This is a genomic window from Achromobacter sp. GQ309 (assembly GCF_059759315.1).
Window position 1 is genome coordinate 566,440 of the sequence record NZ_JCAXDP010000005.1, and the last position, 55,197, is coordinate 621,636.

Below are 55,197 nucleotides of genomic sequence, written 5' to 3' on the forward strand. Positions count from 1 at the left end.
GAAATTCTCACCGATCCCAGCTATAGCGGTCAGATCGTCACGCTGACCTATCCGCACATCGGCAACACCGGCGTCAACGCCGAAGACGTGGAATCCAATCGCGTCTATGCCGCCGGCCTGGTGGTACGCGACTGCCCCGCCCGCGTGTCGAACTTCCGTTCCACGCAATCCTTGCCCGACTACCTGACCGAGCAGGGCATCGTTGCCATTTCCGGCATCGACACCCGCAAGCTCACGCGCATTCTGCGCGAAAAGGGTGCCCAGGGCGCGTGCATCTTCGTGGGTTCCGACGCCGAGCGCGCCGTTGAACTCGCCCGCGGCTTTCCCGGCATGGCCGGCCAGGATCTGGCCAAGGTCGTGTCCATCAAGGAAAGCACCGGCTGGACCGAAGGCACCTGGCAGCTCGAAGGCGGGTTCACGTCGCCCGACCAGTCCAAGTTCCACGTGGTCGCCTATGACTACGGCGTGAAGAGCAACATCCTGCGTCTCCTGGCCGACCGTGGCTGCCGCATCACGCTGGTGCCGGCCCAGACCTCCGCCGAAGACGTCTTCAAGCTCAATCCCGACGGCGTGTTCCTGTCCAACGGCCCCGGCGACCCCGAGCCCTGCGACTACGCCATCGACGCCACCCGCGCTTTCCTGGACAAGAAGCTGCCGGTGTTCGGCATCTGCCTGGGCCACCAGATCATGGGCCTGGCGGTGGGCGGCAAGACCGTCAAGATGAAGACCGGCCATCACGGCGCCAACCATCCGGTGCAGGACCTCGCGTCCAAGCGCGTGTTCATCACCAGCCAGAACCACGGTTTCGGTGTCGACGCAGCCAGCTTGCCCGCCAACGCGCGCGTGACGCACGTCTCGCTGTTCGACGGCACGCTGCAAGGCTTCGAGCTCACCGACCGCCCGGCCTTCTGCTTCCAGGGTCACCCCGAAGCCAGCCCGGGTCCGCACGACATCCTCGAGCTGTTCGACAAGTTCATCAGCCTGATGTCCGGCCAAAAGTAAAGACTGCATCATGCCCAAGCGTACAGACCTAAAAAGCATTCTCATCATCGGCGCCGGCCCCATCATCATCGGGCAGGCCTGCGAATTCGACTACTCCGGCGCGCAAGCTTGCAAGGCGCTCAAGGCCGAGGGCTACCGCACCATCCTGGTGAACAGCAACCCGGCCACGATCATGACGGACCCGGAAACGGCCGACGTCACCTACATCGAGCCCATCACCTGGCAAGCCGTCGAAAAAATCATCGAGCGTGAAAAGCCCGATGCGCTCCTGCCCACGATGGGCGGCCAGACCGCGTTGAATTGCGCGCTGGACCTGGCTCACCATGGCGTGCTCAAGAAGCACAACGTGGAACTCATCGGCGCCAACGAGCACGCCATCGAAAAGGCCGAAGACCGCCAGAAGTTCAAGCAGGCCATGACCGACATCGGCCTGGAGTCGGCCAAGTCGGGCGTCGCCCACAGCATGGACGAAGCCTGGGAAGTGCAGCGCCGCATCGCGGCCGAAGTCGGCACCTCCGGTTTCCCCGCCGTTATCCGCCCCAGCTTCACGATGGGCGGTTCCGGCGGCGGCATCGCCTACAACGCCGAAGAATTCGAAACCATCTGCCGCCGCGGCCTGGAAGCATCGCCCACCAGCGAGCTCCTGATCGAAGAGTCGCTGCTCGGCTGGAAGGAATTCGAGATGGAAGTGGTCCGCGACAAGGCGGACAACTGCATCATCGTCTGCTCCATCGAAAACCTGGATCCGATGGGCGTCCACACGGGCGACTCCATCACCGTCGCGCCGGCCCAGACGCTGACCGACAAGGAATACCAGATCATGCGTAACGCATCGATCGCGGTATTGCGCGAGATCGGCGTGGATACGGGCGGCTCGAACGTGCAGTTCGCCGTCAATCCGAAGAACGGCCGCATGATCGTCATCGAGATGAACCCGCGCGTGTCGCGTTCGTCGGCGCTGGCCTCCAAGGCCACCGGTTTCCCCATCGCCAAGGTCGCCGCGCGCCTGGCCGTCGGCTACACGCTCGACGAGCTGCGCAACGAGATCACCGGCGGCGCCACGCCGGCTTCGTTCGAACCCACGATCGACTACGTGGTCACCAAGGTGCCGCGTTTCGCATTCGAAAAATTCCCCACCGCCGACGCGCGCCTGACCACCCAGATGAAGTCCGTGGGTGAAGTCATGGCCATCGGCCGCACCTTCCAGGAATCGTTCCAGAAGGCGCTGCGTGGCTTGGAAGTGGGCGTCGACGGCCTGAACCAGAAGACCACCGACCGCGAAAAGCTGCAGGTCGAGCTGGGCGAACCGGGTCCGGAACGCATCTGGTACGTGGGCGACGCCTTCGCGCAAGGCTTCACGCTGGACGAAGTGCACAACATCACGCACATCGACCCGTGGTTCCTTTCGCAGATCAAGGAAATCGTCGACATCGAGCTGGCGCTCGAGCAAAAGACGCTGGCCGACCTGGACTACGCCACGCTGTTCGAACTGAAGCGCCGCGGTTTCTCCGACCGCCGCCTCGCGTTCCTGCTGGATTCCTCGGAATCCGAAGTCCGCAAGCTGCGCCACCAGCTCAACGTGCGTCCGGTCTACAAGCGCGTCGACACCTGCGCCGCCGAATTCGCCACCCGCACCGCCTACATGTACTCCACGTACGAGGAAGAGTGCGAATCCGCGCCCACCGATCGCAAGAAGATCGTGGTGCTGGGCGGTGGTCCGAACCGGATCGGCCAGGGCATTGAATTCGACTACTGCTGCGTGCATGCCGCGCTGGCGCTGCGCGACGACGGGTACGAGACCATCATGGTCAACTGCAACCCGGAAACCGTGTCCACCGACTACGACACCTCCGACCGTCTGTACTTCGAGCCGCTCACGCTCGAAGACGTGCTGGAAATCGTCCACAAGGAAAACCCGGTCGGCATGATCGTCCAGTACGGCGGCCAGACCCCGCTGAAGCTGGCGCGCGCCCTGGAAGCCAACGGCGTGCCCATCATCGGCACCAGCCCCGAATCCATCGACGTCGCCGAAGACCGCGAGCGCTTCCAGAAGCTGCTCAACAAGCTCGGCCTGCGTCAACCGCCCAATCGCACCGCGCGCACCGAAGGCGAAGCCCTGGCTCACGCCACCGAAATCGGTTATCCGCTGGTCGTGCGTCCCAGCTACGTGCTGGGCGGCCGCGCGATGGAAATCGTGCACGAGCAACAGGACCTCGAGCGCTACATGCGCGAAGCCGTGAAGGTCAGCAATGACTCGCCCGTGCTGCTGGACCGCTTCCTGAACAACGCCACCGAAGTCGACGTGGACTGCCTGGCCGACGGCGAAACCGTCTTCATCGGCGGCGTCATGGAACACATCGAGCAGGCCGGCGTGCACTCGGGCGACTCGGCGTGCAGCCTGCCGCCGTACTCGCTGTCGGCGGAAGTCATCGCCGAGATCAAGCGCCAGACCACGATGATGGCCAAGGCCCTGAACGTCAGCGGCCTGATGAACGTGCAGTTCGCCATTCAGGGCGGCGACGTCTATGTGCTGGAAGTGAACCCGCGCGCCTCGCGCACGGTGCCTTACGTCTCCAAGGCCACCGGTTTGCAGCTTGCCAAGATCGCCGCGCGCGCCATGGCCGGCCAGACCCTGGCCGCGCAAGGCATCACGAAGGAAGTCGTGCCGCCTTACTTCTCGGTCAAGGAAGCCGTGTTCCCATTCGTGAAGTTCCCGGGCGTGGACACCATCCTCGGGCCGGAAATGAAGTCGACCGGCGAAGTGATGGGCGTGGGCATGAGCTTCGGCGAAGCCTTCGTGAAGTCGCAGCTTGCCGCCAGCGTGCGCCTGCCGGAGTCCGGCACGGTGTTCATCAGCGTCAAGAACCAGGACAAGGCCCGCGCCGTTGAAGTGGCTCGCGGCCTGCACACCCTGGGCTTCAAGCTGGTCGCCACGCGCGGCACGGCCGCCGAGATCGAAGCGGCCGGCATCCCGGTGCAGGTGGTCAACAAGGTCAACGAAGGCCGCCCGCACATCGTCGACATGGTCAAGAACGGCGAAATCTCGCTGGTCATCAACACCGTCGAAGAGCGCCGCAACGCCATCGCCGACTCGCGCACCATCCGCACCCAGGCGCTGGCCGCCCGCGTGACCTTCTTCACGACCATCGCAGGCGCCCGCGCCGCGGTCGAAGGCATGCAGTATCTGCGCCAGGGCCTCGGCCTGCAGGTCTACCCGCTGCAAGAGCTTCACGCTTCCCTGCAGAAGTAAGCCGGCAGATCACAGTTAGGGCACGCGAAAGCGTGCCCTAATTTTTTGCAACGCGACAACAGGCAGGTCAGGACATGGACAAAGTCTTCATCACCGGCGCCAGCAGCGGCCTGGGGCGCGCACTGGCGCAGCAATATGCAGCCAAGGGCGCCACGCTGGGCTTGCTGGGCCGCCGCGAGGAAGCGCTGCGCGAACTGGCCGCCAGCCTGCCGGGTGAGCATCGCTGCTATGCCGTGGACGTGCGCGACCGCACGGCGCTGCACGCCGCGGCGCAGGACTTCATCGCGTTCTGCGAGCGCAGGGTGGATGTGGTCATCGCCAGCGCCGGCATCAGCGCCGGCACGCTGACCGACCACGGCGAGGATTTCGACGTCTTCAAGGCCATCGTCGACACCAACCTGCTGGCCACAGTGTCCACGTTCGAACCCTTCATCGCGCCGATGCGCGCGGCGGGGGCAGGGCGCCTGGTCGGGATCGCCAGCGTGGCGGGCATACGCGGCCTGCCCGGTGCCGGCGCTTACAGCGCGTCCAAATCGGCGGTGGTGACCTATTGCGAAAGCCTGCGGCTGGAACTGGCCGCGCAGGGCATCAGCGTTGTGACGATCGCGCCCGGCTATATCAAGACGGCCATGACGGCGCATAACCCGTACTCGATGCCCTTCCTGATGGAAGCCGACGCCTTCGCCACCCGCGCGCACGCGGCAATCAGCCGGGGAACGAGCTACACGGTGATTCCGTGGCAAATGGGCTTGGTGGCCAAGCTGATGCGGCTGCTGCCCAATGCCGTCTACGACAGGCTGGCCCGCAACGCCCCGCGCAAGCCGCGCAAGACGGTGTGAGGCCAGCCGTCCGGCGCCCGCCGGACGGGGGCAGGCGTGTCCCTCAAGGCACCACGTCGTCGCCCACTTCGGCGGCGATGTGCGTCACGTCACCCCAATCCAGCACTTCCCATTTCCGGCCTTCAACGCTGACGCGGTTGATGCTGACATTGAGCAGCGCCGCATCGCGCGGCGCATTCAGCGGCACGCCCGACGCATGGCGCCAGATGATGTCCAGCACGCCGCCATGGGTGAACATCAGGATGCGCTCGCCCTCATGGCGGCTGGCGATATCGTCCACGGTGCTGATGACGCGCGATTGAAACTGCCCGAGCGATTCGCCGCCGTCCAGCGGGCGCAACGGATCGCGGCTCTTCCACGCCGCCGCGGCTTCCGGCGCCAGCACGTCGATGCGCTCATGGTCCAGGCCTTCCAGCACCCCAAAGCCGCGCTCGCGGATGCCGGGTTCCACGCGTACGCGCAGGCCAAGCTGCTCCGACACAGGCACGGCCGTCGCGTGCGCGCGTTGCAGGTCGCTGCTGTAGATCGCGTGGATCGGCGTGTGCTTGGCCTCTTCGTGCAGGCGCGCGGCCAGCAGGCTGGCCTGGTTGACGCCGAACTCGTTCAGGGGGATGTCTTGCCAGCCTTGCAGGCGCCGCTGGCGATTCCAGTCGGTTTCGCCGTGGCGGATGAACCAGATTTCAGTCATTGCAGTCTTGTTGCGGGGATTGAGCCTTATGCCTGGGCCGGCGCGATGGGCGCGCGCGGCTTCCAGATGGCTTGAATGATCGAGCTTAACGCGACCAGCGCGGGCTCGCTAGCGCGTTCGTAAGGCAGCATGAAGCCCAGCACCGCGTCGACGCGCGCCTGGCCCCACACGATGAAGTCGCTGGACGCGGCACCCGCCAGCGCGGTTTCCTCGCGCAGCAGCGCGCAGCCCGCGCCGGCCCGCACCAGCGCGTCCATGTTGGCCTGATCGTCGTTCTGCATGACGATGCGCGGCGATAGCCCGTGGCGCTCGAACATATCGCGCAGCAACAGATGCGTGTGGCTGCCGGACGGACCGTCCAGCCACGGCAGTTGCGCCACCTCGCGCCAGCCGCCGCGTTTGAGCACAGCCGCGTGCTCGGCGGGCATCGCAATCCGATAACGCACGCTGCGCAGCGGCTGCCACAACACGCCGCGCGGCGCGTTGGCCGCGATGGTCAGCGCGGCGGGCAGGCGGCCGGTGCTGACCTGTTCGGCCAGCGCCGCAGCGGGCTGGGTCTGGGTCTTCAGTTCAACCAGCGGCAGGCGCTGCGTGACGGCCGAGGCCAGCTCCCCCAAGCGCAGGAAATCGGGCTTTTCGCTGGGAACACCCAGTTCGACAACGCCATGCAGATTGCCCTGCAACTGCTGGGCTTCGGACTTGAATTGCGCGCCCAGCACCAGCAGCGATTCCGCCGTCGGCAGCAGCACTTCACCCGCCTTGGCCAAGGCAAGCCGGCCGCCGCTGCGGTCGAACAGCGCGACGCCCAGGCTCTGCTCCAGCGCCTTGATCTGTGCGGTCACGGCAGGCTGCGTCAGCGACAGCGCCTCGGCCGCCTTCGTCAGGTTGCCCAATCGGGCAACCGTGACGAAGGCGCGGATCTGGTAGATTTCCATGGCGGCGAGTGTAGGTCAGGCGGCCAGCAGCCGCACCTGTGTCGGCTCCAGTCCCACCGACACCGGCGCGCCCGCCGGAAACGGCGACAGGCCGGCCAGATGCGCCTGGTCGGCCGTCAGCCGCTGCTCTCCAACCTGCACCTGATAGCGCGTGAATTCGCCCAGAAACTCGCTGCTTTCCACGATGCCCGGCAGCCAGACATAACGCGCATCGCCCAGGCCATCCGCCATCTCGATCTGCACCGTGTGGGGCCGAAAGCTCGCTGCCAGCCGAGTGGCTGCGGGGGCCTCGCCGGTCAGCGGCAGGTGCAGGTCGCCCACGCCGTCCACCGCCAGCGTCACGCTGCTGCTGGTGCGCTCGCGCACATTGCCTTCCAGCACGTTCATCGTGCCCACGAAGTTCGCCACGAAGCGGTTTACGGGGTAGTCGAACAGCGTGCTCGGCGCGCCGATCTGCTGCACCACGCCGTGATCCAGCACCGCCATCCGGTCAGCGGTGGTCATCGCTTCTTCCTGGTCGTGCGTGACGAAGATCGTCGTGATGCCCAGGCGGCGCTGCAGGCTCAGAAGGTCTTGGCGCATCTGCACGCGCAGCTTCTTGTCCAGGTTGGACAGCGGCTCGTCCAGCAACAGCACCTGCGGTTCGATCACGATGGTGCGCGCCAGCGCCACGCGCTGCTGCTGCCCGCCCGAAAGCTGGTTGGGACGCCGCTTGGCATATTGCGACAGCCCCACCAGATCGAGCGCGGCGTCCACCTTGGCGCGGATCTCGGCGCGCGGCAGCTTGCGCTCGACCAGACCGAACGCCACGTTGTCCCACACCGTCATGTGCGGCCACAGCGCATAGTTCTGGAACACCATGCCGATGTTCCGATGCCAGGGCGGGGTCCCGCTGATGTCCTTGCCGTCCACCAGCAACTGGCCTGCGCTGTGGCGGTTGAATCCCGCGATCAATCGCAGCAGGGTGGACTTGCCCGACCCCGACGGCCCGAGCAGCGCGAAGAACTCGCCCGGCTCGATGCTGATGCTGACGTCCTTCAGCACTTCGGTCTTGCCGTACGAGAGCTGGATGTTGCGGCATTCGACGCTGACTTTCTTCATGCGGATTCCCCTTCATTGCGCGCCGGTTGCTGGCGCTTCGATGCGCGGTCCACCAGCAGGTGCGATACGTAAGTGCCGATACCCACGGCGACCACCGCCAGGACGCCAAGCGCGGCGCCCGGTCCGCGGCCCGCCGCGCTCTGCATGTACAGATAGATGCCGTAGCTCATGGGCGCCTGGCTGTCCTTGGTCACCAGCATGATGGTGGCCGACAGTTCCACGGCGGCCGTCACAAAGCTGGTCACGAACCCGGCCAGCATGCCGCCCGCCATCAGCGGCACCACAACGCGTCGGATTGTGCTCATGCGCGTGGCGCCAAGCGACTGGGCCGCCTCTTCTAGCGACACGTGGATCTGCTGCAACGCCGCTACGCACGAACGCAGCGCGTACGGCAGACGCCGCACGGAGTAGGCGAGCATGATGATGATCCACGACGACGTCAGCATCGTGCCCGTGCCAGGCAGCTCGATGCCGCGGAAGGTGCGCAGAAAGCCGATGGCCAGCACGATGCCCGGAATCGCCAATGCCGCCGAAGCCAGAAAATCCAGCCATTGGCGCGCCGGCAGCCGGGTGCGCAGCATCAGGTAGGCGATCGCGGTGCCCAGGATCACGTCGATGCCCGCGGCAAGGCCGCAATACAGCAGCGTGTTGGCGATCATGCCCTGCGATTCCGAGAACACGGCTGAGTAATGGGCCAGCGTGTACCCGTCCGGCAGCGGCGCATAGCTCCAGACGCTGGCCAGCGACAGCAGCAGCACGCCGATGTGCGGCGACAGCACCAGCAGCAGCACCAGGATGATCCAGCCATACGCCAGCACGCTTTCCATCGGACCCAGCTTGCGCTTCTGGATGGAGTTGCCGCCCTTTTGCAGCGTGGAGTAGTCGCGTCCCTTGAGCACGCGCGCCGACAGCCACAGCGCCAGGATCGAAAATCCCACCATGATCACGCTGATCACATAGCCCAGCGGATCCTCCAGTCCCACCTGCGTGATGCGCAGGTACGCTTGCGGCGCCAGCATGTTGGTCGTGCCCAGCACCAGGGGCGTGCCCAGGTCGTCGAACACCTTCACGAACACCAGCGACGCGCCCGCCACATAGCCGGGCAGGGCGAGCGGAAAGATGACGCGGCGGAACAGCCGGAACCCGCGCGAACCCAGGTTGAAGGCCGCTTCTTCCATGGCCCCGTCGATGTTTCGCAGCGCCACCACGAGGTTCATCAGGATGAACGGGAAATAGTGGATGGCTTCCACGAAAATGACGCCATTCAGCCCTTCCATGAACGGAATCGTGAAGCCGAACCAGTCATTGAGCAGCAGGTTCACGCTGCCCGAACGGCCAAAGATCAGCTGCATGGCCACCGCGCCCACGAAGGGCGGCATGATGAGCGGCAGCACGCCCAGCGTCTGGATCAGCAGGGCGCCACGAAAATCGAAGCGCACCGTGAAGTACGCCAGCGGCACCGCGATCAGGGACGCGATCAGCGCCGACCAGCCCGCCACGTACAGGCTGTTGAAGAACGCTTCCCGCATCAACGGCTGGTTGAAGAAGGCGCCGAAGTGACCGGTGGTGAAGCTGCCGTCGGCATTGACGAAGGCGCTGTGAAAGACCGTACCCACCGGGACGGCCAGGAAAAGCAGCAGAAAGCCGAATACCAGCAGCGCCGCCAGGACGGGGCCGGCGGGCAGGCGCGAATGGCTCGAATGATTCATCGAGAGTCCCGAAAATCGTTGCCAGAAGACACGCGCGATCCACGGCGGGCGGGGCTAAGTCCGCCTGCCGTGTTCAGCGCATTCAGACGATCAGAGCGCGGCGGCCTGCCGTGCCAGCTTGACGGCTTCTTCGTAGTTGGCGCGCGCGCGGCCATTCCACTCGCCTTCAAGCTGCGTGATCTGCTGGTTGACGGCCGCGTCCTTCTTGTTGCCGGCGAAGATCGCCAGGAACGCCGGGTCGGCCGCCTTCTTGCTGTCGATCAGCGGCGCCCAGGCCAGCTTGCGTGCCTCGCCCAGCAATTCGGCTGCCTTGCCGCTCTTGGCCTTGTCGCCCAGTTTGGCCTCGGCGTCATAGATCGCCTTGGTGGCCGCTTGCAGTTCCTTCAGCCGGAACGTGACGGTCTGGTCGTACAGCGATTGCACGACGTAGTAGCGCGACTGCGACAGGTCCGCGTCGAAATGAACCTTGCTGCGCTTGGCGATTTCCGCCGGGTCGGGATAGCCGGGCGGAATCTTGCCGGCCAGCGCGGAGTAGGGCAGCACCGGCAACCGCGAGATCTTCGGCTCCAGCAGCAGCTCCTGGCCCGCCTGGCTCAGCGTGAAGGCGATGAATTTCTTGCCTTCCTCGGTGTTCTTGGCGCCCTCGATCAGCGCGATGTTCGCCGGGACGATGGCGGTCTCGGACGGATAGACGAACTCAACGGGGAATCTGGAGTACTTGCTCGACAGCCCGAAGAAGTCGATGACCGGTCCGGCGCCGAACTGGCCGTTGTTCACGCCGTCGGGCACGCCGAACGAGCGCTCGGTGACGGCGCTGCTGTTGCCCGACATGCGCAAAAGCGTGTTCCAGCCGTCATCCCAGCCTTCGCCTTGCAGGATGGTTTCCACGGTCAGGTGCATCGTGCCCGAACGCGATGGCGACGTGATGCCCACGTGGCCGAACCACTTGGGCGACAGCAGATCCTTCCACTCAACGGGCGCCGGGATCTTGTGCGCCGCGATGTACCGGGTGTTGTAGATAATGCCGTAGCCCGCCAACGCCTGGCCCAGATACATGCCGCCCGGATCATTGATGGGATAGCTGCCGATCTTGTCCGGCACATCCTTGTTCGCGATGTCGGCCGACTTGGCCAGCAGCTTGTCGCGTCCCAACACCTCGAACGCATCGGGCGCGCTGGCCCAGAAGACCTCGGGGCGCTGGCCCGCTGGCGTCTCCCGCACGAAGGCGATCCCCGACACCGTGTTCTTGTTCAGGATTTCCAGCGTGATGCCGGGATTGGCTTTCTCGAAAGCGGTCTTGTAGGCCTGGGTCAGGTCCTTGGGGAACGACGTGATCACCGTGACGGTGCCGGCCAGGGCCGGCGCCGCGCAAACGGCCAGCAGCGCCCCGGCAAGGGCTGTGCGCATTGCGTGCATGGTTTGTCTCCGTGGTTTTAGATTTGTCTGGAGACAGTACCGGCACGCCTGCCAAGCGTCCAATCAGAAATTTTGATGCGCGCCATCAGTGACGGCGCCGCGATGCTCGCCCGGAATCAGGCCGTGGCCGACACGCCGCCGCCCTGAGACCCGCCGCTGCTTTGGGCCGCACGCGCCTGCATTGCCAAGACCTGTGCGATCTGCCCTTGGATCTGCACGGCCTGCGCGTTCAGCGCCATCACCTGCTGCGCCTTCATCTCGGCCGACATGCCGCTCGCCTGCACCTTGGCGATCTGGTCCATGATGCGCTTGAGCTGCTTCTGCAACTCCTTGATCTGGCGAGTGTACTCGTCTTCGTTGTCGGTTTCTTCCGTTGCCTGCGCGGTCGCGACTTTGCTGGCGCCAGGCGTATTGACGCGGATCTTGCCTTCAGCGGTCACCGAGACGGCCTCCTGCCCCGAGGCATTTTTCGCTTCCTTGTTGGCCTGAATCTTTTCGGCCCACATGTCGGCAAGGCTGCCGATGCGGGAGGTGCCGCTGATGCTGTTGATCGCCATGACTGTTCCTTTGCCTGGGGATTTCGGGGTTTCCTCTAATACGGCAATCCGGCGGCAAAACTTAAACGTTGCCCCCGCTTGATGGCCCCCTTTACACTGGCGCCCGCTCGCAGTCTGAAACCCTAATCCGTACCATCCCCCGGGGAATCCATGTCCAATTCCTACTTTCCGCGCTGGCGCCTGGCGGACGACGCCGAGCCCGGCGTCATCATCGCGCCCGATGAACGGCTGTCCTGGCCCAAAAACGTGGCCATGGGTGCCCAGCACGTCGTTGCGATGTTCGGCTCGACCGTGCTCGCGCCGCTGCTCATGGGTTTCGATCCCAACGTCGCCATCCTGATGTCGGGCATCGGCACGCTGATCTTCTTCCTGTTCGTGGGCGGACGCGTGCCCAGCTACCTGGGCTCCAGCTTTGCATTCATCGGCGGCGTTATCGCGGTGACCGGCTATGCCGGCGGGGGCGCCAACGCCAACATCGGCGTGGCGCTGGGCGCCATCATCGCCTGCGGCCTGGCGTACACATTGATCGGCGTGATCGTCTGGATCGTCAACGCGAGGGCAGGCGGTGGCGCCAACTGGATCGACACGCTGATGCCGCCCGTCGTGACGGGCGCGGTTGTCGCGGTGATCGGCCTGAACCTCGCGCCCATTGCCGCCAAGGGCGCGATGGGGGCGTCGGGCTTTGACAGCGCCATGGCCATCGTCACGATCGTCTGCGTCGGCGGCATCGCCGTCTACACGCGCGGCATGGTGCAGCGCCTGCTGATCCTGGTCGGCCTGATCCTCGCGTGCGTGGTGTACGCCGTGCTGGCCAACGGTCTGGGCCTGGGCAAGCCCATCGACTTCACCGCCGTGTCGGCCGCCGCCTGGTTCGGCCTGCCGCACTTCGCGGCACCCGTGTTCAAGGCCGAGGCCATGGGCCTCATCGTGCCGGTCGCCATCATCCTGGTGGCCGAAAACCTGGGGCACGTGAAGGCCGTCAGCGCCATGACGGGCCGCGACCTGGACCGCTACCTCGGCCGGGCCTTCGTCGGCGACGGCGTGGCCACCATGGTGTCGGGCGCCGTCGGCGGCACGGGCGTCACGACCTACGCCGAAAACATCGGCGTGATGGCGGTCACCCGCATCTATTCCACGCTCGTGTTCGTGATCGCTGCCCTGATCGCGATCGTCCTGGGCTTCTCGCCCAAGTTCGGCGCGCTCATCCAGACGATCCCGGGACCTGTGCTGGGCGGCATGTCGGTGGTTGTCTTCGGCCTGATCGCCATTGCCGGCGCCCGTATCTGGGTCGTCAACCAGGTCGATTTCACCGACAACCGCAACCTCATCGTGGCTGCGGTCACGCTGGTGCTGGGCGCGGGCGACTTCACCATCAAGCTGGGCAACTTCACGCTGGGCGGCATCGGTACCGCCACGTTCGGCGCGATCATCCTGTACGCGCTCTTGCGGCGCACGAAGTAACGGCGACATGCGGGGCGCCGAGGCGTCCCGCATCGTGGCGCAAAGCCTATCGTTCAGTAGTTTCCTGGCCCGGGAGGCTCCCGGAAAACCCTCGGTTCGCGCGGGAGTCCATCGGGCCCGGCAAGGCAGCAAAGCCTTTTCGGTGCGAAATCGCCGGTTTTAGCGGGTTACAGCGCCGAAATGCGCCGAAAAGGCCGTTTTCTCCGGCGGCTTGCAATTCCCGCCGAGATTGACCACAATATGACTTTGATTGCCCCGGTTCCGACCCGAGCCGGGGTTTTGTTTTGGTCGCCCGCGCCGCTCGCCAGATTTTTCCAAGCATCAAATGGCAAACAAAAGGCAAGCGCGCCGGTCCTGCGACCTTCACCGAGAACGCTCCTTCGGGGCGTTTTTCTACTTTTTGTTTGGGAAACGACATGTCTGCCATTCCTTTGACCGTGCGCGGGGCCGAGCGCTTGCAAGAAGAGCTCCAACGGCTGAAAACCGTCGAACGTCCTGCCGTGATCAACGCAATCGCCGAGGCGCGCGCACAGGGTGATCTGTCGGAAAACGCCGAGTACGATGCCGCTCGCGAGCGCCAAGGTTTCATCGAGGGCCGGATTGCCGAGCTTGAAGGCACGCTTTCCAATGCCCACCTCATCGACCCGACCTCGCTCGAGGCCGAAGGCCGCGCCGTGTTTGGCGCTACCGTCGACATCGAAGACCTGGATTCGGGCGATCGCGTTACGTATCAGATCGTCGGCGACGTTGAAGCCGATATCAAGTCCAACCTGATTTCCGTGTCCAGCCCCGTGGCTCGCGCGCTGATCGGCAAGAGTGAAGGCGATGTGGTCGAGGTCGTTGCCCCGGCTGGCGTTCGCGAATACGAAGTCCTGGGCGTGCGTTACATCTGACGCTAGCGCCACAAGCAGTAAAAATGTCAAACCACCCTGGCCCGGACGCTACGTTCGTCTGAATTCCGCGGTACATTGCGGATCGCTATGGTGGACCGGGCGCGTAAAGCGCCCGTTTTTGTGCCTGGACTTACCTTTTTGCGGTCTTGCGGCTGGTGCCGCTGCGCGCTCCGGCGCGCAGGCTCAGCGCGCTGCCGGCGCGGCGCGGAATGCCGTGGCCGCCAGCTGTGGCGCGCTTGTTGGAAGGCCGCATGGGCTTGCCGTTCTTGTTGAGTTCGTCCTGGGGGACGTAACGCTTCTTGGCGGGTGCGGGCTCTTCGGATTCGCTGCGGCGCGGGCGCTTGGCAAGAGTCCTGCCTTCGGCGGCCAGCTTCTTGGGCGTGTAAGGTTCCGAGGCGCGGCGTTTGGCAGGCGCTTCGGGTTCCTGGGCGGCCAGCGCGGCAGGCTTGATGTTGCCGGGCAGCGGGCGGAACAGGATCAGGGTCTTGCCCAAGTGATGCACGGGCGCGCAGGATAGCGTCTCGCAGATCGTGGCGAGCATGGCGTCCCGGGCTTCACGGTCGTCGCCGCCCGCGCGAACCTTGATGAGGCCATGCGAAGTCAGCGCCCGATCGATTTCCTTCAGCACGGCGTCGGTCAAACCGTTGTCGCCAATCAGGACGACGGGGCGCAGAGGGTGAGCGGCGGACCGCAGGTCGCTGCGCTCACGAGAGGTAAGTTCTAATATAGGCATGCGTGGAATTGTACGGTAATGGCCAAGAATAAATTCTCTAAAGACTGGATTCACCAGCACATCAACGATCCCTATGTGAAGCTGGCGCAACAGAAGGGCTATCGCGCCCGCGCCGCTTTCAAGCTGATCGAGATCCTCGACACCGAAAAGCTGATGCGCCGGGGCGACCTGGTCATCGATCTGGGCTCCGCGCCGGGCAGCTGGTCACAGGTGGCGCGCGAGCGGCTCGCCGGGCCGGGCGGCGTCGTGGACGGGCGCATCATCGCGCTGGACATCCTGCCCATGGAGCCCGTGGCGGGCGTGGAATTCATCCAGGGCGACTTCCGCGAAGACGAAGTCTTGAAACAATTGGAAGACATGGTCGGATCGCGTGCGGTGGACCTTGTTATTTCAGACATGGCCCCCAACTTGTCCGGGGTGGGTATTGCCGACTCCGCGCGCATCCAGCATGTTTGCGAATTGGCGATGGAATTTTCCTGCGCCCACCTCAAGCCCAACGGGGCGCTGATCGTCAAGGCTTTCCACGGCACGGGCTTCTCGCAGATCGTGGAATCCTTCAAAAAGCGCTTCCGCCGGGTGGTCGAACGCAAACCGAAGGCCTCTCGGGACAAGTCCTCAGAAACCTTTCTGGTGGCGCGCGATCTGAAGTAACCCTTCCGTAATCATCCGGGGCAAATCGTCCCGGCCAAGAAAACCCCCGTCCCGCCGAGACAACGACCAGAAAACTCAAGAATCAAATGTAATTAAATGGGCCCCACGGCTGCCAGGACGCAACTCCGTCCTACAGGTTAGAATGGGCTATTGACATACTTGTGACTGTGCCATACGCGGGTGCGCAGTCGCCGGTCGGAATCGAAAGCAGGAGATCGACCTTGAACAATTCATTTTCCAAAGTCGCTGTCTGGATGGTGATAGCCCTGGTGCTGTTCACCGTCTTCAAACAGTTCGACGGACGCGCTCAGACCCAGGACGGTGTGACTTACACGCAGTTCATGGACGACGCCAAGGCGGGACGTATCCGCAAGGTCGACGTTCAAGGCGACGTGCTCTACGTCACCCCAGACGCGGGCCGCGCCTATACGCTGACTTCCCCCGGCGATCTCTGGATGGTCTCCGATCTGCTGAAGTACGGCGTGCAGGTTTCGGGCAAGCCGCGCGAAGAGCAGTCGCTCCTGATGAGCATCTTCGTCTCGTGGTTCCCGATGCTGCTTCTGATCGGCGTATGGGTGTTCTTCATGCGACAGATGCAGGGCGGTGGCAAGGGCGGCGCATTCAGCTTCGGCAAATCGCGCGCCCGGATGCTCGACGAGAACACCAACCAGATCACCTTCGCTGACGTCGCTGGTTGCGACGAAGCGAAAGAAGACGTGCAGGAACTGGTCGACTTCCTGCGTGACCCCAGCAAGTTCCAGAAGCTGGGCGGCCGTATCCCGCGCGGCGTGCTGATGGTGGGTTCGCCCGGTACCGGCAAGACGCTGCTGGCCAAGGCCATCGCCGGCGAAGCCAAGGTGCCGTTCTTCAGCATTTCCGGTTCGGACTTCGTTGAAATGTTCGTCGGCGTGGGCGCGGCCCGTGTCCGCGACATGTTCGAAAACGCCAAGAAGCACGCTCCCTGCATCATCTTCATCGACGAAATCGATGCGGTGGGCCGCCAGCGTGGCGCCGGCCTGGGTGGCGGCAACGACGAGCGCGAACAGACCCTGAACCAGATGCTGGTTGAAATGGACGGCTTCGAATCCGGCCAGGGCGTCATCGTGATCGCCGCAACCAACCGTCCCGACGTGCTGGATCCGGCGCTGCTGCGTCCGGGCCGTTTCGACCGCCAGGTTGTGGTGCCGTTGCCCGATATCCGTGGCCGCGAGCAGATCCTGAAGGTCCACATGCGCAAGGTTCCGCTGTCGCCCAATGTCGACGCGACCATCCTGGCGCGCGGTTGCCCGGGCTTCTCCGGTGCCGACCTGGCCAACCTGGTCAACGAAGCCGCACTGTTCGCCGCCCGCCGCAATGGCCGCACGGTCGATATGTCCGACTTTGAAAAGGCCAAGGACAAGATCATCATGGGCGCCGAGCGCCGCTCCATCGTGATGCCCGAAGAGGAACGCAAGAACACCGCGTACCACGAATCCGGCCACGCGATCGTCGCGCGCATGCTGCCCAAGACCGACCCGGTCCACAAGGTCACCATCATCCCGCGCGGCCGTGCGCTGGGCGTGACGATGCAGTTGCCGGAAACCGACCGCTACAGCATGGACAAGGGCCGTCTGCTGTCCACCATCGCCGTGCTGTTCGGCGGCCGTATCGCCGAAGAAATCTTCATGGACCAGATGACGACGGGCGCCTCGAACGACTTCGAACGTGCCACCGCCATCGCCCGCGACATCGTCACGCGCTACGGCATGACCGACGAACTGGGTCCCATGGTCTACGCCGAGAACGAAGGCGAAGTCTTCCTGGGCCGCAGCGTCACCAAGACCACACACATGTCCGAAGCCACCATGCAGAAGGTGGACACCGAGATCCGCCGCATCATCGACGAGCAGTACGGCGTTGCGCGCAAGATCCTGGAAGACAACCGCGATAAGGTCGAAGTCATGACGTCCGCGCTGCTCGAATGGGAAACCATCGACGCCGACCAGATCAACGACATCATGGAGGGCCGCCCCCCGCGTCCCCCGAAGACGCCGCAAGGCCCGTCGGACACGTCCGATACGCCGCCGACCGGCCTGGCTGCAGGCGGTAGCACGGCAGCTGCGGTCTGAGGTTCTTCGTTCTGGTTTATGGCAAATAACTTCCTTTGCGGGCGCTTCGAGTTTGATCTCGAGCGCCCGCTTGTCATGGGCATCGTCAATGTCACACCGGACTCGTTTTCCGATGGCGGCCAACACGACGATACCGATTCCGCCGTGGCGCATGCGCGCCAGTTGATCGAGGAAGGCGCCCAAATTCTGGACCTGGGCGGCGAATCCACGCGCCCGGGGGCCGACCCCGTTTCCGTGGCCGACGAGCTGAACCGGCTGCTCCCGGTGGTCGAGGCGCTGCGCGACTGCGGCGTGCCGCTCTCCATCGACACGTTCAAGCCGGAAGTCATGCGCGCCACGCTGGACGCCGGCGCGGACATGATCAACGACATCTACGGTTTCAGGCAGCCAGGCGCGATCGAAGCCGTCTCGCAATCGCGCTGTGGCCTGTGCGTCATGCACATGAAAGGCGAGCCTCGCACCATGCAGGCAGCGCCGCCCGAGTACACCGACCTGATCGGTGAAATCGGCCTGTTTCTGGGGGCTCGCGCGCAAAAGCTGCGCGCGGCCTGGATCGATCCTCGCCGCATCGTGCTGGACCCGGGATTCGGGTTTGGCAAGACGGCCGACCAGAACTTTCAACTGCTGCGCCGGCTGTCCAGCCTGCGCAGTACCGGTTATCCATTGCTGATCGGCCTGTCGCGCAAAAACATGATCGGCCAGGCCACCGGCCGGTCGGTTGGCGACCGGCTGCCCGGCAGCATTGCCGCCGCGCTTGCCTGCGTCGCGCGTGGCGCCTCCATCGTGCGCGTGCACGATGTTGCGGCCACGGTGGATGCGCTTAAGGTATGGCAGGCGGCTGAACAAGGAGCAATCAGTTCATGATTCGACGCAAATATTTCGGTACCGATGGCGTACGCGGTGAAGTCGGCGGTCCGGTGATCAATGCCGAATTCGCCTTGCGCCTGGGTTACGCCGCTGGCCGCGTGCTGGCCCGCGAGCACGCCGTGCGCGGCGCAAGCCGCCCGCAGGTCGTCATCGGCAAGGACACCCGGATTTCCGGCTACATGCTGGAGTCCGCGCTGGAAGCGGGGCTGTCCGCCGCCGGTATCGACGTGCTGCTGGCCGGCCCGATCCCCACGCCCGCGGTCGCCTACCTGACCCGCGCGCTGCGCCTGGTCGCCGGTATCGTCATCAGCGCCTCGCACAATCCCTACCAGGACAACGGCATCAAGTTCTTCTCGGCGCAGGGCATGAAGCTGCCCGACGAAATCGAAGCCGACATCGAGGCCGCGCTGGACGAGCCCCTGGGTTGCGTCAGTTCGGAAGCGCTGGGACGCGCGCGCCGCATGGGCGACGCTCAGGGCCGCTACATCGAATTCTGCAAGAGCACGTTCCCGAACGACCTGGACTTGAACGGCATGACGATCGTGGTCGACGCCGCGCACGGCGCCGCCTACAACATCGCGCCGCACGTCTTCCGTGAGCTGGGCGCCGAAGTCCACGCCATCGGCGTGCACCCCGACGGCTTCAACATCAACAAGGGTGTGGGCGCGCTGCATCCCGAGTTGCTGGCCAAGGAAGTCAAGGCGCGCGGCGCCCAGCTTGGCATTGCGCTGGACGGCGACGCCGACCGCCTGCAGATGGTGGACGGCGAGGGCCGCATCTACAACGGCGACGAACTCATGTACGCCATCGTGCGCGAGCGCATGCAGCGCGGCAAGGTCGAGGGCGTGGTCGGCACGCTGATGACCAACTTTGGCTTCGAGCGCGAAATGAAGCGCTTGGGCGTGGGCTTTGACCGCGCGAACGTGGGCGACCGCTATGTGCTGGAACAGATGCAATCGCGCGGCTGGCTGTACGGCGGCGAAAGCTCCGGCCATCTGCTGTGCCTGGATTGCCACTCCACCGGCGACGGCATCGTGGCCGCGCTGCAGGTCTTGACCGCGCTGCGTCGCAATTCCACCACGCTTGGAGACTGGGTCAGCGACCTGCGCATGTATCCGCAAAAGATGATCAACGTGCCGCTGACGCCGGGCCTGGACTGGAAGACGCATGCCGGTCTGACCGCCGCGCGCCAGGCCGTCGAGGCAGAGCTGGATGGCCGGGGTCGCATCCTGATCCGCGCTTCGGGGACGGAACCCAAGCTGCGCCTGATGGTTGAGGCCGAAGATGAGGCGCTGGCGACCAATTCTGCAGAGAAGCTTGCGGCAAGCCTGGGGTAAACCCTGAGTTTCGATTTAATATGTGGGCCACGCGTCGAGATCGTCGCGTGGCCTTTTGTTTGTTTGCGTTTTCGATGCCGGTTTAAGCGTCATAGTCACGTAACATATTGGTCAAGTCATTGACATACAGGGCGTCCACACTGGCTGGACTCTCTAGGAGCTTCGCGCAATGCTGGAATTAGCACGCATCAATCCGAGCCGCAGTACCGCAGAACCCTGGACGGGCTCCGCCCCGAAGGTCCTGGCTGTCGGCCTGGCGCGTACCGCCGAAGAAATAGAGCAGATCCAACGCCTGCGCTATGAGGTCTTCACCGAAGACATGGGTGTCGTCTTCCCCGATGCGCAAGATGGCATCGAGCAAGACCGCTTCGATCCGTTCTGTGAACACCTGATGGTCCGCGAACTCGACACCGACCGAGTCGTTGGCACGTATCGGATCCTGACCCCCGAAAAAGCGCGCGAAGCCGGCGGCTATTACTCGCAGTCGGAATTCGACCTGTCGGGCCTGGGCGCCATCCGCGACGAAGTCGTTGAAGTCGGCCGCTCCTGCACCCACGCCGATTACCGTGGCGGCGCGGTCATCATGCTGCTGTGGTCCGGCCTGGCGGAATACCTGCGCCGCGGCGGTTACGAATACGTGCTCGGTTGCGCCAGCGTCAGCCTGCGCGATGACGGCGTCACCGCAGCGGAAGTGTGGCGTACGGTGGCCAAGCAGATGCCGCAGGGCAACGAGCCGCGCGTCACGCCGCTGCACCGCTACCCGGTCGAAAAGCTCAACAGCACCTTGCCGGCGCGCGTGCCGCCGCTGATCAAGGGCTATCTGAAGCTGGGCGCCAAGGTATGCGGCGAACCGGCATGGGATCCGGATTTCAACGCCGCCGACTTCCCGGTGCTCTTGAAGATGGAGCGCATGGACGAGCGCTACCGTCGCCACTTCGGCCTGGACCAGCCGGCCATCATCGCTACCCAGCGCTAGACCCCATCCATCATGCGCCGCCTGTTCCGCCGAATGACAATCAGACTGATCCGGCGGGCCACACGGCCGCTGCGCATGGAACTCAGGCGGCTGGATCGGGAAACCGATCTCTCGCCATTCTGATCAGCCGGGGCGGCCGCGCCGCCCCGTTCTTGATTTTCAGAACTCCAGCAGTTCGAACGAAAATCCGACCTTGTTCCACTCGGCTTCTTCCGCGCGCAGCGTGAAGTCGCTGAGCGGGTGTTCGGCCAGCCATTCGCGGTTGACGCGCACCACGATGGAATTGTCGCGGACCGACGCGGTGAGGGGCAGGGGTTCGATCTCGCCGCGGCGGCGGAACAGCAACACCGCCAGACGCAGCGCCAGGATGGCCTTCCATTGCGGGCGCGTGCGCACCAGCGGTTCCACCTTGGCCAGCTTGCCCTGGTGTCCCAGCGCCAGCAAGGCCAGCAGTTGCTGGTCGGCGCGTGAAAAGCCCGGCATGTCGGCGTTTTCCAGCACGTAGGCGGTGTGCTTGTGATACGCGTTGTGGGCAATCGACAGACCCACTTCGTGCAGATCGGCCGCCCAGCCCAGTGCGGGACGCAGCTCGGCGCGCTCCTGGCCTTCGGGGAACATGGCGTCGAACAGGCTGAGGGCGGCGTGGCGAACGCGGCGCGCCTGGTTCACGTCCACGTGATAGCGCTTGACGAACTGGCGTACCGATTCATCGCGCTTGTCGTGCTCGTCGTCACGGCCCAGCAGGTCGTACAACACGCCCAGGCGCAGTGCGCCGTCGCCGGTGTGCATGACGTCGATGCCCAGCTCGTCGAACAGCGCGCTCATGATGGCCAGCCCGCCGGGCAGCACGTCGGCGCGTTCTATCTTGATGCCGGGAAGCTCGGAAGGAATGACGCGGCCCGAGCGGATGAGACGGTCCTTCAGCTTGGTCAGGCCCGAGCGCGTGATGCCGCGGTCGGAATAGCCGCCTTCGGTCAGGATCGCAAAGAGCGCCTTGGCGGTGCCGGAGGAGCCATAGGCTTCCTTCCAGCCCATCTTGCGGTATTGCTTGGCGATGACTTCGATTTCGCGGCGCGCGGCCAGCTCGGCCTGCTTCATCTGGTGCGCATCCACCACGCCGTCCGAGAAGAACTGGCGGCTGTAGCTGACGCAGCCCATGTACAGCGAGGACATCAGGCCCGGTTCGTGGCCCTTGCCGATGATGACTTCGGTGGAACCGCCGCCGATGTCGATGACCAGGCGCTTGTTGGGCGAGGGGGGCAGGGTGTGGGCCACGCCCGTGAAGATCAGGCGGGCCTCTTCGCGGCCGGCAATGACTTCAATGGGAAAGCCCAATGCGGCTTCGGCCCGGGGCAAAAAATCTTTGGTGTTGCGGGCGACGCGGAACGTGTTGGTGGCAACCGCACGGACCCGGTTGGGGTGGAAACTGCGCAGGCGTTCGCCGAAGCGTTCCAGGACGGCAATGGCGCGGTCGATGGCGGCGTCGCCAAGCCGTTTTTCGGCGTCCAGACCGGCGGCGAGCCGGACGGTTTCCTTGAGGCGGTCGATCTGGTAGATCTGGGGCGTACCGTCCTGCTGAACGATGCGTCCGATGGAGAGGCGAAAGCTGTTGGACCCGAGGTCCACCGCGGCCAGAAGTTGATCCATGCGGCTCGTAATATTGGCTGTGAGGTGGACCGATTATAAGGACCCCATGTGACAACGCCGCCGGATACGGGTTTTTGCTTACGGAACAGAGGCTTGGAAGCCATTGTCCGGTGCGCCATATGTCCCGCATTTGACGTACCCTTAGCGATTGGGCGCTGTCATAGAACCGTCACCTGTTTGCAGTAAAACTTCACGCTCTCTTTTCGTATGGAATCCGGTATGCCCACACGTCCGCCAGGCGAGCCTCTGCTCATGAATCGCGAATTGTCGCTGCTCAAGTTCAATGAACGCGTGCTGGCGATGGCGGAAAACCCCAAGACGCCGCTGCTGGAAAGGCTGCGCTACGTGTGCATCGTCAGTTCCAACCTGGACGAGTTCTTCGAGATCCGGATCTCCAGCCTGAAAGAGCAGCAGCGCCAGTCGCCCAATCTGGTCGGCCCGGACGGCATGACGCCCGACGAGGCATTCGAATGCGTCCAGCAGGCGGTGCACGAACTGGTGAACCGCCAGTACAACCTGCTCAACGATCAGATCCTGCCCGCCATGCACAAGGAGGGCATCGCGCTGCATCACGCTTCCGAATGGAATCCGGAGCAGCAGGAATGGGCGCGCGACGTGTTCCACCGTGACGTGATGCCGCTGTTGACCCCCATCGGGCTGGACCCGGCGCATCCGTTTCCCCGCGTCTACAACAAGAGCCTGAATTTCATCGTGTCGCTGGCCGGCGCCGACGCGTTCGGCCGTCAGGCGTCCATCGCCATCGTCCAGGCGCCCCGCGCGCTGCCGCGCCTGATCAAGATGCCGCAGGAGCTCTCTGGGCAGCCCGAGGGCTACATCCTCCTGACCTCCCTCCTGCGCGCCTTCGTGGGCGAGCTGTTCCCGGGCCTGGAGATGCTGGGTTGCTACCAGTGGCGCGTCACGCGCAACAGCGACCTGTTCGTGGACGAGGAAGAAGTCACCAACCTGCGCCACGCGCTGCAGGGCGAGCTGTCGCAGCGCAACTTCGGCGCCGCCGTCCGGCTTGAGATCGACAAGCTGACGCCCGTCGAACTGGAAACCTTCCTGCAGCGCGAGTTTTCGCTCAAGGCCGACGACACCTATCGCGTGCCCGGCCCGGTGAATCTGTCCCGGCTCATGCAGCTGTGCAATTCCGCGGCGCGCCCGGACCTGCTGTTTCCCGACTACCGCGCGCCCGTGCCCGCGCCGTTTGACCGCGTCGGCGACAAGCCCGCGGAACTGTTTGAGGCAGTGGCCGAGTGCGACCGCCTGCTGCACCATCCGTATCAGTCGTTCCAGCCCGTCATCGACTTCCTGACCGCTGCCGCGCTGGATCCGGACGTGATGGCCATCAAGCAGACCATCTACCGCACCGGCGAAGACTCCGAGCTGATGAAGATCCTGCTGGCGGCCGCGCGCGCCGGCAAGGAAGTGACGGTGGTGGTGGAGCTGATGGCGCGCTTTGACGAGCAGACCAACATCAACTGGGCCTCCAAGCTGGAAGAGGTGGGGGCGCACGTCGTCTACGGCGTGGTTGCGCACAAGACGCACGCCAAGATGGCGGTGGTGCTGCGCCGGGAAAAGGGTCGTCTGCGCCGCTATGCCCACTTGGGCACCGGCAATTACCACCCGCGCACCGCGCGTCTGTACACCGATTTCGGGCTGCTGACGGCGGACCCGAAGCTGTGCGAGGACATGGACAAGGTGTTCGCGCAGTTGACCGGCCTGGGTGCGCGGCGCGCGCTCAAATCGCTGATGCAGTCGCCGTTCACCCTGCACGAAGGCATGGTGTCGCTGATCCGCGCCGAGGCGCGCGCCGCCAAGGCGGGCAAACGGTCGCGCATCATGGCCAAGATGAATTCGCTACTGGAAGAGCAGATCATCGCCGAGCTTTACAAGGCCAGCCAGGCGGGCGTGAAGATCGACCTGATCGTGCGGGGCGTCTGCGCCTTGCGCGCCGGGGTGCCGGGGCTGTCAGAAAACATCCGTGTGCGCTCCATCGTTGGCCGCTTCCTGGAGCATTCCCGCGTCTTCTATTTCTACGCCGACGGCGAAGAGACCGTGTACCTGTCGTCCGCCGACTGGATGGACCGCAACTTCTTCCGCCGCGTCGAGATCGCGTTCCCGATCTACGACAAGACGCTCAAGAAGCGCGTCATCGACGAAGCCTTCACGTACGCGCTGCGAGACAACCAGCTGGCCTGGCAGCAGCAACCCAGCGGCGACTACGCGCGCGTCAAGAGCCGCCGCGAGCCCTACAACCTGCACCAGTTCCTGATGCAGAAGCTGGGCGTCTGAACGACCAGGGCCGAAATAGGGTTTGTCCCTTTAATCTTGTCTTAGCCTCACGGCCGCCCGGCAACTGCCCGGCGGCCGTGGTTTTTATGCCGCATCGAACATCTGCATGAACAGTTTGTGACTGTCATGGTCTTGTCACGTTGGGTACCTAAGATGCGAGGGTCGCTGAAAGACAGGCAGCTAAAAAGCCTGCCAAGACTCCTTTAACGAGCACAGAAGGAACCCAGATGTTCAAACGTGTCTTCAAGCAAGTTTCCGTGGGCGTCGCGCTGAGCGCCGCCGTTTTTGCCGTCCACGCCGCCAACGTCACCGGCGCCGGCGCATCGTTCCCGTACCCGATCTACGCCAAGTGGGCGTCCGATTACAAGGCTGCGACCAACAACGCGGTCAACTACCAGTCCATCGGTTCGGGCGGCGGTCAACAGCAGATCATTGCAAAGACGGTCGACTTCGGCGCCTCGGATGACCCGATGAAGGCTGCCGACCTGGAAAAGCATGGCCTGCTGCAGTTCCCCGCTGTGATCGGCGGCACCGTGGCCGTCGTGAACGTCGACGGCGTCGAGCCAGGCAAGCTGAAGCTGTCGGGCAAGGTCCTGGCCGACATCTTCCTGGGCAAGATCAAGAAGTGGGACGACGCTGCGCTGAAGGCGCTGAACCCCGACGTCAAGCTGCCCTCGGCCGACATCATCGTCGTGCACCGTTCGGACGGCTCGGGCACCACCTTCGGCTGGACGAACTACCTGTCCAAGGTGTCGCCGGAGTGGAAGTCGCAAGTCGGTGAAGGCAAGGCCGTCAAGTGGCCCACCGGTCAGGGCGGCAAGGGCAACGAAGGCGTCGCCGCCTACGTCGGCCAGCTGAAGAACTCGATCGGCTACGTCGAATACGCCTACGCCAAGCAGAACAAGCTGGCCTGGACGCAACTGCAGAACAAGGACGGCAAGTTCGTCCAGCCCGAGCAAAAGGCTTTCGCTGCCGCGGCCGCCAACGCCGACTGGAAGAGCGCGCCGGGCATGGGCGTGGTCCTGACCGACGAGCCGGGCGCCGATTCGTGGCCCGTCACCGCCGCCACCTTCATCCTGATCCACAAGTCGCAAGACAAGCCGGTTCAGGGCAAGGCTGTGCTGGACTTCTTCGACTGGGCCTTCAAGAACGGCGCCAAGTCGGCTGAAGCCATGGACTACGTGCCGCTGCCGGAAGCCGTGACCAAGGAAATCCGCGCCGCCTGGGGCGAAGTGAAGTCCGCTGACGGCCAGGCTGTCTGGAAGTAAATCAGTACCGAGCGGCCCCGACGCCTGATGGCGGGCGGGGCCGCCGCTTGTAAATCGACCTCTCTGCTGTTCCCCCAGGTTTCCTAAGGAAAGTCCATCCATGAGCGCGGTAATGGATAATAGTGTGCCGCTTCCGCCCAGCGTGGCGGATTCCGTGACTACCGGCACGCCTTCGCCTATGAAGCAAACAAAAAACGCGCTGATGGATGCGCTGTTCAAGAATCTGACCCGCCTGTTCGCCTTCCTGGTGTTCATTCTTCTGGCGGCGATTCTCATCTCCCTCATCTACGGCAGCCGCGAATCGCTGGCCAAATATGGCCTGTCGTTCCTGTGGCTCAATGACTGGGACCCGGTCAACTCCAATTACGGCGCCGTCGTGCCGATCATCGGCACGTTGCTGACGTCCGCGATCGCACTGATCATCGCCGTGCCGGTGTCCTTCGGCATCGCCATCTTCCTGACCGAACTCTCTCCGACCTGGCTGCGCCGTCCGCTGGGCACCGCCATCGAAATGCTGGCGGCCATCCCGTCCATCATTTACGGCATGTGGGGCCTGTTCGTCTTCGTGCCCGTGTTCCAGCAGTACGTGCAGCCGTTCCTGATCGCGACGTTGGGCAATCTTCCCATCATCGGCGGTCTGTTTGCGGGCCCACCGTTCGGTATCGGCATCTTCACCGCCGGCCTGATCCTCTCGATCATGATCATCCCGTTCATCGCCGCGGTGATGCGCGACGTGTTCGAACTGGTCCCCGCGATGCTCAAGGAATCGGCCTACGGCCTGGGCAGCACGACCTGGGAAGTGATGTGGCGCGTAGTGCTGCCCTTCACCAAGTCGGGCGTCATCGGCGGCATCATGCTCGGCCTGGGCCGTGCCCTGGGCGAGACCATGGCCGTGACCTTCGTCATTGGCAACGCCTTCAAGTGGTCCGGTTCCCTGTTCTCGCCCGGCAACTCCATCGCCTCGGCGCTCGCCAACGAATTCAACGAGGCGGGCGGCATCCAGAAGGCGGCGTTGCTGGAACTAGGCCTGATCCTGTTCCTCATCACGACCATCGTGCTGGCCCTGGCCAAGACGCTGCTGGTCCGCCTGTCCGCCGGCGAAGGCAAGAAGACCTGACGCCCGGAGCACAAGGAAAAAATCATGGCTGAATCCGTACTCAACATGCAGAACGGCATCTATCGCCGGCGCCGCGTGGTCAATCGCATGATGCTCGCCGTGTCGATGACGACGCTGGTCTTTGGCCTGTTCTGGCTGTTCTGGATCATTCTCACGTTGCTGATGAAGGGTGCGCCCGCGCTGTCGTACACGCTCTTCACCGAAATCACGCCGCCGCCGGGCCAGGCGGGGGGCTTGCTCAACGCCATTCTCGGCAGTGTGATGATGGCGGGCGTCGGCACGCTGATCGGCACGCCGGTCGGCATTCTGGCCGGCACCTATCTGGCTGAATACGGCCAGCGCGGCTGGCTGGCGCCGGCCACGCGCTTCCTGAACGACGTGCTGCTGTCGGCCCCGTCCATCATCATCGGCCTGTTCATCTATGCCGTGTATGTGGCGCAGGTCGGGCATTACTCGGGTTGGGCCGGCGCCATTGCGCTGTCCATCCTGGTGATCCCGGTCGTGGTCCGCACCACCGACAACATGCTGCTGCTGGTGCCCAACAGCCTGCGCGAGGCGACCGCCGCGCTGGGCTGCCCGAAGTGGCGCATGATCACGCTGGTCTGCTATCGCGCCGCCAAGTCCGGCATCATCACCGGCGTGCTGCTCGCCATCGCCCGCATCTCCGGCGAAACCGCGCCGCTGCTGTTCACCGCGCTGTCGAATCAGTTCATGTCGCTGAACATGAACGGCCCGATGGCCAACCTGCCGGTCGTCATCTACCAATACGCCGCCAGCCCCTTCAAGGACTGGAACAACCTGGCCTGGGCCGGCGCCACGCTGATCACGCTGCTGGTGTTGGGCATCAACATCATCGCCCGCAACCTGTTCCGCAAATAAAGATCGCTTTGCCGGCGCGCTGGCCGCGCCGACATCCAAGGGAAACCCAATGGAAAACACCGCTACCGCAGTCAAGAACAAGCTCGAGGTCAAGAACCTGAACTTCTACTACGGCAAGTTCCACGCGATTCGTAACGTGAACATGTCGATCCAGGAGAAGAAGGTCACCGCCTTCATCGGTCCGTCGGGCTGCGGCAAATCGACGCTGCTGCGCACGTTCAACCGCATGTTCGAGCTGTACCCCGGCCAGCGCGCCGAGGGCGAAATCCTGCTGGACGGCGACAATCTGCTCACGGCCAAGACCGACATCTCGCTGATCCGCGCCAAGATCGGCATGGTCTTCCAGAAGCCCACGCCGTTTCCCATGAGCATCTACGACAACATCGCTTTCGGCGTGCGTCTTTTCGAGCGCCTGTCGAAAGGCGAGATGGACGAGCGCGTGGAATGGGCGCTGAGCAAGGCTGCACTGTGGAACGAAGTGAAGGACAAACTGCACCAGAGCGGCAACAGCCTGTCCGGCGGCCAGCAACAGCGTCTGTGCATCGCGCGCGGCGTGGCGATCAAGCCCGAAGTGCTGCTGCTTGACGAGCCGTGCTCGGCGCTGGATCCGATTTCCACCGCCAAGATCGAAGAACTGATCGCTGAACTGAAGAACGACTACACCGTCGTGATCGTGACGCACAACATGCAGCAGGCCGCGCGTTGCTCGGATTACACGGCGTATATGTATCTGGGTGAGCTGATGGAATTTGGTCAGACCGACCAGATCTTCGTGAAGCCTTCGCGTAAGGAAACCGAGGACTACATTACGGGCCGTTTTGGCTGATCGCGATTCGTCCTGCAGTGCTGGAAGCGGCGCGCCTGGGTGGCGCGCCGTTTTTCATTTCATGGGATGCAGGGCAGGTATTTTGTTACGTCGCCGAATGGCTGAACCTCGGCCGCGAATGATCGCTTTCTGGTATAGTTGCCACCCTTCGGGGCGTAGCGCAGCCTGGTAGCGCATCTGCTTTGGGAGCAGAGGGTCGTGAGTTCGAATCCCACCGCCCCGACCAATATCCATGCGGGTCTCCGGATTTCCGCAGTGCAAGCAAAGACGACAGGTGGTCCAAGAAAATTGGGACCACCAACAAAATGGCCCCAAACTCACCGAGGTTGGGGCCATTTTGTTGGTCCGCCCGACTCGCGATCGGGCTTCGAGCGTGTGAGCTTAGGCGTGTAAGCGCATGCTCCGCCCCTTCCTCCTACTGACGCGGGATCTTCGCGTCTTCGATCAGCTTTTGCCATTGCGCATCGCTGCTTGCCACAAACTGCCCAAACGCTGACGGCGAGGTGGCCGGGCTGACCTTGACACCCAATTCCTTGAACCGTGCCTGGATCTCCGGCTTGGCCATGACACGGCTGAACGCGGCGTTCAACGTCTGGACGACGGGCTCCGGCGTATTCGACGGTGCAAAAATTCCGGTCCAGAAGTAATAGTCCATCCCTTTGAGTTCCGGTGTTTCACCCGCCGACGCCAAGTCCGGGTTGCCGATGTCGCGGTCGCGGCTCATGACGCCCACGCCCGTCACACGGCCGCTTTTAATTAGTTCGAGCAGGGCTGGCAGCCCGGACACCGCGATATCAACATTGCCGCCGATGACATCGGTCGCGATTTTCGACGCGCTGGCGTAGGGAATGAACGTGATGTCCGTACCCGTGGTGAGCTTGAAGCTCTCCATGGCGATGGCGGGCAGCGAGCCGACGCCCGTGGCGCCGTACGTCAGCTTGCCCGGGTTTGCCTTGGCCCGTGCAATCAGGTCGCCGAACGATTTCACGCCCAGGTTCGGGTTCGCCACGACGCCAACGCCGCTCGTACCCAGCGGTGCGACGGCGGTCAGGTCGCGATAGGTGTATTTCGCCGACGATTGCAGAATGGGCGCGATCACGACATCGGAAACGATGCCCATCAGCACCGTGTACCCGTCGGGCTTGGCGTTGACCGCGCGCGTGACGCCGATGATGCCGCCGGCTCCCGCGACGTTCTCGATGACGATGGTCTGGCCCAGCTCGCGGCCCAGTTCGGGGGCGATGATGCGAGCGAACGTGTCCACCGATCCTGCCGGTGCGTAGCCCACGATGAGCTTGATGGGATGGGCGGGGTAGGCCTGTGCATGCGCCGCGCTGGTTCCTCCCAGCACAAGGGCTCCCAGCAGCGCCGCGCTGGAAAGGGGTCGAATGGTCATGGTTGTCTCCTGTTGTTTTCGTTCGTGTTGCTTCAGCTTTGCAGCCACTTCAGGACGCGTTGGAACACCTCGTCGCTATTGCGGTCCATCATCGGCAGGTGGGAATTGCCCGCGAGGCCGCTGGCGGGCAGGTCCAGCACCGACACGTCGGCGCACCCCCGGATGGAATCCAGATAACGCTCGGCTTGTTGGCGGTAGCCGACCCAGTGCGAGCCCGACGCTTCGATGAAGTCGCCCCACACAACAAGATGCGGCGGCAGTGCTTCAATCGGCGCCGCTTGCGGCATACCGCCAGGCTCCACGCCCACCACCCGGCGCACTGCTTGGGGACGGCGGCGCGCAATTTCGGCGGCAAAGCCCGCGCCCTGGCTGTGGGCGACGATATGGCAATGCCCCACCCGGTCGATCAACGCTTCGTACGCCGCCAGAATCATGGATTCATGGCCCGGCCAGCGCGGCACCCATTGATTGGCGAACGCGTCAAACGCCTCGGTGGGAAACTGTTGCCCTGGATAGGCCTTTCGCTGGGGCGGATCCGGGTCGTAGACGGGTCCGATCCGAAACGTCGTCCAGGCCTCGCGCTTGGTGCGAAAGACGGGCGACTCGCGATACACCTGCGGAAAGCGTGCCCAGGACGAACGGCCGCGTTCCACTGCGTCGCTGACCAGGACGTCGTAACCGGCGTCCAGGAATTTCCACAGCCAGCCGTTGCGGCCATCGGGGGTCGTTTCCCATGTGCAGCCGGTCATGCCCCCGCCATGCCACAGCAGCACCGGATCCGCATGCCGGGGCTGTGCCAGGCGGTATTCCTGGACATACATCTGCCCATAGACCTGCTCTCCGTTCGGGTTGACCTCGCGCGGGGAACCGTTCAGGACCATGCTGCGATATTCGACGGGCAGGCCTTCAAGCACGGCGGTCGCGCCGCCCACGAAGAAGCTGTTCATCGATTTCAGGAAAATGCCGTTGCCTTGTGGATTCATGATGGCTCGTTGAAGTGATGCCTGAATGTTCAGGCCGCGCGTATAGTTACGTCTATCGAAAAAATTTCAACGATTCTTGATCCATGCGAATCAATTACGATCTGGAAGATATCCGCGCGTTCTGCTGCGTGGCGCGCATGGGTCAATACACGTCGGCCGCCGCGCTGCTGTGCGTCACGACGTCGGCTTTGAGCCGGCGTATCGCAAAGCTGGAATCGGAAATCGGCGGACGCTTGTTTGAACGTACGACGCGCAGCGTGGTGCTGACGTCGATAGGCCGCGCGCTGTATGAGCGCGTGCTGCCCATCGTTACCCAGATGGATGCCAGCCTGACCGAGGCCGCCCGCCGCGCGCGGGGGCACGAAGGCACGCTGATGGTGAGCACGGTGGCTTCGGTAGGCTATTCGGTGCTGCCGAATGTGCTGCCCCAATTCTATGCACGGCATCCGCAGGTGTATCTGTCCATCCGCGACGGCAACGCGACCGTCACGACGGGACTGGTCGAAGAGCGCGAGGTGGAATTCGGCATCACCACGCCGGTGTCATTCGGTCCCACCCTGGAGGCCGAGCGCGTCGCCACCTATGGCTACAACCTGGTGTTTGCCGAGGGTTCTGCCCTGGCGCCACGCAGCCGCAAGCTGTCTTGGAAAAAGCTGCCGGGCCTGCCGGTAGTGGGGCTGAATCCGGTCAGTTCCACCCGTTTGCAGATCGACAGCGTCCTGAACGCTCGCGGGCTGGAGTTGCCCTGGACCATCGAGGTCGATCAGCTGGCCACCATGATTGGGCTGGTGCAATCGGGCAATTTCGTGACCATCATGCCGGCGTTGTTCGAAGCGCATGGGTATGGCCTGAAGTCGATCCCCGTGCTGGATCCCGACATCGCGCGGGATGTGTATATCGTGCGCCGCCGTGACACCACGCCGACGCCGCAAGGCCAGTATCTGATGGAACTCGTACGCGCCTACCTTGCGCGTTGAAACACGCCTATCGATCGCGGCGATTGACACATCGCGTTACTTCGTTTGCCGCTACTTCTGAACCCTGCGTGTTAGATATATCGCCGGGAGATTCCGTTCGGCGTGTCGCCGGGCGCATGTCCCTATTTTGAGGAGCTGACCATGAATACTGTTCACAAGATGAATGCTGTTCAAGTGCCCCTGAAAAGAGTTTCCGCGATTCTTTGCGTGGCGGGTATGACGTGGGCCACGGGCGCGGCCTACGCCGCTGACACCAGCGCTACCTCGCAAGCGCAGCACCAGCAGGATGTCGCGACCTGCAAGAGCGGCGCTTCCGGCCAACCGCTCGAGACGTGCCTCCGCGAAGCGGCCGCGGCGCGGCAAGAGCGTGATCGTCAGAATTTAAGTGCCGAGAGCCCCGAGCAGTTGCGGCAGAACGAGCTGGCGCGCTGCAACCGTCTGCCCGAATCGCAGCGGGCGACCTGCGTGGCGAAGATGACCTCGCCCACGAATGTGCAGGGCAGCGTGCAGGGCGGTGGGGTATTGCGCAAGAAAGAGATCCAGGTACCCGCCACCCCGGCGAATCCGGCTACACCAGCCAGCACCGCACCGGCGCCGGCCCGCTGAACGGCCCGTCGTAGAACGCACAAACGTAGCGAGTTGCAGCCACGCGAGAGACGATCGCGTGGCTGCGTTTGCTTGTTTGCGCGGGGCTGCCTAGAACCGCTGGTCCTTGTCGAACGGCACCTCGGCATCGCTCGGACGTTCGAACGTCGGCGCTTCACCGTTCAAGTCGGCAACATGAATCTGCGCGAGGCGGGTCGCCTCAGCAATAGCGCCGTGGGCGGAATGAAACCGCTCGTCGATGGCAATGCGTTCGGATGGCACGCCGGCTATCGGCGAGATCAGCGTGTAGCCGATGCGCCATTCATCGCCGTCCTGCTGCGGCTGCGCGATCTGAAAGTCCCATTTGGCTGTTTGCATAAAATCCTCCAGTCGGTCGATGCATCCTACTGCACTCGATGCGCCCTTGAAAGGTAGGACGCTTTGCACCGTGGTCAGCACGGCGCATTCCGCGGCGGCGGGCGGATGGGCATAAGAGTTGCTGCGAAATGCCGTTCATCCTTGCAGATTCATCGCCATGGCCAAATCAAAGCTCGAAGTCCGATCAGGACAATATGCCGGCAAGCTCCCGCGCGACACGTTCCGCTTGCGGTTCATGCGCCGCTTCTACGATCCGGCCTTCAAGGTGGAAGCCGACGCGTTGGACCGGCTCGAAGCCATCGCTTGGGACGCCTACGAGAACGGACGCAAGGCGCCCGTCACCGTCAAGGCAGGAGCGGACTATGCAGATCCCGATTACGACCTGTCGGTGGAATGGAAGGCCGCCCACGATCGACTTGCGCGCGCCGCACTGGTGCAGCGCAATCAAGAAACACGTTCTCGCGTCCTGGTCGTCATCGGTGCGGCGCGCAACGATGGGACCTGTCCCAGCGAAATCTCGAAGACATGGCGGCTGTCTGAAATCATTCGCGACGAACTGGAGTCGGCCGGTGTGCAGGCGGACATGCTGGATCTGAGCCGCCTGACGTCGGAATACCAGTACCTCATCCACCCCTGCAAAGGCTGCGTGTCCACCGCGATGCCGCTTTGCCATTGGCCCTGTAGTTGCTATCCCAACCATTCGCTCGCGCAGGACAACGATGCGATGAACGACATCTACGAGCAGTGGGTGTCGGCGCATGGCGTGATTCTGCTCGCGCCGACGTATTGGTATCAGTCGCCCAGCGTCCTGAAGCTGATGATTGACCGGCTGGTCTGTGCGGATGGCGGCAACCCCGATCCGACGACCACGTCAGGCAAAGACGCGATGAAGGCCAAGCAGATCGAAATGGACGGATGGCCGTTTCTGAAGCATTTGGCCGGCCGCGCCTATGGCGTGGTGGTGCACGGCGACGTGGCGGGCATCGAGGGGCAGCGGCGCGCGCTCTGCGATTGGCTCGAATGGATGGGACTTGTGGATGCGGGGGCGTCGTCGAAGCTGGATCGCTACATTGGCTACTACAAGCCGTATGCCACGAGTCATGCTGAGCTGGACGAGGACTCGGCGTTGCAGGAAGAGGTGCGCAATGTGGCGAAGGCGATGGTGCTGTGCCTGCCGCGCCTGCGGGCCGGAGAGTGGCCCGCCGTGGATCAGGGGTTGCCATCGCCGCGGCCGAAGTAGGCGCCGCGGGTGATATGCGGTCGACACCTAAACTAAAACCGGGCAGTCAACGCCGACGAGACGATCAATTCCCCGTCGGCAGCAACTGCATCCCCGTGCGGCGCGCGAACTCTTCATAACTGATCGGCGCGCCCGCCTTTGTGTTTGCGCTATTCGCCTGCCAATGCACCCACGAGCGCCCCGTGGACGCATCAAACACGACCTTGAACAAATGGCTCGGCACCGCCACGCCGGACCCAATCTCCTTGGGCTTGTCGCCGTAATACGGACCGGTGAACACATACACGTCGCCCGATGCCCGCATCACATACTTACGCGTGTCCTGTTCGATCTGGCTCCACGGCCCACCGTTGTGGCGCTGGTCCTGCGGCACCATGTTGGCCAGCGAAAAGCTTTGCGCCATGGCCTCATGCGTGGACATGTCGCCCGCCGGCGCCATATGACCGCGCGAGTAACCCGATCCCTTGTAGTCCGTCAGCTCTGCGCGTTCGGCGCGCGGCACGCGTGCCTCGGCATAGAACTTGTCGGACCGCTCCATGCCCTGCGCCAGCGTCAGGATCTTGCGGTTCAGGCGCTCGGCCACGAACACCGGCGTCTTGGTCTGGCCGTTGTGCAGGATGGCGAAGTTTGAAAAGCACAGCTCGCGCAGCGCCTGGCTGGCGGGCACGACGGGCGGGCGCTGCTGCGGGAAGAATTGCGGGCAGTCGGCAAAGCGCGTGTGCGCCATGCCGCCGGCGGGCACCGCGGCAGGCGCGAACTTTTCCTGGGTCGGCCAACCGACGCGCGCAAGGATGTCGTCAATGGAGAAGTGGGCGCGCCATTGCGGGTTCAGCGCGTACGTGGCCGCGCCGAAAGCGGCCAGCGACGTGAGCGTGAACGTTCGCAGGAATCGGTAGATGCGGCCGGGGCTGGCGGCCCGGCTTTTGCTGGCCGGTGCTCTCTTTCTGGGTGCTGATTTCTTCGCGCGGGTCATGCTGCCTGTTTGTTGCGGGCCGGCGCCACTTCGCGCTCGGCAACTGGCGGCATTGTAGATGACCGCAACGTGACAGACGTTAACCGGCCATTGCGGCGCACGCCCACGCTGCGCGCGGCAGCGGGCAGAGTATTCTTATGCTCGTTCGGAATTCACAAACACAACGGCCGCGTTTGCCGGCTGACACAGGACTGGGGAAGTTCAATGAGATCGTCCGTGCTTTTCGTGGCCGCCATCGTGGCGGGCTGCGCTGCTCCCGCGCCGGGAGACATGATCACGCAAGATAAGGTGCAAGCCATCAAGATCAACGTCACGACGTTCGATGAGATGGTCCGCGACTTTGGTCCCCCTCGCACGCAGCAGGTCAACCCGCAAGGCCTGCGCACCGCGTCATGGTTCTACTTCAACAACAGCGAGTACGGCGCCATGCAGGATCAGCGCACGCTGACGGTGACCTACAACAAGGACGGCACGGTCAAGGACTACATGAACGCGTCCGCGGGCGAAAGGGACGGCGCGCAAAAGAAGCGATAGGGCGCTCGTCGCAAAGGCGCGTGGCTTACGCCGCCGAACCCTGGCGGCGCGCCATCACGGACGGCGACAAGTTTAAAGAACGAGTGGTCACTGCGTCGGCGCCGCCTTCAACGCATTGGCCCGAATCTGTTCCGATCGCTGGCGCTGCTCGTTGCGGATCGGAATGCAGTCCACCACCAGCACCTCTTCGCCGGTCCGCAGGTCGATGACCTTGGTGGCGCGGTACAGGTTGCTGGGCGGGCCGCGATCCAGGCAGGCACGCTTGGCGCCCGAGCTTGCCCGGAACAGCTCGGGCACGCCTTCGTACTGCGGGTTGGGCACGCTCCATTTGCCGCTCATGTCCTGAGTTCGCACCACATACTGGCCAAAGGCCGGACCGCTGCACAGCAGGATGGCCAATGCGCCGGCGGCGCCAGCTGCGATTCTCATGGCGGACGATCCTTCAAGGACGACGGGTAGGGCAGCGTAGCAGCGCGCCGCCGCCTTCGCCGTCCGCCAGAAGGATGAGGATTACCTCACCAGCTGTATGCCGATCACGATCATCAGGATGCCGACGCAGGCATCCAGCACACGCCACGCGGTGGCATTGGCGAAGACGGGCCGCAGGAGCCGCGCGCCATATCCCAACGCAAAGAAAAAGCAGAACGACGCGCAGATCGCGCCGGCAGCAAAGGCCAGCTTGCGCCCTTCGTACTGGCTGGAGATGGAGCCCAGCAGGACGACAGTGTCCAGGTAGACATGCGGGTTTAGCCAGGTGAGCGCCAGACACGTGGCCAGCGCCGCTAACGGGCTATTTGCCTGACGGGACGAGGGTGATAGATGGTCGTGCTGCTTGCGAAACGCCGAGTGCAGGCTGCGCGCCGCGTAGACAAAGAGAAACAAGGCGCCGCCGTAGCGCATGGCGGGCTCCAGCCACGGCAGCAGACCGACCGCCATGCCAAAGCCCGCCACGCCCGCCGCGATCAGGACGGCGTCGGACAGCGCGCAAGTCAGGCAGATCAGGAAGACATGCTCCTTGCGCAAGCCTTGCCGCAGCACAAAGGCGTTTTGTGCGCCGATGGCGACGATGAGGCTGAGGCCGAGGAGAAATCCGGGGATGAAGGCGGTGGACATACTGCAAGGTCTGGCAAGGTCATTAGGGGGCGCTCAGACTAGCGCTGGCGGGGAAATTAGAAAAACTAAATATCCTAATCTTTGATTAGCGTGGCTAATCATTCCTGACTTGCCTGCTCCCGGTCGATGCGCACGCCGAAGCCCCGTCCATGCCCACGCCAGATCACGACTCGCTGCTCGCGCCCGCCGCCACCAGATGATCCAGCAACAATGCCGCCGCCGCAGGCAGCGCCGCTTCGCTACGCATGCAGATCGCAAAGCGCCGCCGGCTCCAGGCGTCCTTCAGCGGCAGCACCCGCAGCCCGTGCGCCATCGCATAGGGCGTGGCGACTTCAATGGGCGCCACGCTGATGGCCAGTCCCGCCAGCACGACGCGAAACGCAGAATCGAAGTTGCTGACCGTGACGCGGTGCCGCAGCGCCTTGCCGCTGTCGTTGGCTGCCGTTTGCAGCATGCGCAGTACGGCGCCGGCGGCCGGCATGCTCACATGCTCGTACTCCAGCGCGTCCTCAAAGAAAACGGCCTCCCGGTCAGCGAGCGGATGGCCCGGCGCGGTGACGATGGCCAGGCGGTCGCCCCGGTAGGGACGCTGTTCCAGCCCATGAAAATCGGCCGCATCCCAGCAGATGCCCAGGCTGGCGATGCCCTCGCGGACGCCGCGCACGACCTCCTGGCTGACGCGTTCTTCCATGTCGACCCGGATGTTGCGGTGGGGCGCGGCCTGAAGAAAAGCGGCGATGTCCTCGGCCAGGGATTCGGCCAGGACCGACGCGGTGGCCAGGATCCGCACTTGCCCCTTCACTCCGCTGGCATAGGCGGACATGTCGCGTTCGATGCGCTCGGAGCTGGCCAGGATGGCGCGCGCGTGCTCCAGCAGCGTTTCGCCTGCTTCCGTGGGCTCGACGCCCCGGCGCTTGCGCGTCAGCAGTTTTGCGCCCACGGTGTCCTCAAGCTGCGCGAGCCGCTTGCTGATGGCCGACCCCACGATGTTGGCGCGCTGGCCGGCGCGGGCAATGTTGCCGGTCTCGCAGACGGAGACGAAGAGCCGCAGGGTGGTGATGTCGAGGTCGCGCATGGCGGTCATCCTGGTTGATGTTCCGAAACGGAATTTTAAGCGTTCCAAAATACCGCTTGTGGCTGGTTTGAGAATATCTACACTGAGATTTCTCTTTTTCGATGCCTTGTTGCCATGCCCATTCAAGAACCCGCCTGTCGCCCATCGGCCGCCACGGTCCGTGAAGTGGGCCTGCGCGATGGCCTGCAGAGCCTTTCTGTCGTGATGCCCACGCAGACCAAACTCGACTGGATCGACGCGGCCTACGCGGCGGGCCAGCGCGAGATCGAAGTGGGCTCCTTTGTGCCCGCCCGCCTGCTGCCGCAGTTGTCGGATACGGCGGAACTGATCGCCCACGCCACGCAGCTTGCCGGCCTGATGGTGTCCGTGCTGGTTCCCAATCTGAAGGGCGCTGAGTTGTCGCTGGCCAGCGGCGCCCACCTGATGCTGGTGCCGCTGTCGGCCAGCCACGCGCACAGCCTGGCGAACCTGCGCAAGACGCCGGACGAGGTGGTGGCAATGGTCGGCCAGATGCGCGCGGCGCGCGACGCGGCGGGTTCGTCCATGCTGATCGAGGGGGGCGTCGGAACAGCCTTTGGCTGCACGTTGCAGGGCGAAGTGCAGCAGGAGGAAGTGCTGCGGCTCATGCAGGCGCTGCTGGATGCCGGCGCCGACCGCGTCAGTCTGGCCGATACGGTGGGATATGCCGATCCGGCCTCGGTGGGACGCCTGTTTGAGGCGGCAAGGCGCATCGCGGGCGATCGCCTGTGCTACGCGCACTTTCACGACACACGGGGGCTGGGGCTGGCGAACGTGCTGGCCGCGCTGGACACCGGGGTGGCACGCTTTGACGCCTGCCTGGCCGGCATCGGCGGCTGCCCGCACGCGCCAGGCGCCAGCGGCAACGTCAGCACCGAGGACCTCGTGTTCATGCTGCAGAGCATGGGCATCGAGACCGGCGTCGATCTGCCCCGTCTGCTCGCTTTGCGCGAAGCCGCCGCCGGGTGGTTGCCCGATCAGCCCCTGCACGGCGCGCTGTGGCGCGCCGGCCTGCCCAAGACCTATCCTGCACGCAGCGGCCAGCCGGCCTGAGTGCGCGCATCACGCATCGACATCGAGCCTTACCATGCAAAACGCCGCCGTTCCCCCATCCTCCCGTCCCTTGCCGCTGGCCGGCCTGCGCGTCGTGGAGTTCACGCACATGGTCATGGGCCCCACCTGCGGAATGGTCCTGGCCGATCTGGGCGCCGAAGTCATCAAGGTCGAACCTGTGCGCGGTGACCGCACGCGTCATCTGCTGGGCGTTGGCGCGGGCTTTTTTCCGATGTTCAACCGCAACAAGAAGAGCATCGCGCTGGACATACAAAGCCCGGCGGGCGCGGAAGTGGCGCGCAAGCTGGCCGCCAGCGCCGACGTGGTGGCGGAAAACTTCCGGCCCGGCACGATGGCGAAATTCGGCCTGGACTACGCCTCGCTGTCCAAAGCGAATCCGCGCCTCATCTACGTCAGCCACAAAGGCTTTCTGCCGGGCCCTTACGCCATGCGCACGGCCCTGGACGAGGTCGTGCAGATGATGGGCGGGCTGGCCTACATGACCGGGCGGCCGGGCGATCCGGTGCGCGCCGGCACCAGCGTGAACGACATCATGGGCGGCATGTTCGGCGCCATCGGGGCGATGGCGGCGCTGATCCAGCGCGGCATCACCGGTCGCGGGCAGGAAGTGCAGTCGGCGCTGTTCGAGAACAATGTGTTCCTCGTGGGCCAGCACATGCTGCAGTACGCGATCACGGGCCAGCCGTCTGCGCCGATGCCGCAGCGCGTGTCCGCCTGGGCGCTCTACGACGTGTTTACGGTCAAAGATGGCGAGCAGATATTTCTGGCGGCAGTGAGCGACGCGCAGTGGGTGACGTTCTGCGATGCCTTCGGATTCGACGACTTGAAGAACGATCCTGCAATGGCCACGAACAATGACCGTGTGCTGTTGCGGCCCACGCTGCTGGCGGATCTGCGCAAGCGGCTGGCAAATTACCGCGCCGCTGAACTGGCGGCCGTATTCGAACGCATCGGCCTGCCGTTCGCCCCCATCGTCAAGCCGGAGGAGCTGTACGACGATCCGCACCTGCGCGCCACCGGCGGGCTGGCCGAGATCCGTCTGCCCGACGGCGAGCGTGCCGGGCAGACCGCCGGCGCCGCGCTGTTTCCGCTGATGATGGACGGGCAGCGGCTTGGGGTGAGGCGCGATCCGCCTGTGCTGGGGGCGGACACCAACGACCTTCTGCAAGCGCTGGGCTACGACGCCGGACAGATCGAAGCGTTGCGCGAGCAGGGAGCCGCGGCATGAGGTAAGGGCGCGCGCAAGGCGGGCAGCATGCCGCGCCGCGTCAGAGCAATGATTGAAGCCCTTGCAGTAAACGGCCGCGCAAGTCGGCCGATACAAAAACCATCAGGAGACAGACATGAGCAATCAACGTGCGGGCGGGCGCTTTAGCCGCCGCCAGGTTCTGGGTGCGCTGGGCGCCGCCATGCTGGGCGTGCCCGGCGTGACGTGGGCGCAGTCGGACCGGCCGGTGAAATTCATTTTGCCGGTGGGCGTGGGGTCCGGCGTGGACACGATCACGCGGGCGGCGGGGCCAGCGCTGTCCACCGCGCTGGGCCATACCGTCGTGGTGGAAAACCAGCCGGGCGCGGGCGGCATCGTGGGCACGTCGGCGCTGGTGCGGTCGGCACCAGACGGCTACACGCTCAGCATGGTGTCGAACAACCATGTCATCTTCCCGAGCGTCTACAAGAGCCTGCCGTTCGATCCGCTGGCCGACATCACGCCGATCAGCATGGTGGGCATGACGCCGTTCCTGCTGGTCGCCAATCCGCAAAAGATTGCCGCCAACGACATCAAGGCGCTGACCGCGCTCTTGAAGAGCCAGCCCGGCCGCTACAACTACGCGTCTTCGGGTAATGGAACGATCCTGCACCTGGCCGCGGAAATGTACGTGCAGCAAGCGGGCGTGAAGGCGCGGCACATTCCCTACAAGGGCGTGGGTCCGATGATGGCCGATCTGATCGGCGGGCAGGTCGACTTTGGCGTGCTGTCGCTGCCGTCCGTGCTGCCGCAGATCAAGAGCGGTGCGCTCAAGGCGCTGGGCGCCTGTGGCGCAGAGCGCATGGCGGCGCTGCCCGACCTGCCGACGCTGCGCGAACAGGGGATGGCGGACTACGAGATCGGCGGATGGTTTGCGGCGGTCGGGCCGGCAAAGCTGCCGCAAGCGGACGTGCGCCGCATCTACGACGCGCTGGGGCGCGCGTTCAACTCGCCGGAGGTGAAGCAGGCGATGGCGACCCAGAACAACCGTATCGTCCTGATGCCGCCGGAACAGACGGTGGCGTACTTCCGTTCGGAAATGACGAAGTACGCCTCCGTCGTCAAGGGCGCGGGCCTGGAACTGATGTAGCCCGCGCCGAGCGGCAGGTCAGCTGCCGTTGCTCTTGCCATGGCCGTTCTGGTCGGCCGCGCGGAGCAGGCCGTAGAGCTTGTCTTTCAGGTGCAGTTTTTCTTTTTTAAGCACCTCGATCGCGGCGCCCGAGGACGGCTTGATGCCGTCCTCCATGTTCTGGATTTCCTGGTCCAGATCGTTATGCCGCTGGAACAGCGCCGAAAAGTGAGCGTTTTCGGACTTGAGTTGGGTAATGAGCTCGCGGTATTCAGGGAACATAAAGGCCTCTTGAGGAACCGGTTGACGGGACCGACGATGCGCCTGTCACGACGCGATCATCAGCGTCAAAGGCCATGACACGCCAATGACAACGCCTTGTCAACCTTACGGGTCGAACCACGGCTGTGCACCGTTGACCCTGCGCAAGGGTGTCAAGAAATGAGCCATTCTGTCGTGAGCGTTCACGTTTCTTTACAGAAGGGTCCGTCCCCGGCGATACACTCGCTTCCCCTTGGACTGTCCCAGATCCCCAATGAAACAGCACGCCCCCGTCTATCGCAGAGTGATGGATCTTTTCAAGCAGGACGGCCGGATTCATCCCGGCACCGGAATGATGAGCGGCGTGATCGCGCTGTTTTTGGCGATTCTTTCTGTGCTGGGCGTGCTGGCGTTTCATTTTCCCGCCTACCTGACCACGCCCGAGCTGCGCAGCTTCTATTCGGTGGAAGCCATGCGCACGCTGCTGTTCGGCGCACTGCTGGTGTCCGGTTCGATCGCGCTGGCCAACACTGTGTTGGGACGGCAACGCTGGCTCAATATTTCCGCATTCGTGCTGGTGTGCTGCGCGGTGGCTGCTGGAGGCAGCCAGGTAGCGGTCAATGCCACCAACACCGGCGGCCATCCGTATCTGGGTCTTGATTGGTTCATCCTGGATCTGCTGGCGTCCAGCACCGTCTTCATCATCTTTGAAAAGCTGACGCCGCTGTACCCCGGCCAGCCCGTGTTCCGCGGCGAGTGGCAGGTGGACATGAAGCACTTTCTGTTCAATCACCTGTCGGTGGGCGCGGTGCTGCTGTGCATCAACTTCTTCATCCACCGTCTGTTCTCCTGGGCGGCGTACGAACCGCTGCAACAGGCGATCCAGTCGATGCCATATCTGCTGGAACTGTTCGTGGCCGTGCTGGTGGCGGACCTGGCGCAATACGCCGCGCATCGCATTTATCACGAGGTGCCTTTCATGTGGCGCTTCCATGCCGTGCATCACAGCACGCGCACGCTGGATTGGCTGGCCGGCTCGCGCCTGCACATCGTTGAACTGCTGATCACGCGCGTGGCCGTGTTGGGCGTGCTGTTCGTGCTGGGGTTTTCGAAGGCGGTGCTCGATGCCTACATCATCATCGTGGGATTCCAGGCCGTGCTGATCCATTCCAACGTGAAGCTGCCGTGGGGCTGGCTGCGCTACATCATCGTGACGCCGGACTTCCATCACTGGCATCACTCGTCCGACACCGAAGCGATCGACAAGAACTACGCGGCGCACTTTTCCTTCATCGACTATCTGTTCGGCACCGCGGTGCGCGGGGCGGGGAACCGGCTGCCGCAGAACTACGGGATCCTGGACAACGATATGCCCGGGACATTCCTGGCGCAGCAGGCATATCCCTTCGCCCGCAAGAGGAAATGACAAAGGCCCAGGCGATTTGCCTGGGCCTTTTTTCACCGCTGTCTCAGCGTGGGCTGGCCGGCAAGCCGGCCGCGCGGCAACCTTACTTGGCCGCCTTGAAGGCCGAGTACGAGGCCATCAGGTTGCGGTAGTCGGGGATGTGGTTGGCGAACAGGGTGCCCAGGCCTTCCACGTCGTTGCGCCAGTCACGGTGCAGTTCGCATGCCACGCCGAACCACGACATCAGTTGCGCGCCGGCCTGTTCCATGCGGCGCCATGCGGCGTCACGGGTCACTTCGTTGAAGGTGCCCGAAGCATCGGTCACCACGAACACGTCAAAACCTTCTTCGATGGCCGACAGCACGGGGAAGGCGACGCAGACTTCGGTGACGACGCCGGCGATGATCAGTTGCTTCTTGCCGGTGGCCTTGACGGCCTTGACGAAATCTTCGTTGTCCCAGGCGTTGATATTGCCCGGGCGGGCGATGTAGGGAGCGTCGGGGAACTTGTCCTTCAGTTCCTGGACCAGCGGGCCGTTGGGGCCGTCTTCGAAACTGGTGGTCAGGATGGTGGGGAGCTTGAAGTATTCGGCCAGGTCAGCCAGGGCCAGCACGTTGTTCTTGAATTGATCGGGTTGGAAGTCGCGCACCAGGGACAGGAGGCCGGCTTGGTGATCCACCAGCAGAACGGCGGCTTGGGACTTGTCGAGCTTAACGTAGGGGCGGTTCATGGCTGATTCCTTGGTCTATTCAGGTTGTGCGCGGTGTTGCGCGGTGTTTTGTGCAACGCTGAGTGCGTAGGAAGGATATTAATTTCAGGACAACCGCGCCGGTAGACGGGAATTTCGACTCTCAGCGTTCTATTTATCGGACAACGATTGGACCGGTTGCAGTGTCGGGATGCCGTGGCGCGTCTGGGTCGCAGCTTCGCAGCGCGCGTTTTCACGATACGCGTCTCCCATGAAATCCAACAGTTCCCGCACGGCGGGCAGCAGGCCCCGGCGCGACGGAAACACGGCGTGCACGCTGCCGGGCTCGGGTTGCCAGGGGGCGCCCACGGGCACCAGCGTGCCCGCATCCAGTTCCTCGCGGATCATCAGGAGGGGCAGGGCGACGACCCCCACGCCCCGCAGCGCGGCTTGCTTGAGCGCCAGCATGTCGTCCGTGACGAGCCGGGGCATGAACGGCACCGCGAGGCGCGCGTTGTCGGGACCCAGCAATCGCCATTGGCATTCGCGCTGCTCGGTGCCGAGCGCCATGGTGGGCTGCCGGCTGATGTGCTGCAGATCGGCGGAATCCGGAAGGGTGCGAGCCAGCGCGGGGCTGGCGACGAGGCTCTGGCAGCTCAGGCCCAGGTTCTTCATGACAAGGTCGCTGCTTTCGATGGCGCCAAAGCGCACCCGCACCGCCAGGTCGAAGCCTTCGCGCAGCACGTCCACCGGCCGGCTGAAGCTCTTCAGGTAGACGTTCACCTTGGGGCACTTTTCCATGAAGCGCGCCACCACGTCCCCGAGGAAGTAATAGATGAGCGCGGGCGGTGCGGCGATGCGGATGGTGCCTTGCGGTTCGGCGTGTGTGCGGTCGATGACATCCTGCGCCGCTTCGGCGCCCGCCAGCATCGCCAGGCATTGGTCGTAGTACTCCTGGCCCAGTTCGGTCACCGCGAACGTTCGGGTGGAGCGCTGGATCAGGCGCACGCCAAGGCGTTCTTCCAGCAGGGCGATGCGGCGGCTCAGCCGCGACTTCGGGATGTCCAGCGCCCGGCCGGCCGGCGCGAATCCGCCGTGTTTGACGACCTCGACGAAGTAATAAAGGTCATTCAGGTCGTGCATGCAAATTCCTCGAGAGTCGTCGGTGCCCCGCATGATACGGCGCGCGGCCCTGTTTCCAGCGGGATCAGGCGCACTTGGCTGGATCGGCTGAGCCAGGCGGGACTACGGATCGTATTCGAGGATTTGCGGCAATTGCCCGGAAACCGGCAGATTGCGCGTGGTTAGGCGGCCAGCGCCGTCTCGTCCTTCCAACGCTGTTTGTCGCGCAGCGGCGGCGTGCCGAACAGGCGGCTGTACTCGCGGCTGAACTGCGATGAACTCTCGTAGCCGACGGCATGCGCGGCCAGCGCCACGCCGGCATCGTCCGTCAGCATGAGCCGCCGCGCCTCCTGCAGCCGCAGGTGCTTCTGATACTGCAGCGGGCTCATGGCCGTGGCCTGCTTGAAATGATGGTGCAGCGACGACACGCTCATGTGGACGTCGCGCGCAATCTCTTCCACGCGCAGGGGTTGCGCGAAATTGTCCCGCAGGATGCGGATCGCCTTGGCCACGCGGTTCAGTTGGCTGTCCTGCAGCACCGTCTGGCGCAGCACGACGCCCTGGCCGTTCATCAGCAGGCGGTACAGCAGTTCACGCTTGATCATCGGCGCCAGGATCGGAATGTCCCGCGGCGTGTCCAGCAACCGCAGCAGGCGCAGCACCACGTCCAGCAGCGTGCTGCCCAGCGGATTGACGCAAAGCGCGCGCGAGGCTTCGGCCGGCACCAGCGGCGGCAGGTTCTCGTCGCTGATCAGCGCGGTGATCTCCTCGGGGTTCAGGTCCAGCCGCAAGCCCAGATAAGGCAGGGTCGGGCTGGCCACCGACACCTTGGCCACGAGGGGCAGATCCACCGAAGAGATCAGGAAGTGGAAGGGATCGTATTCATAGGTCTCGTCACCGATGAAAAGCCGTTTCGATCCTTGCGCGATTACAGCCAGTGCCGCTTTCTGCACGACCGGTTTGGCCCCCGACGGCTGCGACAGCCGATGCAGGTACAGGCCTTCGACCGGCGTATCCAGCGCCCCTTCAAGGTTGCCGGTCATGCGCTCGAGCGTGCAGAGCAGCTCGGACCGCGCCAGTTCGCAGGCGGCGTCCTGGGCGGCGATGCCGGGCGCGAGGGATCGGGCAGAATTCAGGGACATCGAGGGGCTCCCGGGGGCGCGCCGCCCGTAAACAAGAGGGGCGACGGCGGCAGAGGATTGGGTGTCCGCCAGTGTATTGCCATCTTGCGCGGTCCGCGCCGGCCGGCATGGGGGAACGGAGGATTAGGCAGGAATTCCGGAGAAAACGACGGGTCGCGTTGAATTGGCTGCCGGGCCGGAGAATCGGGCAAAAAAAGGGCAGGATCAAGCAGCGTGCGCGTGGCTCGCCGGACGCATACTGTCCGCACCCCGGCAGGCTGCCGCAGCGGTGTCCCACTCCGGGGCCCGGCGCGCTCGCCCGCCCCTGAAGGAGCACACATGCGATACAAGAAATTCGGCAGCACGGGCCTGTTCGTCTCGGAGCTTTGCCTGGGCACGATGACCTTCGGCGGCGAAGGCGAGCTCTGGAGCAAGATCGGCAGCCTGCAACAGGAAGACGCCAACCGGCTGGTGGGCCGCGCGCTGGACGCGGGCGTCAATTTCATCGACACGGCGGACGTGTACTCCGAAGGCCGCTCGGAAATCATCACGGGCCAGGCGCTGCGCGATCTGAAGATCCCGCGTGAGGACGTCGTGATCGCGACGAAGGTCTTCGGGCAGACGGGCGCGGGCGTCAATGCCCGCGGCAATTCGCGCGTACACATCCTGGACGGCGTCAAGAAGAGCCTGTCCCGCTTGCAGCTGGACCATATCGACCTGTATCAGATCCACGGCTTTGACCCCGCCACGCCGGTCGAGGAAACCATGCGGGCGCTGGACACGCTGGTGCAACATGGCCACGTGCGCTACATCGGCGTATCGAACTGGGCCGCTTGGCAGATCATGAAAGCGCTTGGCATCGCGCAGCGCCTGGGGTTGGCGCGCTTCGAGTCGCTGCAGGCGTACTACACGATTGCCGGCCGCGATCTGGAGCGGGAACTGGTTCCCATGCTGCAGAGCGAGGGCGTCGGGCTGATGGTGTGGAGTCCGCTGGCCGGCGGCCTGCTCAGCGGCAAGTACAGCCGTGATGGCGAGGCCGAGGCGGGCAGCCGGCGCGTCGCGTTCGATTTCCCGCCCGTGAACCGGGAGCGCGCCTACGACAGCATTGATGCGCTGCGGCAGATCGCAGACGCGCGCGGCGTGTCGGTGGCGCAGGTGGCGCTGGCCTGGCTGCTGCACCAGCAGGTCGTCACCAGCGTCATCATCGGCGCCAAGCGCGTGGATCAGCTGGAAGACAATCTGGCCGCCACGGATATCCGGTTGACGCAGGACGAACTGGCCGCGCTGGACAAGGTCAGCGCGCTGCCGCCGGAGTATCCGGGCTGGATGCATGTGCGGCAGGGCGAATATCGGCGACAGCAATTGCGCGAGGCCGGCGCCGCCTGACGCGAACCGCGTTCATGGATGGACCGGCGCGCCATCGCCGGTCCGCACCAGCCAGGCGTCATGCATTCTCGTGTTGAAGGCCAAGGGCAAACTCCGTACACCAACGGCGGTCGGCCATCTTAGTGCGGGGATTCTTCACCCCCCGCTAGTAAAATCGCACCGGTCTCCAACCTTGAAGTTTCAACATGAGCGAGTTTTTCACGTCTGGCGAACTGCTGGCGTTGCGTGAGCACGGCATCGCGGTGTTTGCCGGCCGCCTGCTGATCGATGTGCAACCCCCGATGTCCGACGCCCGCATCGCCGAGATCGACGCGCTGTGCGAGGGCCCGCTGCCGCCGGCGTTGCTCGACCTGTGGCGGCTGACCGCCGGCGGCGAGCTGGCCTACGATCTGCGCGCGCAGATGGACGGCAACGAAGAGGCCTTGAGCTGGTCCGAGCTGTTCTACGACGGCAGCGACCAGTACCGCGACCTGCAAGGGTGGATCGAGCACGAGCAGGAGTGCGCCGAGGAAGCCGCCGCCGAGGATGGCGCGACGTGGAATGGGAAGCTGCGCTATCTGCCGATAGGCGGTTTCGAATACTGCGACCGCATCTACGTCGCCGTGGAACCGGGGCCGCGAGCAGGCAGCGTGGTCGCGTGGAAGCAGGGCCTGCCGGGCTGGACGCACGCCTTGCAGCAGGACGGCATCGCGACCATCGCGCCGGACCTGCATGCCGCGTTTGCCGCGCTGTGCCTGGAAACCGACCCCGAGGAAGACGAAGACAGCCCCGGCCTGCGCGTTCTGGAGTATCTGGATGAGCGCGTGTCGGGTCACGGCATGCCGCAGTCGCTGGCCGACCGCGTGGCGGTCTTCTACCGGCAGGCGCTGGTCGACTGGCGCGGCCCGCTCGAGAACGGAACGCTGGCCGCCAAGCCTGGCCTGGCCGCGCTGGCCTTGCAGCACGCGTTGTCGCAGGATGACGCGGCCCTTGTGCGCCGTCTGTCGGCGCAGGGCGTGCGCCTGGATGCGCCGCTGCGCGGTAGCGCCCAGGCGCTGGACGTCGCGCTGATGCAGCATGCGTATGCGGCGGCGCAGGCGCTGCTGGACGCGGGCGCGCCGGTCAGCCCCACGGCCATTCACCGCTTCGATCGTGAGCCGCCTGCCGAGCTGGTCGCCGCACTGCTGGCGCGGGGCGCCGACGCCGACGCGCTGGGTGTCGCGCGCTGCGTCGCGTGCGGATCGCCCGATGCCGCGCGTATCGTTGCCCAGGCCTGCGGCGAGGGCATTGCCGAGGCGTACGCGCAGGTCCGCGATTCGATGGCCACCCGCTATCAGGAAGACCTCAAGCGCGTGCGCGCCGGCAAGCTGGGCCACTATCTGGGCGCGGACGGCCTGGCGGCGCGGGTCGAGAATCTGCGGGAGTTTGTCCTGTGAATCGTCTTGCCGCCGGGTTCGCGCTGTTGATCGTGCTGTGCAGTCCGGCGGCCTGGGCCACCGGCAAGCCATCATTCGATTGCGCAAGGGCCCGGACGGCGGTCGAGAAGGCGATATGCGCCGATAGCGGGTTGGCCGAACAGGACGCCAGCATCGCGAAACACTTCGGCAAGGCCAGAATGACCTTCGATCCGGCGACGGGCAAGGCGCTGACGGAAGACCAGCGGTGGTTCGTCAAGGTGCGGGACGAGGCCTACGCGTCGCCGCCCGGCAACGACCCGCCCCAAAAGGAACTGGCGGACCGGTTGAAGTATCGCGACGCCTTTCTGTCGTCGCTGGTGCTCAAGCGCCGTCAAGGCTTTGAAGGCGATTGGGAAAACCTCGCCGGTGGCATTTCGATCAAACGGCAGCCGGATGGCAGCCTGGCATTCGACGGCTCCGCGGCGCATCCGGAAAATGGCCGCTGGGTGTGCGACGTGCGCGGCGCGGGCGCGGTCAAGAACAATGCGGTGGTCATCGAGACGGTCGACGCCGACGGCTGGACGCTGACGTTGTCGCGCAAGGGATACGGTCTCGTGCTGTCCGAAAACCCGCCGGCCGAGGCCGCCGACGCAGCCAGCCGGCCGTATTGCGGCCTGAACGGCGCGCTCGGCGGCGTTTACTATCCGGTTTCAAGGCCTTGATCGGCGCGCCGCCGCCGCGACTAGAATGTCATTCCGAATCGCAGTGAACACGTTCTTGTTTTGAAAGGACAGGCGTGACCATCCCGTATTTGCGCCGGCTGACCGCTGTCAGCCGTAGCCCGCAAGCCAATCGCCATCTTGCCTATCTGCTGACCTTCACCGCCGGCGCCGTCAACGCGGGCGGGTTCCTGGCGGTCCAGCAGTACACCTCCCACATGTCCGGCATCGTGTCCATGATGGCCGACCACATGGCGCTTGGCGGGGTGATCGTGGTGCTGCAAGGGCTGGCGGCCCTGGTGTCGTTCATGGCGGGGGCGGCCAGCTCCGCCTTTCTGATCAACTTCGGGCGCAGGTCCCGGCTGGCCAGCGAGTACGCGCTGCCGTTGCTGCTCGAGGCCGTGCTGCTGCTGATCTTCGGCCTGCTGGGCGCCAACCTTGAGACGCTGCGCTGGTTCTACGTGCCCGGCACGGTGATGCTGCTCTGCTACATCATGGGTCTGCAGAACGCGATGATCACCAAGGTGTCCCGGTCCGAAATCCGCACCACGCACGTGACGGGCATGGTGACCGACATCGGCATCGAGCTTGGCAAGCTGTTCTACTGGAACGTCGCGAAGGGCGACCCGCAGTCAATGCCGCGGGTGCTGGCCGACCGCGGCAAGCTCATCGTGCTGAGCCTGATGGTGACCTTGTTCTTCGTCGGCGGCGTGACGGGCGCGTATTCGTTTTTCAACTTCGGCTTTGGGTCGACCTGGCCGCTGGCATTGCTGCTGATGCTGCTGGCCGCGGTGCCGATCCTGGACGATATCCGCAGCTTCATGCACCGCGCCTAGCCGGCCGCGCCTGGCCGGCCGCCATTACCGCTTGGATTTGACCGCGGCGGAATGGCTCAGGAAAACCTGCAGCGCCGCCAGCGTTTCATAATGCAGACGTTCGAAGCGGGCGTCCTTGACCGGGTCGGTGATGGCGTGCCCCTTGGCGTCCAGCGCGTAGGGTTCGCCCAGCAGCCGGCCAATGTCGACCTGGTAGTAACTGGAATTTCTATACGGACGCTTGCCGTCAATGTAGGGCATGGGCCAGAAGCGGTCCCCTTCGCGCAAAACCGCGCCCAGCGCCTGATCGTCCACTTCGCGCCAGACCGCGGCGCGCAGCTGGACAAGATGCTCCTTGCGTAGATTGAACATGCCCTGCGCATCCACGCCGCTTTCCGGAAAGTCGAAGGCCTCGCGCATTTCGGCTGGCACGGCGTAACGGCCGGGTTGCAACCTGCCGATGGATTGCACATAGCGCGGGACCAGGCGGCAGACTTCGGCCAGCCGCCGGATGGCCAGCGCATCGTCGGTTGTCTTCAGCGCGCCGCGGGCGGTGGCAAGCGTATCGGCGCCGCCAAGCAGCGGTTGCTCGAAATCGATGCCGGGCGCGCCGGATTCGACCGGCATCCATTGCACCCGCAGCAGGCGCACCAAGGCCGCGTGCTGAGGGGTGTAGGACAGGCTGGCGTCCGGCGCCGCATAGACCTTGCGGACGATGGCATCGCGGGCGGGTGAGGCCAGGGCGCGCAGCGGCGCGGCAATCAGGCTGCCCAGCATCAGCAGCAGGGGACGACGGTTCATGGGGGTCTCCGGGCGCAACGGCCCTATTGGGGCAGGGTTGCCAACTGGGTTTCGGTGAAGGCGTAGCCGGGCTGCAGGCGTAGCGCGGCCTCGTAGGAGTTGCGGGCGTCCGCCAGACGCCCAAGCCTGCGTTGCAGGTTGCCCAGATTCGTCAGGATCAGTGCGCTGGCCGGCTTGGCGCGCACGGCCTTTTCAAAGGCGCTCAGCGCTTCCTCCGGGCGGTTCAACGCATCCAGCACCGACGCCTGCAGGTTGTAGCCGATGCTCCAGCCAGGAAACTTTGCAGTCAGCACCTGCGTTGTCGCCAGCGCGTTGGGCAGGTCCGCGCGCTCGGCCTGCGCGCCCGCCTTGTTGACGTACGCCCATCTGTTGTCGGGATTCAATGCGATGGACTGCTCGAATAACGCAAGCGCCGCCGCCATGTTGCCTTGCTGACCGTGCAGCTTTCCCAGGAACAGCCTGATGTCGGCGTCGGCGGGCGCCTGCCGCGCCATGTCTTCGGCGATGCGCTGCGCCTCCTGGCGATTGCCGGCTCGCAGCGCCGCGGAGATCTGCGCGTTCTGCGCCTGCAGGGCAGGGGGCCACTGTTGGATGCGCGCACGCAGCGCGTCGTTCTCCGCTCGCAGCTCTGCAAGATAGGCGTCGTCCAGTTGCGACGCGTCCTGGGCATGGGCTGGCTGGCCCATCAGAACGCTGACGAGAAGCAACGGAGAGAAAAGACGGATGCGAAGCGCTGCAAGCATGAGAAGGGCCGCCGGGCGTCATGTCGGGCCCATACGATACCGGAACCATCGCGGACGAAGCGGCGGCGGGGCGGCCGCGCCCGACATTTCAGACCAGCACTACAATGCCCGAGCGCGTGTTGCGAACGATCAGGCGCCCCGGCAACGGCCGGAGGTACGCTGATCCCGGCAGTTGCGACACGTATTCATAGGAGGAGCAGACAAGTCATGGACGCGGAATTCTGGCTGGAACGGTGGCGCGAAGGGCGCACGCATTTTCATCAGGCTCGGATCACGCCGCTTTTGCAGAAGTACTGGCCGACGCTTGACGTCCCCAAGGGCGGCAAGGTGCTGGTCCCGCTTTGCGGCAAGTCGCTGGACATGGTGTGGCTGGCCGCGCAGGGCCATCAGGTGCTGGGCGCAGAGCTCTCGCAGCTTGCGGTGGAGCAGTTCTTCACCGAAAACGAATTGCGGCCGGTCAAGCACGAGTCCGCATACGGCACGCACTACGTGGCCGGCAATATCGAGATCGTCTGCGGAGACATCTTCAAGATGGATGCGCAGGTGCTGTCGCATTGCGTGGGCGTGTTTGACCGCGCGGCGCTCGTGGCGCTGCCGGACGCGATGCGGGCAAGCTACGTGCGCCACGTCTACGGGCAGTTGGCGCCGTCCTATCGCGGCCTGCTCATCACCTTGGACTATCCGCAGGAAGAGATGGCAGGCCCGCCGTTTTCCGTGGTCGACAGCGAGGTGCAGGCAATCTTCTCGGACGTTTCGCCCGCCGTCATCATCGACCGCCGCGACATTCTTGATAAGGAACCCAAGTTCCAGTCTGCGGGCGTCAGCCGCCTGGACACGGTGGTTTACCGGCTGGGCGTGCAGGACTGAGCGCGTCGCGGGCTAGGTCATCAGCCAGCCGCCCGCCACGTCCAGCACCTGCCCAGTCACGAACCTGGCCTGATCGGACGCGAAGAACAGGCAGGCATCCGCCACTTCCTCGGGCGTGCCCAGGCGCCGCAGCGCAGTCATGGCCGCCACCGCGTCGTTGATTTCCTGTGGCACGCTTTTCAGCAGCGGGGTGCTGATCCGGCCGGGCGCCAGCGCATTCACGGTCACCTGATGTTCGCCGAGTTCGGCTGCCCAGTGCCGCGTCAGCCCGATCAGCCCGGCTTTGGTGGCCGCGTAATGCGCCGCCACGATATCGCAGTACGCCTTGCCGGCCACCGACGACATGTTGATGACGCGCCCCTGTCGCGCTTGCACCATGTGCGGCGTGGCCAGATGCGTCATGTAGAACACGCTGTTCAAGTTCACCGAGACGACGTTGTTCCACTCCGCCGGCGGCATCTCCCATACCTTCAGCGCGCGGCCGTTCGTCTTGGGTGAGATGCCGACGTTGTTGACCAGGACAGTGGCGGCGCCCAGTTCGCGCGTGATGCGGTCATAGGCGGCCTGGCACTGGTCGAAATGTGCGACGTCGGTGGGCACGAAACACACGTCATGGCCACGCTTCTGGAGTTCCTTCTCGTAGGCTTGCCCGGCCTGCGCATTGAAGTCGACGAGACCCACGCGGCCGCCTTCGGCCAGAAACGCCTCGACGATGGCCGAGCCGATGCCGCCGACCGCGCCCGTGACGATGATGGTCTGGCCGGTAAAGCGCGCGTTCATGGCCGCACCTGCAGCATGATCTTGCCGATGTGCTTGCTGCTTTCCATCAATGCGTGCGCGCGCGCGGCCTCGGCCAGCGGGAAGACCTCGTGGATCAGGGGCAGGCACTTTCCCTGATCCATGAGCGGCAGCACCTTCTGCACAAGCGATTGCGCGATGGCGCCCTTGTCCTCGTCGGACCTCGGGCGCAGCGTGGATCCGGTGAATTGCAGCCGTTTGGTCATGATGGGCAGGGCGTCGATCTCGGCCTTGCTGCCCTCCAGGAACGCAATCTGCACCAGCCGTCCGTTCAGGGCCAGCAACCGCAGGTTCTTGTTGATGTAGGCGCCGCCCACCATGTCCAGGATCACGTCGACGCCCACGTTGCCCGTGCCCTCGCGCACGGCGGCCTCGAAGTCTGCGTCGCGGTACTGCACGGCATGGTGCGCGCCGGCTTTCCGGCAGGCATCCGCTTTCTCTACGTTGCCGACGGTGGTCCAGACTTCCGCGCCGAATGCGCGTGCGAGCTGGATTGCCGTCAGGCCGATGCCGCTCGAGCCGCCGTGGACCAGAAACTTTTCGCCTGCGGTGAGGCGTGCTCGGTCGAACACGTTGGTCCAGACGGTGAAGTAGTTTTCGGGAATGGCCGCGGCCGTCAGCAGATCCAGACCGCGCGGCACCGGCAGGCAATGGCGCTCGTCGGCCAGGCAGTACTGGGCATAGCCGCCGCCCGGCGTCAGCGCGCAGACCTGGTCGCCGGCCTTCAAGCCTTGCACCTCGGGACCGGCCGCCACGACGGTGCCCGACACTTCCAGGCCCAGATAGGGCGAGGCGCCCGGGGGCGGAGGATAGGAACCCGAGCGTTGCAGCACGTCCGGGCGGTTGACGCCCGCGAAGGCTACTTCGATCAGCACCTGGCGGCGCGTCGGCGCTTCCATGTCGCGTTCGGCGATGCGCATGCAGTCGGGCGCGCCGCCCTTGCCATGGTCGATGAATGTGCAGCGTAAAGACATGAGACGTTCGTCCTTGGATTTCAGTGGCCCAGATAGGCCTTCTTGACGTGAGGGTCGCTGAGCAATTCCGCGCCCGTGCCCGTGCGCACGATCGCGCCGTTTTCCAGCACATAACCGCGATCCGCCAGCCGCAGCGTGCGGAACACGTTCTGCTCCACCAGCAGCACCGTCACGCCGTGCGAGGTGACGTCGCGGATGATGTCGAACATCTGCTGCACCAGCAGCGGCGACAGCCCCAGCGACGGTTCGTCGAACACCAGCAGTTTGGGATCGGCCATCATGCCGCGCGCAATCGCCACCATCTGCTGCTCGCCGCCCGACAGCGACCCGGCGTACTGGCTCAGCCGCTCCTTCACGCGCGGGAAGATGCGCAGCACTTCGTCGAGCTTGCGTTCGACGATCGGCCGCGCGGCGCGCTTGTACGAGCCCATGAGCAGGTTGTCCCGCACGGTGAAGTGCGGGAAGAGCTGTCGCCCTTCGGGAATCATGGTGATCCCGGCGTCCACGATGTCGTAGGGTTCGCGGTTCGTCAGGTCCTGGCCTTCGAACTCCACCTTGCCCTGCGTGGCGGTAATCACGCCGCACAGCGTCTTGAGCGTGGTCGTCTTGCCCGCGCCGTTGGCGCCGATCAGCGTGACGATCTCGCCCGCGTTCACCTCGAAATTCAGGCCGTTGAGCACCTGGCTCTTGCCATAGCCCGACGTCAGATTCGACACCTTAAGCATCCTGATACTCCTTGCCCAGATAGGCTTCGATGACGGCCGGGTTCTCGACCACGTCCTTGGGGGCGCCGCTGACCAGCACGCCCCCTTCATTCAGGACGATGATGCGGTCGGACAGCGCCATCGTGGCCTGCATCATGTGTTCGATCAGCAGCACCGAAACGCCGGAATCGCGGATGCGAC

General features: G+C 64.4%; 53 protein-coding genes, 1 tRNA gene and 1 pseudogene (2 of these 55 cut by a window edge). 29 read left to right on the forward strand and 26 right to left on the reverse strand.

Features of this window, described 5'->3' with window-relative positions; all coding sequences use genetic code 11:
- From carA to AC6CIE_RS18895, 3 genes are all read left to right on the forward strand, one after another.
- Positions 1-1,002 carry the 3' portion of a glutamine-hydrolyzing carbamoyl-phosphate synthase small subunit gene (gene carA / locus AC6CIE_RS18885; RefSeq protein ID WP_199778184.1) on the forward strand. The gene continues 153 nt to the left of window position 1, outside the view, so the window shows 1,002 of its 1,155 coding nt (coding positions 154-1,155); its start codon lies beyond the left edge, outside the window; its stop codon occupies positions 1,000-1,002.
- Positions 1,003-1,012: 10 nt separating this feature from the next.
- Positions 1,013-4,252, forward strand: coding sequence for a carbamoyl-phosphate synthase large subunit (carB, locus tag AC6CIE_RS18890; RefSeq protein WP_175126039.1), 3,240 nt, complete (start codon positions 1,013-1,015; stop codon positions 4,250-4,252).
- Positions 4,253-4,326: 74 nt separating this feature from the next.
- Complete coding sequence (locus AC6CIE_RS18895) at positions 4,327-5,091, forward strand: SDR family oxidoreductase (RefSeq protein WP_498093321.1); 765 nt, start codon at positions 4,327-4,329, stop codon at positions 5,089-5,091.
- Between the two features lie 43 nt (positions 5,092-5,134).
- On the opposite strand, the gene AC6CIE_RS18900 is transcribed toward AC6CIE_RS18895, so the two are convergent.
- The 6 genes from AC6CIE_RS18900 to AC6CIE_RS18925 all read right to left on the reverse strand — a co-directional run bounded on the left by AC6CIE_RS18900 (position 5,135) and on the right by AC6CIE_RS18925 (position 11,497).
- A complete protein-coding gene (locus AC6CIE_RS18900; protein WP_498093323.1) occupies positions 5,135-5,779 on the reverse strand; it encodes a histidine phosphatase family protein in 645 nt (214 codons plus the stop codon).
- Positions 5,780-5,805: 26 nt separating this feature from the next.
- The gene (locus AC6CIE_RS18905; RefSeq protein WP_175138253.1) at positions 5,806-6,714 is read right to left on the reverse strand and encodes a LysR family transcriptional regulator; all 909 of its coding nucleotides are present in this window, start codon (positions 6,712-6,714) and stop codon (positions 5,806-5,808) included.
- A gap of 15 nt (positions 6,715-6,729) precedes the next feature.
- Positions 6,730-7,815, reverse strand: coding sequence for an ABC transporter ATP-binding protein (locus tag AC6CIE_RS18910; protein WP_498093325.1), 1,086 nt, complete (start codon positions 7,813-7,815; stop codon positions 6,730-6,732).
- Positions 7,812-9,524, reverse strand: coding sequence for an ABC transporter permease (locus tag AC6CIE_RS18915; RefSeq protein ID WP_175126043.1), 1,713 nt, complete (start codon positions 9,522-9,524; stop codon positions 7,812-7,814). Before AC6CIE_RS18915 ends, AC6CIE_RS18910 begins: the two co-directional genes overlap by 4 nt.
- Positions 9,525-9,614: 90 nt before the next feature.
- A complete protein-coding gene (locus AC6CIE_RS18920) occupies positions 9,615-10,940 on the reverse strand; it encodes an ABC transporter substrate-binding protein (RefSeq protein WP_175126044.1) in 1,326 nt (441 codons plus the stop codon).
- Positions 10,941-11,056: 116 nt separating this feature from the next.
- Entirely contained in the window at positions 11,057-11,497 is a 441-nt protein-coding gene (locus AC6CIE_RS18925) for a FlxA-like family protein (protein ID WP_175126045.1), read from the reverse strand.
- Positions 11,498-11,647: 150 nt separating this feature from the next.
- Between AC6CIE_RS18925 and AC6CIE_RS18930 the strand changes: the two genes are divergently transcribed.
- The gene (locus AC6CIE_RS18930; protein ID WP_175126046.1) at positions 11,648-12,958 is read left to right on the forward strand and encodes a solute carrier family 23 protein; all 1,311 of its coding nucleotides are present in this window, start codon (positions 11,648-11,650) and stop codon (positions 12,956-12,958) included.
- A gap of 46 nt (positions 12,959-13,004) precedes the next feature.
- Here the strand turns inward: AC6CIE_RS18930 and AC6CIE_RS18935 are convergent, their stop codons facing one another.
- Positions 13,005-13,376: a hypothetical protein gene (locus AC6CIE_RS18935; RefSeq protein WP_498093327.1), complete on the reverse strand. Its 372-nt coding sequence runs from the start codon at positions 13,374-13,376 to the stop codon at positions 13,005-13,007.
- On the opposite strand from AC6CIE_RS18935, the gene greA reads away from it, so the two are divergent.
- Positions 13,375-13,851, forward strand: coding sequence for a transcription elongation factor GreA (greA, locus tag AC6CIE_RS18940; RefSeq protein ID WP_175126060.1), 477 nt, complete (start codon positions 13,375-13,377; stop codon positions 13,849-13,851). The two genes, AC6CIE_RS18935 and greA, sit on opposite strands and share 2 nt — an antisense overlap.
- A 130-nt stretch (positions 13,852-13,981) precedes the next feature.
- On the opposite strand, the gene AC6CIE_RS18945 is transcribed toward greA, so the two are convergent.
- Entirely contained in the window at positions 13,982-14,584 is a 603-nt protein-coding gene (locus AC6CIE_RS18945; RefSeq protein ID WP_175138258.1) for a YhbY family RNA-binding protein, read from the reverse strand.
- An 18-nt stretch (positions 14,585-14,602) separates the two neighbouring features.
- Here AC6CIE_RS18945 and AC6CIE_RS18950 point away from each other — a divergent pair, with 18 nt between their 5' ends.
- From AC6CIE_RS18950 to AC6CIE_RS18970, 5 genes are all read left to right on the forward strand, one after another.
- Positions 14,603-15,235, forward strand: coding sequence for an RlmE family RNA methyltransferase (locus tag AC6CIE_RS18950; RefSeq protein WP_175126048.1), 633 nt, complete (start codon positions 14,603-14,605; stop codon positions 15,233-15,235).
- 221 nt (positions 15,236-15,456) lie between these two features.
- Positions 15,457-17,343: an ATP-dependent zinc metalloprotease FtsH gene (ftsH, locus tag AC6CIE_RS18955; protein WP_175126049.1), complete on the forward strand. Its 1,887-nt coding sequence runs from the start codon at positions 15,457-15,459 to the stop codon at positions 17,341-17,343.
- Between the two features lie 18 nt (positions 17,344-17,361).
- Positions 17,362-18,207: a dihydropteroate synthase gene (gene folP, locus AC6CIE_RS18960; RefSeq protein ID WP_218343191.1), complete on the forward strand. Its 846-nt coding sequence runs from the start codon at positions 17,362-17,364 to the stop codon at positions 18,205-18,207.
- Positions 18,204-19,547: a phosphoglucosamine mutase gene (glmM, locus tag AC6CIE_RS18965; RefSeq protein WP_175126051.1), complete on the forward strand. Its 1,344-nt coding sequence runs from the start codon at positions 18,204-18,206 to the stop codon at positions 19,545-19,547. The genes folP and glmM overlap by 4 nt, the downstream gene beginning before the upstream one ends.
- A gap of 169 nt (positions 19,548-19,716) precedes the next feature.
- The gene (locus AC6CIE_RS18970; protein ID WP_175126052.1) at positions 19,717-20,523 is read left to right on the forward strand and encodes a GNAT family N-acetyltransferase; all 807 of its coding nucleotides are present in this window, start codon (positions 19,717-19,719) and stop codon (positions 20,521-20,523) included.
- A 159-nt stretch (positions 20,524-20,682) separates the two neighbouring features.
- Here AC6CIE_RS18970 and ppx read toward each other — a convergent pair whose 3' ends face one another.
- Positions 20,683-22,170, reverse strand: a complete 1,488-nt coding sequence (gene ppx, locus AC6CIE_RS18975) for an exopolyphosphatase (protein ID WP_175138261.1) — start codon at positions 22,168-22,170, stop codon at positions 20,683-20,685.
- Positions 22,171-22,389: 219 nt separating this feature from the next.
- On the opposite strand from ppx, the gene ppk1 reads away from it, so the two are divergent.
- The 6 genes from ppk1 (at position 22,390) to AC6CIE_RS19005 (ending at position 28,781) form a co-directional block, all read left to right on the forward strand.
- Positions 22,390-24,465 carry a polyphosphate kinase 1 gene (ppk1, locus tag AC6CIE_RS18980; protein WP_175138262.1) on the forward strand — a complete coding sequence of 692 codons (2,076 nt, stop codon included), beginning with the start codon at positions 22,390-22,392 and terminating at the stop codon, positions 24,463-24,465.
- Between the two features lie 227 nt (positions 24,466-24,692).
- Positions 24,693-25,733, forward strand: coding sequence for a phosphate ABC transporter substrate-binding protein PstS (pstS, locus tag AC6CIE_RS18985; protein ID WP_498093330.1), 1,041 nt, complete (start codon positions 24,693-24,695; stop codon positions 25,731-25,733).
- 100 nt (positions 25,734-25,833) lie between these two features.
- A complete protein-coding gene (pstC, locus tag AC6CIE_RS18990; protein ID WP_175126056.1) occupies positions 25,834-26,850 on the forward strand; it encodes a phosphate ABC transporter permease subunit PstC in 1,017 nt (338 codons plus the stop codon).
- A 24-nt stretch (positions 26,851-26,874) separates the two neighbouring features.
- Positions 26,875-27,729, forward strand: coding sequence for a phosphate ABC transporter permease PstA (gene pstA, locus AC6CIE_RS18995; RefSeq protein ID WP_313701459.1), 855 nt, complete (start codon positions 26,875-26,877; stop codon positions 27,727-27,729).
- Positions 27,730-27,778: 49 nt separating this feature from the next.
- Positions 27,779-28,555, forward strand: coding sequence for a phosphate ABC transporter ATP-binding protein PstB (pstB, locus tag AC6CIE_RS19000; RefSeq protein WP_175126057.1), 777 nt, complete (start codon positions 27,779-27,781; stop codon positions 28,553-28,555).
- A gap of 149 nt (positions 28,556-28,704) precedes the next feature.
- A tRNA-Pro gene (locus tag AC6CIE_RS19005) sits at positions 28,705-28,781 on the forward strand.
- A gap of 189 nt (positions 28,782-28,970) precedes the next feature.
- Here AC6CIE_RS19005 and AC6CIE_RS19010 read toward each other — a convergent pair.
- Together AC6CIE_RS19010 and AC6CIE_RS19015 are read right to left on the reverse strand one after the other, a co-directional pair.
- The gene (locus AC6CIE_RS19010; RefSeq protein ID WP_498093332.1) at positions 28,971-29,951 is read right to left on the reverse strand and encodes a Bug family tripartite tricarboxylate transporter substrate binding protein; all 981 of its coding nucleotides are present in this window, start codon (positions 29,949-29,951) and stop codon (positions 28,971-28,973) included.
- A gap of 32 nt (positions 29,952-29,983) precedes the next feature.
- Positions 29,984-30,934 (reverse strand): alpha/beta hydrolase, encoded by a 951-nt coding sequence (locus AC6CIE_RS19015; RefSeq protein ID WP_498093334.1) that lies wholly within the window; start codon positions 30,932-30,934, stop codon positions 29,984-29,986.
- 83 nt (positions 30,935-31,017) lie between these two features.
- Between AC6CIE_RS19015 and AC6CIE_RS19020 the strand changes: the two genes are divergently transcribed.
- Positions 31,018-31,911, forward strand: coding sequence for a LysR family transcriptional regulator (locus tag AC6CIE_RS19020; protein ID WP_498093336.1), 894 nt, complete (start codon positions 31,018-31,020; stop codon positions 31,909-31,911).
- A gap of 141 nt (positions 31,912-32,052) precedes the next feature.
- Positions 32,053-32,517, forward strand: coding sequence for a hypothetical protein (locus tag AC6CIE_RS19025; protein ID WP_175138272.1), 465 nt, complete (start codon positions 32,053-32,055; stop codon positions 32,515-32,517).
- A gap of 90 nt (positions 32,518-32,607) precedes the next feature.
- Here AC6CIE_RS19025 and AC6CIE_RS19030 read toward each other — a convergent pair whose 3' ends face one another.
- Positions 32,608-32,955 (reverse strand): hypothetical protein, encoded by a 348-nt coding sequence (locus AC6CIE_RS19030; RefSeq protein WP_498093338.1) that lies wholly within the window; start codon positions 32,953-32,955, stop codon positions 32,608-32,610.
- Between the two features lie 76 nt (positions 32,956-33,031).
- Here AC6CIE_RS19030 and AC6CIE_RS19035 point away from each other — a divergent pair, with 76 nt between their 5' ends.
- A complete protein-coding gene (locus AC6CIE_RS19035) occupies positions 33,032-34,114 on the forward strand; it encodes a flavodoxin family protein (protein ID WP_498093340.1) in 1,083 nt (360 codons plus the stop codon).
- 64 nt (positions 34,115-34,178) lie between these two features.
- Here the strand turns inward: AC6CIE_RS19035 and AC6CIE_RS19040 are convergent, their stop codons facing one another.
- Positions 34,179-35,087 (reverse strand): DNA/RNA non-specific endonuclease, encoded by a 909-nt coding sequence (locus tag AC6CIE_RS19040; protein ID WP_367352890.1) that lies wholly within the window; start codon positions 35,085-35,087, stop codon positions 34,179-34,181.
- Positions 35,088-35,291: 204 nt separating this feature from the next.
- On the opposite strand from AC6CIE_RS19040, the gene AC6CIE_RS19045 reads away from it, so the two are divergent.
- Entirely contained in the window at positions 35,292-35,621 is a 330-nt protein-coding gene (locus AC6CIE_RS19045) for a hypothetical protein (RefSeq protein WP_313371987.1), read from the forward strand.
- Between the two features lie 87 nt (positions 35,622-35,708).
- On the opposite strand, the gene AC6CIE_RS19050 is transcribed toward AC6CIE_RS19045, so the two are convergent.
- From AC6CIE_RS19050 to AC6CIE_RS19060, 3 genes are all read right to left on the reverse strand, one after another.
- Positions 35,709-36,050 carry a hypothetical protein gene (locus AC6CIE_RS19050; protein ID WP_279972569.1) on the reverse strand — a complete coding sequence of 114 codons (342 nt, stop codon included), beginning with the start codon at positions 36,048-36,050 and terminating at the stop codon, positions 35,709-35,711.
- A gap of 81 nt (positions 36,051-36,131) precedes the next feature.
- On the reverse strand, positions 36,132-36,734 hold the full coding sequence (locus tag AC6CIE_RS19055) for a LysE/ArgO family amino acid transporter (RefSeq protein WP_218343199.1): 603 nt from the start codon (positions 36,732-36,734) through the stop codon (positions 36,132-36,134).
- A gap of 163 nt (positions 36,735-36,897) precedes the next feature.
- Positions 36,898-37,809 carry a LysR family transcriptional regulator gene (locus AC6CIE_RS19060; protein WP_279972571.1) on the reverse strand — a complete coding sequence of 304 codons (912 nt, stop codon included), beginning with the start codon at positions 37,807-37,809 and terminating at the stop codon, positions 36,898-36,900.
- 114 nt (positions 37,810-37,923) lie between these two features.
- Between AC6CIE_RS19060 and AC6CIE_RS19065 the strand changes: the two genes are divergently transcribed.
- The 3 genes from AC6CIE_RS19065 (at position 37,924) to AC6CIE_RS19075 (ending at position 41,237) form a co-directional block, all read left to right on the forward strand.
- The gene (locus tag AC6CIE_RS19065; RefSeq protein WP_498093342.1) at positions 37,924-38,880 is read left to right on the forward strand and encodes a hydroxymethylglutaryl-CoA lyase; all 957 of its coding nucleotides are present in this window, start codon (positions 37,924-37,926) and stop codon (positions 38,878-38,880) included.
- Positions 38,881-38,914: 34 nt separating this feature from the next.
- Complete coding sequence (locus tag AC6CIE_RS19070; RefSeq protein WP_175138277.1) at positions 38,915-40,129, forward strand: CaiB/BaiF CoA transferase family protein; 1,215 nt, start codon at positions 38,915-38,917, stop codon at positions 40,127-40,129.
- Positions 40,130-40,244: 115 nt separating this feature from the next.
- Positions 40,245-41,237 carry a Bug family tripartite tricarboxylate transporter substrate binding protein gene (locus tag AC6CIE_RS19075; protein ID WP_498093344.1) on the forward strand — a complete coding sequence of 331 codons (993 nt, stop codon included), beginning with the start codon at positions 40,245-40,247 and terminating at the stop codon, positions 41,235-41,237.
- A gap of 18 nt (positions 41,238-41,255) precedes the next feature.
- Here the strand turns inward: AC6CIE_RS19075 and AC6CIE_RS19080 are convergent, their stop codons facing one another.
- Positions 41,256-41,498, reverse strand: a complete 243-nt coding sequence (locus AC6CIE_RS19080) for an HP1242/YdcH family protein (RefSeq protein ID WP_175125986.1) — start codon at positions 41,496-41,498, stop codon at positions 41,256-41,258.
- A 253-nt stretch (positions 41,499-41,751) separates the two neighbouring features.
- On the opposite strand from AC6CIE_RS19080, the gene AC6CIE_RS19085 reads away from it, so the two are divergent.
- On the forward strand, positions 41,752-42,903 hold the full coding sequence (locus AC6CIE_RS19085; RefSeq protein ID WP_175125987.1) for a sterol desaturase family protein: 1,152 nt from the start codon (positions 41,752-41,754) through the stop codon (positions 42,901-42,903).
- A gap of 82 nt (positions 42,904-42,985) precedes the next feature.
- Here the strand turns inward: AC6CIE_RS19085 and ycaC are convergent, their stop codons facing one another.
- The 3 genes from ycaC to AC6CIE_RS19100 form a co-directional block, all read right to left on the reverse strand.
- A complete protein-coding gene (gene ycaC, locus AC6CIE_RS19090; protein WP_495603093.1) occupies positions 42,986-43,612 on the reverse strand; it encodes an isochorismate family cysteine hydrolase YcaC in 627 nt (208 codons plus the stop codon).
- Positions 43,613-43,741: 129 nt separating this feature from the next.
- Positions 43,742-44,713 (reverse strand): LysR substrate-binding domain-containing protein, encoded by a 972-nt coding sequence (locus AC6CIE_RS19095; protein ID WP_312993906.1) that lies wholly within the window; start codon positions 44,711-44,713, stop codon positions 43,742-43,744.
- 161 nt (positions 44,714-44,874) lie between these two features.
- Positions 44,875-45,834: an AraC family transcriptional regulator gene (locus AC6CIE_RS19100; protein WP_175125989.1), complete on the reverse strand. Its 960-nt coding sequence runs from the start codon at positions 45,832-45,834 to the stop codon at positions 44,875-44,877.
- 318 nt (positions 45,835-46,152) lie between these two features.
- Between AC6CIE_RS19100 and AC6CIE_RS19105 the strand changes: the two genes are divergently transcribed.
- The 4 genes and pseudogenes from AC6CIE_RS19105 to AC6CIE_RS19120 form a co-directional block, all read left to right on the forward strand.
- Positions 46,153-47,199 (forward strand): aldo/keto reductase, encoded by a 1,047-nt coding sequence (locus tag AC6CIE_RS19105; RefSeq protein WP_218343204.1) that lies wholly within the window; start codon positions 46,153-46,155, stop codon positions 47,197-47,199.
- A gap of 185 nt (positions 47,200-47,384) precedes the next feature.
- Positions 47,385-48,614, forward strand: a complete 1,230-nt coding sequence (locus AC6CIE_RS19110; protein WP_498093347.1) for an SMI1/KNR4 family protein — start codon at positions 47,385-47,387, stop codon at positions 48,612-48,614.
- Positions 48,611-49,297 (forward strand): lysozyme inhibitor LprI family protein, encoded by a 687-nt coding sequence (locus tag AC6CIE_RS19115; protein ID WP_175125992.1) that lies wholly within the window; start codon positions 48,611-48,613, stop codon positions 49,295-49,297. Before AC6CIE_RS19110 ends, AC6CIE_RS19115 begins: the two co-directional genes overlap by 4 nt.
- Positions 49,298-49,371: 74 nt before the next feature.
- A pseudogene (locus tag AC6CIE_RS19120) lies at positions 49,372-50,124 on the forward strand (YoaK family protein); the annotation flags it as partial.
- A 30-nt stretch (positions 50,125-50,154) separates the two neighbouring features.
- Here the strand turns inward: AC6CIE_RS19120 and AC6CIE_RS19125 are convergent.
- Together AC6CIE_RS19125 and AC6CIE_RS19130 are read right to left on the reverse strand one after the other, a co-directional pair.
- Positions 50,155-50,910 (reverse strand): hypothetical protein, encoded by a 756-nt coding sequence (locus AC6CIE_RS19125; protein WP_498093349.1) that lies wholly within the window; start codon positions 50,908-50,910, stop codon positions 50,155-50,157.
- 23 nt (positions 50,911-50,933) lie between these two features.
- A complete protein-coding gene (locus tag AC6CIE_RS19130; RefSeq protein ID WP_498093351.1) occupies positions 50,934-51,653 on the reverse strand; it encodes a tetratricopeptide repeat protein in 720 nt (239 codons plus the stop codon).
- 207 nt (positions 51,654-51,860) lie between these two features.
- On the opposite strand from AC6CIE_RS19130, the gene AC6CIE_RS19135 reads away from it, so the two are divergent.
- The gene (locus AC6CIE_RS19135; RefSeq protein ID WP_498093353.1) at positions 51,861-52,520 is read left to right on the forward strand and encodes a thiopurine S-methyltransferase; all 660 of its coding nucleotides are present in this window, start codon (positions 51,861-51,863) and stop codon (positions 52,518-52,520) included.
- Between the two features lie 12 nt (positions 52,521-52,532).
- Here AC6CIE_RS19135 and AC6CIE_RS19140 read toward each other — a convergent pair whose 3' ends face one another.
- The 4 genes in view from AC6CIE_RS19140 to AC6CIE_RS19155 are tightly spaced (at most 20 nt apart) and all read right to left on the reverse strand, a layout consistent with a single transcriptional unit that may run on beyond the window.
- Entirely contained in the window at positions 52,533-53,300 is a 768-nt protein-coding gene (locus AC6CIE_RS19140) for an SDR family oxidoreductase (RefSeq protein ID WP_175186586.1), read from the reverse strand.
- Positions 53,297-54,292, reverse strand: a complete 996-nt coding sequence (locus AC6CIE_RS19145; RefSeq protein ID WP_175125998.1) for an NAD(P)H-quinone oxidoreductase — start codon at positions 54,290-54,292, stop codon at positions 53,297-53,299. Before AC6CIE_RS19145 ends, AC6CIE_RS19140 begins: the two co-directional genes overlap by 4 nt.
- 20 nt (positions 54,293-54,312) lie before the next feature.
- Positions 54,313-55,017, reverse strand: coding sequence for an ABC transporter ATP-binding protein (locus AC6CIE_RS19150; RefSeq protein ID WP_105240095.1), 705 nt, complete (start codon positions 55,015-55,017; stop codon positions 54,313-54,315).
- Positions 55,010-55,197, reverse strand: the end of a protein-coding gene (locus AC6CIE_RS19155; RefSeq protein WP_175125999.1) for a branched-chain amino acid ABC transporter ATP-binding protein/permease. Its footprint extends 1,594 nt past the window's final position; 188 of the gene's 1,782 nt are visible here — the last part of the coding sequence; its start codon lies off the right edge, out of view; its stop codon occupies positions 55,010-55,012. Before AC6CIE_RS19155 ends, AC6CIE_RS19150 begins: the two co-directional genes overlap by 8 nt.

Excerpts from the sequence above, each read along its gene's own strand:
- AC6CIE_RS19080 (WP_175125986.1), bottom strand. The coding sequence starts at position 41,498 with ATGTTCCCTGAATACCGCGAGCTCATTACCCAACTCAAGTCCGAAAAC.
- AC6CIE_RS18935 (WP_498093327.1), bottom strand. The coding sequence starts at position 13,376 with ATGTCGTTTCCCAAACAAAAAGTAGAAAAACGCCCCGAAGGAGCGTTC.
- AC6CIE_RS19025 (WP_175138272.1), top strand. The coding sequence starts at position 32,053 with ATGAATACTGTTCACAAGATGAATGCTGTTCAAGTGCCCCTGAAAAGA.
- pstS (WP_498093330.1), top strand. The coding sequence starts at position 24,693 with ATGTTCAAACGTGTCTTCAAGCAAGTTTCCGTGGGCGTCGCGCTGAGC.
- AC6CIE_RS19100 (WP_175125989.1), bottom strand. The coding sequence starts at position 45,834 with ATGTCCCTGAATTCTGCCCGATCCCTCGCGCCCGGCATCGCCGCCCAG.
- AC6CIE_RS18930 (WP_175126046.1), top strand. The coding sequence starts at position 11,648 with ATGTCCAATTCCTACTTTCCGCGCTGGCGCCTGGCGGACGACGCCGAG.
- AC6CIE_RS19035 (WP_498093340.1), top strand. The coding sequence starts at position 33,032 with ATGGCCAAATCAAAGCTCGAAGTCCGATCAGGACAATATGCCGGCAAG.
- AC6CIE_RS19145 (WP_175125998.1), bottom strand. The coding sequence starts at position 54,292 with ATGTCTTTACGCTGCACATTCATCGACCATGGCAAGGGCGGCGCGCCC.
- pstC (WP_175126056.1), top strand. The coding sequence starts at position 25,834 with ATGAGCGCGGTAATGGATAATAGTGTGCCGCTTCCGCCCAGCGTGGCG.
- AC6CIE_RS19050 (WP_279972569.1), bottom strand. The coding sequence starts at position 36,050 with ATGAGAATCGCAGCTGGCGCCGCCGGCGCATTGGCCATCCTGCTGTGC.
- AC6CIE_RS19125 (WP_498093349.1), bottom strand. The coding sequence starts at position 50,910 with ATGAACCGTCGTCCCCTGCTGCTGATGCTGGGCAGCCTGATTGCCGCG.
- AC6CIE_RS19140 (WP_175186586.1), bottom strand. The coding sequence starts at position 53,300 with ATGAACGCGCGCTTTACCGGCCAGACCATCATCGTCACGGGCGCGGTC.
- pstB (WP_175126057.1), top strand. The coding sequence starts at position 27,779 with ATGGAAAACACCGCTACCGCAGTCAAGAACAAGCTCGAGGTCAAGAAC.
- AC6CIE_RS19040 (WP_367352890.1), bottom strand. The coding sequence starts at position 35,087 with ATGACCCGCGCGAAGAAATCAGCACCCAGAAAGAGAGCACCGGCCAGC.
- AC6CIE_RS18915 (WP_175126043.1), bottom strand. The coding sequence starts at position 9,524 with ATGAATCATTCGAGCCATTCGCGCCTGCCCGCCGGCCCCGTCCTGGCG.
- AC6CIE_RS18920 (WP_175126044.1), bottom strand. The coding sequence starts at position 10,940 with ATGCACGCAATGCGCACAGCCCTTGCCGGGGCGCTGCTGGCCGTTTGC.
- AC6CIE_RS19130 (WP_498093351.1), bottom strand. The coding sequence starts at position 51,653 with ATGCTTGCAGCGCTTCGCATCCGTCTTTTCTCTCCGTTGCTTCTCGTC.
- AC6CIE_RS19110 (WP_498093347.1), top strand. The coding sequence starts at position 47,385 with ATGAGCGAGTTTTTCACGTCTGGCGAACTGCTGGCGTTGCGTGAGCAC.
- AC6CIE_RS19075 (WP_498093344.1), top strand. The coding sequence starts at position 40,245 with ATGAGCAATCAACGTGCGGGCGGGCGCTTTAGCCGCCGCCAGGTTCTG.
- AC6CIE_RS19095 (WP_312993906.1), bottom strand. The coding sequence starts at position 44,713 with ATGCACGACCTGAATGACCTTTATTACTTCGTCGAGGTCGTCAAACAC.
- ppk1 (WP_175138262.1), top strand. The coding sequence starts at position 22,390 with ATGCCCACACGTCCGCCAGGCGAGCCTCTGCTCATGAATCGCGAATTG.
- AC6CIE_RS18905 (WP_175138253.1), bottom strand. The coding sequence starts at position 6,714 with ATGGAAATCTACCAGATCCGCGCCTTCGTCACGGTTGCCCGATTGGGC.
- AC6CIE_RS18895 (WP_498093321.1), top strand. The coding sequence starts at position 4,327 with ATGGACAAAGTCTTCATCACCGGCGCCAGCAGCGGCCTGGGGCGCGCA.
- AC6CIE_RS19070 (WP_175138277.1), top strand. The coding sequence starts at position 38,915 with ATGCAAAACGCCGCCGTTCCCCCATCCTCCCGTCCCTTGCCGCTGGCC.
- AC6CIE_RS19055 (WP_218343199.1), bottom strand. The coding sequence starts at position 36,734 with ATGTCCACCGCCTTCATCCCCGGATTTCTCCTCGGCCTCAGCCTCATC.
- AC6CIE_RS19135 (WP_498093353.1), top strand. The coding sequence starts at position 51,861 with ATGGACGCGGAATTCTGGCTGGAACGGTGGCGCGAAGGGCGCACGCAT.
- pstA (WP_313701459.1), top strand. The coding sequence starts at position 26,875 with ATGGCTGAATCCGTACTCAACATGCAGAACGGCATCTATCGCCGGCGC.
- AC6CIE_RS18910 (WP_498093325.1), bottom strand. The coding sequence starts at position 7,815 with ATGAAGAAAGTCAGCGTCGAATGCCGCAACATCCAGCTCTCGTACGGC.
- AC6CIE_RS18925 (WP_175126045.1), bottom strand. The coding sequence starts at position 11,497 with ATGGCGATCAACAGCATCAGCGGCACCTCCCGCATCGGCAGCCTTGCC.
- AC6CIE_RS18970 (WP_175126052.1), top strand. The coding sequence starts at position 19,717 with ATGCTGGAATTAGCACGCATCAATCCGAGCCGCAGTACCGCAGAACCC.
- ycaC (WP_495603093.1), bottom strand. The coding sequence starts at position 43,612 with ATGAACCGCCCCTACGTTAAGCTCGACAAGTCCCAAGCCGCCGTTCTG.
- AC6CIE_RS18950 (WP_175126048.1), top strand. The coding sequence starts at position 14,603 with ATGGCCAAGAATAAATTCTCTAAAGACTGGATTCACCAGCACATCAAC.
- ppx (WP_175138261.1), bottom strand. The coding sequence starts at position 22,170 with ATGGATCAACTTCTGGCCGCGGTGGACCTCGGGTCCAACAGCTTTCGC.
- carB (WP_175126039.1), top strand. The coding sequence starts at position 1,013 with ATGCCCAAGCGTACAGACCTAAAAAGCATTCTCATCATCGGCGCCGGC.
- greA (WP_175126060.1), top strand. The coding sequence starts at position 13,375 with ATGTCTGCCATTCCTTTGACCGTGCGCGGGGCCGAGCGCTTGCAAGAA.
- AC6CIE_RS18945 (WP_175138258.1), bottom strand. The coding sequence starts at position 14,584 with ATGCCTATATTAGAACTTACCTCTCGTGAGCGCAGCGACCTGCGGTCC.
- AC6CIE_RS19045 (WP_313371987.1), top strand. The coding sequence starts at position 35,292 with ATGAGATCGTCCGTGCTTTTCGTGGCCGCCATCGTGGCGGGCTGCGCT.
- folP (WP_218343191.1), top strand. The coding sequence starts at position 17,362 with ATGGCAAATAACTTCCTTTGCGGGCGCTTCGAGTTTGATCTCGAGCGC.
- AC6CIE_RS19065 (WP_498093342.1), top strand. The coding sequence starts at position 37,924 with ATGCCCATTCAAGAACCCGCCTGTCGCCCATCGGCCGCCACGGTCCGT.
- AC6CIE_RS19085 (WP_175125987.1), top strand. The coding sequence starts at position 41,752 with ATGAAACAGCACGCCCCCGTCTATCGCAGAGTGATGGATCTTTTCAAG.
- AC6CIE_RS19105 (WP_218343204.1), top strand. The coding sequence starts at position 46,153 with ATGCGATACAAGAAATTCGGCAGCACGGGCCTGTTCGTCTCGGAGCTT.
- AC6CIE_RS19015 (WP_498093334.1), bottom strand. The coding sequence starts at position 30,934 with ATGAATCCACAAGGCAACGGCATTTTCCTGAAATCGATGAACAGCTTC.
- AC6CIE_RS19010 (WP_498093332.1), bottom strand. The coding sequence starts at position 29,951 with ATGACCATTCGACCCCTTTCCAGCGCGGCGCTGCTGGGAGCCCTTGTG.
- AC6CIE_RS18900 (WP_498093323.1), bottom strand. The coding sequence starts at position 5,779 with ATGACTGAAATCTGGTTCATCCGCCACGGCGAAACCGACTGGAATCGC.
- glmM (WP_175126051.1), top strand. The coding sequence starts at position 18,204 with ATGATTCGACGCAAATATTTCGGTACCGATGGCGTACGCGGTGAAGTC.
- AC6CIE_RS19020 (WP_498093336.1), top strand. The coding sequence starts at position 31,018 with ATGCGAATCAATTACGATCTGGAAGATATCCGCGCGTTCTGCTGCGTG.
- AC6CIE_RS19150 (WP_105240095.1), bottom strand. The coding sequence starts at position 55,017 with ATGCTTAAGGTGTCGAATCTGACGTCGGGCTATGGCAAGAGCCAGGTG.
- AC6CIE_RS19060 (WP_279972571.1), bottom strand. The coding sequence starts at position 37,809 with ATGCGCGACCTCGACATCACCACCCTGCGGCTCTTCGTCTCCGTCTGC.